The 44,034-nt window shown below is 64.8% G+C and carries 47 protein-coding genes (1 of these 47 only partly in view); 32 read left to right on the plus strand and 15 right to left on the minus strand.

Annotated features, from left to right (window positions below; translation table 11 throughout):
- Nucleotides 1-585: the 3' portion of a hypothetical protein gene (locus XI03_RS07350; RefSeq protein ID WP_271591729.1), read on the plus strand. 24 nt of this gene lie to the left of the window's left edge; only the last 585 of its 609 coding nucleotides appear in the window; its start codon lies off the left edge, out of view; its stop codon occupies nt 583-585.
- A gap of 215 nt (nt 586-800) precedes the next feature.
- Here the strand turns inward: XI03_RS07350 and XI03_RS07355 are convergent, their stop codons facing one another.
- The 5 genes from XI03_RS07355 to XI03_RS07375 all read right to left on the minus strand — a co-directional run bounded on the left by XI03_RS07355 (nt 801) and on the right by XI03_RS07375 (nt 6,217).
- The gene (locus tag XI03_RS07355) at nt 801-1,889 is read right to left on the minus strand and encodes a TRAP transporter substrate-binding protein (protein WP_028139955.1); all 1,089 of its coding nucleotides are present in this window, start codon (nt 1,887-1,889) and stop codon (nt 801-803) included.
- 183 nt (nt 1,890-2,072) lie between these two features.
- Entirely contained in the window at nt 2,073-3,386 is a 1,314-nt protein-coding gene (locus XI03_RS07360; protein WP_271591730.1) for an NAD(P)H-dependent oxidoreductase, read from the minus strand.
- Nucleotides 3,387-3,547: 161 nt separating this feature from the next.
- Nucleotides 3,548-4,348, minus strand: a complete 801-nt coding sequence (locus XI03_RS07365; protein ID WP_038950644.1) for a phytanoyl-CoA dioxygenase family protein — start codon at nt 4,346-4,348, stop codon at nt 3,548-3,550.
- Nucleotides 4,349-4,491: 143 nt separating this feature from the next.
- Entirely contained in the window at nt 4,492-5,169 is a 678-nt protein-coding gene (locus XI03_RS07370; protein ID WP_038974671.1) for a GntR family transcriptional regulator, read from the minus strand.
- 178 nt (nt 5,170-5,347) lie between these two features.
- Nucleotides 5,348-6,217 carry a sigma-70 family RNA polymerase sigma factor gene (locus XI03_RS07375; protein ID WP_271591731.1) on the minus strand — a complete coding sequence of 290 codons (870 nt, stop codon included), beginning with the start codon at nt 6,215-6,217 and terminating at the stop codon, nt 5,348-5,350.
- A gap of 99 nt (nt 6,218-6,316) precedes the next feature.
- On the opposite strand from XI03_RS07375, the gene XI03_RS07380 reads away from it, so the two are divergent.
- Entirely contained in the window at nt 6,317-6,772 is a 456-nt protein-coding gene (locus XI03_RS07380) for a carboxymuconolactone decarboxylase family protein (RefSeq protein ID WP_038950641.1), read from the plus strand.
- A gap of 40 nt (nt 6,773-6,812) precedes the next feature.
- Here XI03_RS07380 and XI03_RS07385 read toward each other — a convergent pair whose 3' ends face one another.
- Both XI03_RS07385 and XI03_RS07390 read right to left on the minus strand, forming a co-directional pair.
- Complete coding sequence (locus tag XI03_RS07385) at nt 6,813-7,625, minus strand: alpha/beta fold hydrolase (protein WP_271591732.1); 813 nt, start codon at nt 7,623-7,625, stop codon at nt 6,813-6,815.
- Between the two features lie 2 nt (nt 7,626-7,627).
- On the minus strand, nt 7,628-8,446 hold the full coding sequence (locus XI03_RS07390) for an alpha/beta fold hydrolase (protein ID WP_038950639.1): 819 nt from the start codon (nt 8,444-8,446) through the stop codon (nt 7,628-7,630).
- Between the two features lie 135 nt (nt 8,447-8,581).
- Between XI03_RS07390 and XI03_RS07395 the strand changes: the two genes are divergently transcribed.
- Nucleotides 8,582-9,124, plus strand: a complete 543-nt coding sequence (locus tag XI03_RS07395) for a methylated-DNA--[protein]-cysteine S-methyltransferase (RefSeq protein ID WP_038974666.1) — start codon at nt 8,582-8,584, stop codon at nt 9,122-9,124.
- 110 nt (nt 9,125-9,234) lie between these two features.
- Here XI03_RS07395 and XI03_RS07400 read toward each other — a convergent pair whose 3' ends face one another.
- Together XI03_RS07400 and XI03_RS07405 are read right to left on the minus strand one after the other, a co-directional pair.
- Entirely contained in the window at nt 9,235-10,779 is a 1,545-nt protein-coding gene (locus tag XI03_RS07400) for an acyl-CoA synthetase (RefSeq protein ID WP_271591733.1), read from the minus strand.
- 178 nt (nt 10,780-10,957) lie between these two features.
- A complete protein-coding gene (locus XI03_RS07405) occupies nt 10,958-12,130 on the minus strand; it encodes an acetyl-CoA C-acetyltransferase (RefSeq protein ID WP_038950636.1) in 1,173 nt (390 codons plus the stop codon).
- 150 nt (nt 12,131-12,280) lie between these two features.
- On the opposite strand from XI03_RS07405, the gene XI03_RS07410 reads away from it, so the two are divergent.
- The 8 genes from XI03_RS07410 to XI03_RS07445 all read left to right on the plus strand — a co-directional run bounded on the left by XI03_RS07410 (nt 12,281) and on the right by XI03_RS07445 (nt 21,547).
- Complete coding sequence (locus XI03_RS07410) at nt 12,281-12,940, plus strand: TetR family transcriptional regulator (protein WP_173019825.1); 660 nt, start codon at nt 12,281-12,283, stop codon at nt 12,938-12,940.
- Between the two features lie 55 nt (nt 12,941-12,995).
- Nucleotides 12,996-13,754, plus strand: coding sequence for an SDR family NAD(P)-dependent oxidoreductase (locus XI03_RS07415; RefSeq protein WP_271591734.1), 759 nt, complete (start codon nt 12,996-12,998; stop codon nt 13,752-13,754).
- Nucleotides 13,755-13,940: 186 nt separating this feature from the next.
- Entirely contained in the window at nt 13,941-14,747 is an 807-nt protein-coding gene (locus XI03_RS07420) for an enoyl-CoA hydratase/isomerase family protein (protein ID WP_028139959.1), read from the plus strand.
- A gap of 43 nt (nt 14,748-14,790) precedes the next feature.
- Nucleotides 14,791-16,662, plus strand: coding sequence for an AMP-binding protein (locus XI03_RS07425; protein ID WP_271591735.1), 1,872 nt, complete (start codon nt 14,791-14,793; stop codon nt 16,660-16,662).
- Nucleotides 16,663-16,836: 174 nt separating this feature from the next.
- Nucleotides 16,837-17,964 carry an acyl-CoA dehydrogenase family protein gene (locus XI03_RS07430; protein WP_152103633.1) on the plus strand — a complete coding sequence of 376 codons (1,128 nt, stop codon included), beginning with the start codon at nt 16,837-16,839 and terminating at the stop codon, nt 17,962-17,964.
- A gap of 142 nt (nt 17,965-18,106) precedes the next feature.
- Nucleotides 18,107-19,348, plus strand: coding sequence for an acyl-CoA dehydrogenase (locus XI03_RS07435; RefSeq protein WP_271591736.1), 1,242 nt, complete (start codon nt 18,107-18,109; stop codon nt 19,346-19,348).
- A gap of 118 nt (nt 19,349-19,466) precedes the next feature.
- A complete protein-coding gene (locus XI03_RS07440) occupies nt 19,467-20,711 on the plus strand; it encodes an acyl-CoA dehydrogenase (protein ID WP_271591737.1) in 1,245 nt (414 codons plus the stop codon).
- Nucleotides 20,712-20,848: 137 nt separating this feature from the next.
- Nucleotides 20,849-21,547, plus strand: coding sequence for a nitroreductase (locus tag XI03_RS07445; protein WP_271591738.1), 699 nt, complete (start codon nt 20,849-20,851; stop codon nt 21,545-21,547).
- Nucleotides 21,548-21,646: 99 nt separating this feature from the next.
- Here XI03_RS07445 and XI03_RS07450 read toward each other — a convergent pair whose 3' ends face one another.
- Entirely contained in the window at nt 21,647-22,195 is a 549-nt protein-coding gene (locus XI03_RS07450; RefSeq protein ID WP_018316216.1) for a sigma-70 family RNA polymerase sigma factor, read from the minus strand.
- Nucleotides 22,195-22,425, minus strand: a complete 231-nt coding sequence (locus XI03_RS07455) for a NepR family anti-sigma factor (RefSeq protein ID WP_028139965.1) — start codon at nt 22,423-22,425, stop codon at nt 22,195-22,197. Before XI03_RS07455 ends, XI03_RS07450 begins: the two co-directional genes overlap by 1 nt.
- A 219-nt stretch (nt 22,426-22,644) precedes the next feature.
- Between XI03_RS07455 and XI03_RS07460 the strand changes: the two genes are divergently transcribed.
- The 11 genes from XI03_RS07460 (at nt 22,645) to XI03_RS07510 (ending at nt 32,397) form a co-directional block, all read left to right on the plus strand.
- A complete protein-coding gene (locus XI03_RS07460; protein WP_026201627.1) occupies nt 22,645-23,451 on the plus strand; it encodes a response regulator in 807 nt (268 codons plus the stop codon).
- Between the two features lie 139 nt (nt 23,452-23,590).
- The gene (locus XI03_RS07465) at nt 23,591-24,184 is read left to right on the plus strand and encodes a nuclear transport factor 2 family protein (RefSeq protein WP_028139966.1); all 594 of its coding nucleotides are present in this window, start codon (nt 23,591-23,593) and stop codon (nt 24,182-24,184) included.
- 250 nt (nt 24,185-24,434) lie between these two features.
- Entirely contained in the window at nt 24,435-24,842 is a 408-nt protein-coding gene (locus XI03_RS07470) for a hypothetical protein (protein ID WP_271591739.1), read from the plus strand.
- 123 nt (nt 24,843-24,965) lie between these two features.
- On the plus strand, nt 24,966-26,843 hold the full coding sequence (htpG, locus tag XI03_RS07475; RefSeq protein WP_095425170.1) for a molecular chaperone HtpG: 1,878 nt from the start codon (nt 24,966-24,968) through the stop codon (nt 26,841-26,843).
- 128 nt (nt 26,844-26,971) lie between these two features.
- Complete coding sequence (locus XI03_RS07480) at nt 26,972-27,250, plus strand: DUF3551 domain-containing protein (protein ID WP_028139969.1); 279 nt, start codon at nt 26,972-26,974, stop codon at nt 27,248-27,250.
- A gap of 33 nt (nt 27,251-27,283) precedes the next feature.
- Nucleotides 27,284-27,553 carry a DUF3551 domain-containing protein gene (locus XI03_RS07485; protein WP_271591740.1) on the plus strand — a complete coding sequence of 90 codons (270 nt, stop codon included), beginning with the start codon at nt 27,284-27,286 and terminating at the stop codon, nt 27,551-27,553.
- Nucleotides 27,554-27,775: 222 nt separating this feature from the next.
- Nucleotides 27,776-29,590: a long-chain-acyl-CoA synthetase gene (locus XI03_RS07490; RefSeq protein ID WP_271591746.1), complete on the plus strand. Its 1,815-nt coding sequence runs from the start codon at nt 27,776-27,778 to the stop codon at nt 29,588-29,590.
- Nucleotides 29,591-29,731: 141 nt separating this feature from the next.
- On the plus strand, nt 29,732-29,977 hold the full coding sequence (locus XI03_RS07495) for an acyl carrier protein (RefSeq protein ID WP_008543699.1): 246 nt from the start codon (nt 29,732-29,734) through the stop codon (nt 29,975-29,977).
- A complete protein-coding gene (locus tag XI03_RS07500) occupies nt 29,964-31,346 on the plus strand; it encodes a class I adenylate-forming enzyme family protein (RefSeq protein WP_161966339.1) in 1,383 nt (460 codons plus the stop codon). Before XI03_RS07495 ends, XI03_RS07500 begins: the two co-directional genes overlap by 14 nt.
- Nucleotides 31,339-32,061, plus strand: a complete 723-nt coding sequence (locus tag XI03_RS07505) for an SDR family NAD(P)-dependent oxidoreductase (protein ID WP_271591741.1) — start codon at nt 31,339-31,341, stop codon at nt 32,059-32,061. The genes XI03_RS07500 and XI03_RS07505 overlap by 8 nt, the downstream gene beginning before the upstream one ends.
- Nucleotides 32,062-32,187: 126 nt before the next feature.
- Entirely contained in the window at nt 32,188-32,397 is a 210-nt protein-coding gene (locus XI03_RS07510; protein ID WP_271591742.1) for a hypothetical protein, read from the plus strand.
- A 4-nt stretch (nt 32,398-32,401) separates the two neighbouring features.
- On the opposite strand, the gene XI03_RS07515 is transcribed toward XI03_RS07510, so the two are convergent.
- On the minus strand, nt 32,402-32,788 hold the full coding sequence (locus XI03_RS07515) for a hypothetical protein (protein ID WP_028139976.1): 387 nt from the start codon (nt 32,786-32,788) through the stop codon (nt 32,402-32,404).
- Nucleotides 32,789-33,011: 223 nt separating this feature from the next.
- Here XI03_RS07515 and XI03_RS07520 point away from each other — a divergent pair, with 223 nt between their 5' ends.
- Nucleotides 33,012-34,157 (plus strand): DUF3095 domain-containing protein, encoded by a 1,146-nt coding sequence (locus XI03_RS07520; RefSeq protein ID WP_271591743.1) that lies wholly within the window; start codon nt 33,012-33,014, stop codon nt 34,155-34,157.
- A gap of 150 nt (nt 34,158-34,307) precedes the next feature.
- On the opposite strand, the gene XI03_RS07525 is transcribed toward XI03_RS07520, so the two are convergent.
- The 3 genes from XI03_RS07525 to XI03_RS07535 all read right to left on the minus strand — a co-directional run bounded on the left by XI03_RS07525 (nt 34,308) and on the right by XI03_RS07535 (nt 36,845).
- Nucleotides 34,308-34,742 (minus strand): DUF2147 domain-containing protein, encoded by a 435-nt coding sequence (locus XI03_RS07525; protein ID WP_028139978.1) that lies wholly within the window; start codon nt 34,740-34,742, stop codon nt 34,308-34,310.
- Nucleotides 34,743-34,849: 107 nt separating this feature from the next.
- Nucleotides 34,850-36,235, minus strand: a complete 1,386-nt coding sequence (locus tag XI03_RS07530) for an MATE family efflux transporter (protein WP_271591744.1) — start codon at nt 36,233-36,235, stop codon at nt 34,850-34,852.
- 82 nt (nt 36,236-36,317) lie between these two features.
- Nucleotides 36,318-36,845 (minus strand): GNAT family N-acetyltransferase, encoded by a 528-nt coding sequence (locus XI03_RS07535; RefSeq protein WP_038950614.1) that lies wholly within the window; start codon nt 36,843-36,845, stop codon nt 36,318-36,320.
- Nucleotides 36,846-37,086: 241 nt separating this feature from the next.
- Here XI03_RS07535 and XI03_RS07540 point away from each other — a divergent pair, with 241 nt between their 5' ends.
- The 9 genes from XI03_RS07540 (at nt 37,087) to XI03_RS07580 (ending at nt 43,945) form a co-directional block, all read left to right on the plus strand.
- Nucleotides 37,087-37,683, plus strand: a complete 597-nt coding sequence (locus XI03_RS07540) for a superoxide dismutase (protein WP_028139981.1) — start codon at nt 37,087-37,089, stop codon at nt 37,681-37,683.
- A 234-nt stretch (nt 37,684-37,917) separates the two neighbouring features.
- Nucleotides 37,918-38,529 (plus strand): permease, encoded by a 612-nt coding sequence (locus tag XI03_RS07545; protein WP_028139982.1) that lies wholly within the window; start codon nt 37,918-37,920, stop codon nt 38,527-38,529.
- The gene (locus XI03_RS07550) at nt 38,526-39,026 is read left to right on the plus strand and encodes a hypothetical protein (RefSeq protein ID WP_018316197.1); all 501 of its coding nucleotides are present in this window, start codon (nt 38,526-38,528) and stop codon (nt 39,024-39,026) included. The genes XI03_RS07545 and XI03_RS07550 overlap by 4 nt, the downstream gene beginning before the upstream one ends.
- A gap of 46 nt (nt 39,027-39,072) precedes the next feature.
- The gene (locus tag XI03_RS07555) at nt 39,073-39,321 is read left to right on the plus strand and encodes a hypothetical protein (protein WP_271591745.1); all 249 of its coding nucleotides are present in this window, start codon (nt 39,073-39,075) and stop codon (nt 39,319-39,321) included.
- A 2-nt stretch (nt 39,322-39,323) separates the two neighbouring features.
- The gene (locus tag XI03_RS07560; protein WP_028139984.1) at nt 39,324-40,079 is read left to right on the plus strand and encodes a metal ABC transporter ATP-binding protein; all 756 of its coding nucleotides are present in this window, start codon (nt 39,324-39,326) and stop codon (nt 40,077-40,079) included.
- Nucleotides 40,080-40,085: 6 nt separating this feature from the next.
- Nucleotides 40,086-40,955, plus strand: a complete 870-nt coding sequence (locus XI03_RS07565; RefSeq protein WP_028139985.1) for a metal ABC transporter permease — start codon at nt 40,086-40,088, stop codon at nt 40,953-40,955.
- A 5-nt stretch (nt 40,956-40,960) separates the two neighbouring features.
- Nucleotides 40,961-41,824, plus strand: coding sequence for a metal ABC transporter solute-binding protein, Zn/Mn family (locus XI03_RS07570; RefSeq protein WP_212474963.1), 864 nt, complete (start codon nt 40,961-40,963; stop codon nt 41,822-41,824).
- A 55-nt stretch (nt 41,825-41,879) separates the two neighbouring features.
- Nucleotides 41,880-42,926, plus strand: a complete 1,047-nt coding sequence (locus XI03_RS07575; RefSeq protein WP_018316192.1) for a CobW family GTP-binding protein — start codon at nt 41,880-41,882, stop codon at nt 42,924-42,926.
- Nucleotides 42,926-43,945 carry a WD40 repeat domain-containing protein gene (locus XI03_RS07580; protein ID WP_271591747.1) on the plus strand — a complete coding sequence of 340 codons (1,020 nt, stop codon included), beginning with the start codon at nt 42,926-42,928 and terminating at the stop codon, nt 43,943-43,945. Before XI03_RS07575 ends, XI03_RS07580 begins: the two co-directional genes overlap by 1 nt.
- The last annotated feature ends 89 nt before the right edge of the window (nt 43,946-44,034 follow it).

Genomic DNA, 44,034 nt, shown 5'->3' on the forward strand with positions numbered 1-44,034 from the left:
CTCACCGCGTTCGGCGTCGCGTGCCTTCTGTCCGCGGCATCGCTCGCCTCGTCCGACTCTGCATTCGCGCAAGCCAAACAGCAGGCCGCGCCGGCTCAACAGACAGCACCGGCCCCGCAGGCTGCGCCCGCTCAGGCTCCGGCGCTCAAGCAGATCGCGTTGACGGATAAGCAGCTCGATGGCGTGCTCGCTGCGCAAAAGGACATGGACGCGATCACGGAGAAACTCCCTGAAAACACCGCGCCCGACCAGAAGGTGATCGCGCAGCTCGACGGCGCCGCCAAGAAGCACGGCTTTGCCGGCTATGACGACTACAACAACGTCGTCGACAACATCAGCCTGGTGATCGGCGGCTTCGATCCCGCGACCAAGAAATATGTCGGCCCCGAAGCCGTGATCAAGGCGCAGATCGCGCAGCTCCAGGCCGACAAGAAGATGCCGGCCAAGGACAAGAAGGAAGCGCTCGACGAGCTCAACGAGGCGCTGAAGACGCCGGCGCCTGCGGTCGAGAACAAGGCCAACATCGAGCTCGTCGCCAAGTACTACGACAAGCTGGTCGCAGCGCTCGGCGATGACGAGAATTGAGCAAGGTCTGCGGCGCGATTGCTCGCGCCACGCAATCACTGCCGTAGGGTGGGCAAAGCGGAAGCGTGCCCACCATCCCTGTCCACATGCGTGAGATCGTGGGCACGGCGCTGTCGCGCCTCTGCCCACCCTACGATGTCTTCATCGACGCAACAGAAAAGCCCCGGGGACATCTCCGGGGCTTTTGTCGTTTCGCGCCTCGCAGCGCAGTGCGATTACGTCCGCGTCCGCATCCGCATCATGAAGCTGTCGAAGCTGAGCTCGGCGACCTGCATCCAGGCCAGCGAGTCGGCCCGGTAGGCGGTCAGGCTCGCATACATCTTGCCGAAATGCGGATTGCTCTTGGCGAGATCGGCGTAGATCTCGCCCGCCGCGCCATAGCAGGCCTCGAGCACCTCCTGGGGGAATGGCTTGAGGATCGCGCCGGCGGCGAGCAGCCGCTTGAGCGCGGGCGGATTGACCGAGTCGTACTTGCCGGTCACCCAGGTGAAGGTATCGAGCGAGGCCGCCGAAATCGCCGCCTGATAATGTTTCGGCAGCGCATTCCACTTCTCGAGATTCATGATGTTGTGGCCCTGGCCGGTGCCTTCCCACCAGCCCGGATAGTAGTAGTACTTCGCGACCTTCACAAAGCCGAGCTTCTCATCGTCATACGGGCCCACCCACTCGGCCGCGTCGATCGTGCCCTTCTCCAGCGCCGGATAGATGTCGCCGGCCGCGATCTGCTGCGGCACGCCGCCGAGCTTCGAGATGATGGTGCCGGCGAACCCGCCGACGCGGAATTTCAGGCCCTTGAGATCGTCGACGGTCTTGATCTCCTTGCGGAACCAGCCGCCCATCTGGGCACCGGTCGAGCCTGTCGGAACGCCGATCGCATTATGCTCCTTCAGCAGATCGTTGAGCATCTCCTGACCGCCATTCCACAACAGCCAGGAGATGTGCTGGCGGGTGTTGAGACCAAACGGCAGCGACGTGCCGAAGGTGAATGCCGGGTTCTTGCCCCAATAGTAATAGAGCGCAGTGTTGCCGATCTCGACGGTGCCGTTCGAGACGGCGTCGAGCACTTGCAGGCCCGGCACGATTTCGCCGGCGGCAAAGGGCTGGATCTGGAAGCGGTTGTCGGTGATCTCAGCGACGCGTTTGCAGAAATATTCGCAGCCGCCATAGAGCGTATCGAGTGATTTTGGCCAGCTCGCCGCCAGCCGCCATTTCACCTCGGGCATCGATTGTGCAACGGCCGGCGCGGCAACTGCACTCGCGGCCAGGCCCAGCCCGCCTGCCGTCAGAAACTTACGACGTTCCATGCGTCTCCCCTCTTCCTGTGATGTCGTGTCCTCGACGAGGGATCGCGATCTTGCGTCGCTTTATCTTCGCCGCTGGCCGACGTTTCTTGGCGTCCGAGATTTGGATGTCCCGGATCGCGGTCAGGATGACCAAAGGGGGAGCGCAAATCAAGCGCACTTTGGTTGCGCTATCGTCGCTGCCGTTCAATGCTGCGCTGCGAACGCGGCTTCCATGGCCTTTCGAACCTTCACCGTCTCATTGCCCGCGTCGAACTCGACGTCACTCCAGTGCACCACCGCGCCGTGTGCGACGTCGTGTTTCAGCTTCAGGCGATGCGCAAGTCCGATCGGCAAGGCGCCGGCCTTCAGGCTTGCTGCCGCCGGTACCAGCTTGCCCCACACCGTGTAGCCCCCTTCGCCGTCCAGCATCTCGCCCGCGCGCAGATTGCGCTTGGCGACCGCTGCGACGTCGCCCCGGAAGCCGCTGGCCTGACCGGTTGGCTCGCCGCGCAGCGCGGCCGACAGCACCGAGATATTCAGCTCGAGCCCGATCAGATGATAGGGCTTGTACATTGCAGCATAGCGTCCGCTGGCGTCGGTCTTGAGGCCGTATTGCCTGAAGCAGTCGGCGGCGTAGTCGTTCGGCGCCTCCAGCACGACATAGACGCCCCAGCGCAGGTCGCGAAACACCGGCCGTCCGTCGCGCTCGAGCGAGGACACGACCTCCACCAGGCCCGCCCGATCCAGCACGCCGCCGCGCGAGCGCGGCCGCATGATGTGCGGGAGGTCGTCGACGCCGCAGGGCGGAAACAGCAGGCCGTCCGCGGGTACGTCGAGGGCGCTGGCATTGGCGATCGCAGCCATCTCGATCGCCGATTTGGTGCCGTCGAGGAAGGAGTTGAACATCTGCGGATTCATGCCGGCCGATTGTGCATCGCCCGCGGTGAGGCCGTAATGCTGCCAGACGCCGTCAGGCGTCACGTCGTGATAGGCCGGCAGGTATTTTGTCCCCTTGCCGGCGGCGACCACGCGGAAACCTGTGGCGCGGGCCCAGTCGACCATCTCCGCGGTCAATGCGGGCTGGTCGCCATAGGCGAGCGAATAGACCACGCCCGCCTTGCGCGCTTCCTCGGCGAGCAGCGGACCTGCCAGCACATCGGCCTCGACGTTGACCATCACGATATGCTTGCCCGCCGCGATCGCGGCGCGCGCATGCCTGATCCCGACGGCGGGATTTCCGGTCGCCTCCACCACCACGTCCATCGCGCCGCCGGCAATGGCGCGCGCGCCGTCATCGGTGAAGACCGTTGCGGCGATCCGCTCAGAGCTCCAGCCGACCGTGCGGCAGGCCTCGCGTGCGCGGTCGCGGTCGATGTCGACGATGATGGGCACTTCCAGCCCCGGCGTGTGGGGCACCTGCGCCAGAAACATCGAGCCGAACTTGCCCGCGCCGATCAGCGCGACACGAACGGGCTTGCCGGCGGAGGCGCGGGCCTGGAGGAGGCGGAAGAGGTTCATGGGAAATGTCCAGGATTGCAGTTGTGATCGGGGGACCACGCGAACTATCAACGTCGCCATCCGGGGCGCGACGAAGTCGCGAGCCCGGAATCCATATTCCCGATGGTGGTTATGGATTCCGGGCTCGACGCTACGCGTCGCCCCGGAATGACAGTGAGAGACTACTCCGCCGCTTGCCTTGGTGCACGGGCAAGCCGCAGCAGCGCGTCGTCGTCCACCGTCTTGATCGGGGCGAAGTCGCGATGCGCGATGTAGTCCGGCCGCGTGGGATTGCGGATGTAGTTCGAGACGGCGTTCAGCGTCAGGTACACGATCTTGCGTGGGAAGGGCGTGATGTTGCCGGCCGAGCCGTGCACGAGATTGCCGTGGAACATCAGCATGCCCCCCGGCTTGCCGGTCGGCGCCACGATGCCGCCCTCCTTCACCAGCCGCGTCACCGTCGCCTCGTCCAGCGTCCACAGCGGATAGGAGGTGGTGGCGAGATCATGCGAGGCCTGGAGATCGCCGGCATTCTGGCTGCGCGGCACCAGCATCAGGGGGCCGTTGATCGGCATCACCTCGTCGAGGAAGATCGCAATGTTCATGGCGCGCGGCTCCGGCATGCCGTCGTCGCGCTTCCAGGTGCCGTAATCCTGGTGCCATTGCCAGACATCGCCGGTGAAGGCCGATTTCGCGTTGATCTTGAACTGGTGCATGTAGACGGGCTCGCCGAACAGCTGCTCGACCGGATCGATCATGCGCGGATGCGCGCCGAGGAGGCCGAACGCCTCATTGTAGAGATGCGCGGCAAAAGCCGTGCGCGGCGCGCCGCTCTTCTCGCGCCAGACTTCGGGACGGTTTGCGTCGTAAATGCCGACCGCCTCGCGCGCCAGCAGATCGACCTCTTCCTGGCTGAACAGCTCGGGCAGGAACAGCCAGCCCTCGCGGTGGAAGAACTCCAATTGCTCCTGAGACAGTTTCATGGGCCGTTTCCTCCTGTTTTGTTTGTTTTTGTCATTCCGGGGCGCGACGAAGTCGCGAGCCCGGAATCCATTTCTCCGCAGTTTCTGAGGCCCGATGGATTCCGGGTCGCGCTGTCGCGCGCCCGGAATGACGGCGTTTGCCGCTACGCCGCCGCCTCTTCGCTCGCCCTCAATCTCTCCTCAGTCATCCGTCCCGCCGTCTGCGCATGCGCCAGCGCGGCGGCTTCGGCCGCCTTCACGTCGCCCGCGAGAATGTGTCCGGCGATATCGGCATGTTCGGCCCAGGCGCTGCCGCGGTAGTCGAGCTCCGACAGCACCGTCGCCATCGAGCGGCGCATGTGCGGCCATTGCGGCGCAATGGTCTCCTCGATCACGGGATTCCCGGCGAGCTGATAGATCGCGCGGTGAAAATCCACGTCGAGCACGATCAGTTCAGTGAGTGTCGTGTTGCGGTCGATGCCGCGCCCCGCGGCGAACGCAGCCTCCAGCCGTGCGCGTCCTGCCGCGTCGCTGGCGGCGCGCTTCGCCGCAAGCCGCGCGGCCAGCGCGTCGATCGCGCCGCGCACCTCGTAGAGCTGGCGGATGCGCGCGGGATCGAGCTGGGTGACCTCAAAGCCGCGCCGTCCGCTCTCGGCGACCAGACCCTGGCGGTGCAGCAGGTGCAGCGCATGCGAGACAGGCTGGCGCGACACGCCGAGCCTGTCGGCGAGCTCGTTCTGCCGGATGCGCTGGCCGGGCTGAAGCGTGCGGTCGGAGATCGCCTCCAGGATCCGGGCATAGACCTGGTCGATCAGGTTCGGGAGCGGGTCGAGAGGGATCACGCCGGCGGCTCCTACGAGGGAATACGGAATTCCGTATTCGACGGTATCGCGGGAGGGGAAGGGCGTCAAGACGGGCTCCGCGCCCACGCCATGGCGCCCCGTGCTGCTCCACTAAGTCATTGATATTACTGTGCCCGTCTACTGTGCATGGGGTTGTTTTCGCAAAAAGGCGCCCGCCTCAGCCCTCCAGGACCTCCACCTCCAGCGCGGCGATCCCTTCCGCATCCGCCAGCGCCTCGATCCCGGCAATACGTTCGCCGTTGAACGTCACACGCAGCGCGATGCGCAGCTGTCCGCCGAGAATGACGGCAACGCCGATCTCGCCGTCGACCAGTGCCGTCCGCGCGGCCCGGGCGCGGCCCTTGTAGAGCTGCGCGACCGCGTCCGCGCCGCGGATCTCCGGCAGCGAGCCGAGCCGCACCGCGGCCTGATCGGCGCGGAATACGACGTCGGGATCGAGCACGGCGAGCAGCCCCTCGAAATTGCCCTCGCGCGATGCCTTGAGGAAAGCATCGACGATTCCGCGCTGGCGCGACAGGTCGGTCTCGGGCACCGGTGCCCCCTGCACGCGCCGCCGCGCCCGGCTTGCAAGCTGTCGCGACGCGTCGACCGAGCGGCCGACGATCGGCGCGATCTCCTCGAAGGGCACTGCGAACATGTCGTGCAGCACGAAGGCCAGCCGCTCCGCCGGCTGCAAAGTCTCGAGCACGACGAGCAGCGCCGCGCCGACGGAATCGGCCATCTCCGCTTCGCGCTCCCGCGTTTCGTCGACCGGCTCCGGCACATGCGGGCCCATCGGCTCTTCCTTGCGCGACTTCCGCGCGCGCAGCATGTCGAGGCAGATGCGCGCGACCACGGTCGTCAGCCAGCCGCGCAAATTCGCGACATCGGACATGTCGTAGCGGCTGACCCGCAGCCAGGCCTCCTGCACGGCATCGTCGACCTCTGCGCCGGAGCCCAGCATCCGGTAGGCGACCGCGCGCAGATGGTCCCTGCTGGCCTCGAACTGGTGGCTGAGAAAATTGTCTTCGAAGTTTTTTTCGGTCATCGGTCACATTCCCTCGTCGCGATCCGTCATGCCCATGACGAAGCCAATCCGGCCGATGTGACCGGAACCTTCGCAATTCGAGCGATGGAGACGAAAAAGATGCACGCCCGCATGAATCACCCTGTCATGGTCCTCCCCGAGGCCATGAATGTCCTGCAGTCCCTCGGTAATCTGACCAAGCAGGGTCTGCCGGAAAAGCTCCTGGAACTGGTGCACCTGCGCGCCAGCCAGATCAACGGTTGCAGCGTCTGTGTCGACATGCATCCCAAGATCGCCCGCAAGCTGGGCGAGACCGACGAGCGCCTGTTCGCCGTGTCCGCCTGGCGCGATGCGCCCTATTTCACCGACGCCGAGCGCGCCGCGCTGGCGCTGACCGAGGCCGTCACGCGTCTCGCCGATCGCGAGGATCCGGTGCCCGACGCAATCTGGAACGAGGCCGACAAGCATTTCGACGAGCGCGAGCTCGCAACGCTGGTCCTCTCGATTGCCACTATCAACGTCTGGAACCGGCTGAACGCGACGATCAAGATGCCGGTCGGCGTTTGGAAGGTGTGAGGTCTCTTTCCTTGCCTCTCCCCGCTTGCGGGGAGAGCTCCTATTCCGCCAGGAACCTGCTCACCACTTCGCCGAACTCCAGCGGGGCCTGCTCGAACATCCAGTGGCCGGCGTTCGGAATCACCGCCGTCCGGGCACCTGCGATATGCTCGGCAAGCACGCGCCACATCACCGAGAGGCTTCCCGTTGTCGCCCCCCCACCGATCAGCAGCGTCGGCGTCCGGATCGCCTGCGCATCGCTGAGCGTGTAGGGCCTGCGCTGCTCGTTGATCTGGCCGAGGAACGTCAGCGCGTTGTCGCGCAGCTGCTGCTTTGCCGCTGCCGGCACGCGCCGCCACGAGCCGTCACCCTCGATGCCCTCGTAGAAATTCTGCAGCGCGGCCTCGATATCGCCGGCGCGGATCATCTCGACCGATCGCGCGGTGCGCGCGGCCAGCGGCGGATGCGCGGGCGTGCCTTCCGGCACCGGCAGCGATGCGTCGAGATCGCCGCCCGGCTCGGCCAGCACCAGCTTTCGCACCAGATCAGGCCGCGCCTGCGCCACGCGAAACGCGATGTGTCCGCCGCGCGAATGACCCATCAGGTCGACGGGGCCGGGCCTCACTTGCTCGATGAAGGCGATCATATCGGCGACATGCTGCGCCATCTTGTAATCGTCGCCGACGGCGTCCCAATGCTCGGGGAAGAAATGCCGCAGGCTGACCGAGATCACCCGATGCGTCTTCGACAGCGGGCCGAGCACCGAATACCAGGTGCGGAAGTCGCCGAGCGTGCCGTGCACGCAGACCAGCGGATGGCCATCTCCGACTTCGAGATAGGCCATGTCGTAACCGTTGACGTGGAATGTCTGCATGGTCAGCTCGCCAGAAAATCCAGGACCACTTCGGAGTATTTTTGCGGCGCCTGCTCGAACATCGGATGCGTCGCGTTCGGGATGATCGCCGTCTTGGAATAGGGCACATGCGCGGCGAGCGCATGCAGCACCTTCGGCAGCAGGCCCTTGGTCCGCGCCCCCAGGATGAACAGCGTTGGCATCTTGATCTGCTCCGCATCCGCCTTCGAGAACGGCGGGCGGTTGTCACGGACCTGCCCGATCAGCGTATAGGCATTATCGCGCAAATTCTGCTTCACCATCGCCGGCAGCCGCGGCCAGGTGCCGGCGCCTTCCAGCGTGTCCACGAACACGGCGAGGCCGCCGTCGACATCGCCGGCGGCGATCTTCTCGGCCGAGGCCACGAAGCGCGCCAGGAGCGGCGAGGGCCCGCCGGCATAATCGGGGTCGAGGCTCGCATCGAGTTCGCCGCCGGGCTCGGCCAAAATCAGCCGCCGCAACAGATCTGGCCGCCGCTGCGCCACGCGGAAACAGATGTGCCCGCCGCGGGAATGGCCCATCAGGTCGACTGGGCCGAGATCGAGCTTCTCGATGAAGGCGATGACGTCGTCGACATGCTGGGCGATCGAGTAGGTGTCGCCGATGCCGTCCCATCGCGCCGGGAAGAAGTGCCGCAGGCTGACAGCGATCACCCGGTGCCGTTGGGTCAGTGGGCCGAGCACGCAGCCCCAGGCCCGGAAGTCGTTGAGCGAGCCGTGCACGCAGACCAGCGGCGGCCGGCCGCTGTCCTCGCCCACATCGAGATAGGGCATGTCGTATCCGTTGACGTGGAGGCTCTGCATTCTTAGCTCGCGAAGGGGTTGGAACTCCTGTGCAAGATTCCCGGAAACCGGGTGGATCGCAACTATTTCCAAGCCTAGATTTGGCCCGAGATCACATTGGGGGCATGCGAGGCAACGCAAGCCAGGAACCAAGCCATGACCGACCAGCATTTCGCCCTGTTCGACACCAGGATCGGCCTCTGCGCCATCGCCTGGGGCCCGCGCGGCATCAACGGCACGCAATTGCCGATGGGCGGCGAGCAGAAGATCCGCACCCGCATCAGCCAGCGCCACGGTGATGCCGTTGAGGCCGAGCCGACCCCTGAGGTGCAAGAGGCGATCGACCGCATGACAAAACTGCTCGCGGGCGAGCCGGATGACCTCACCGATATCGAGCTCGATCTCGACGGCGTGCCCGAGTTCAACCGCGGCGTCTACGAGATCGCCCGCGCCATCCCGCCCGGCAAGACCCTCACCTATGGCGACATCGCCAAGCAGCTCGGCGGCGTCCAGCTGTCGCGCGACGTCGGCCAGGCGCTCGGCCACAACCCGTGCCCGATCGTCGTGCCCTGCCATCGCGTGCTGGCTGCCGGCAACAAGCCCGGCGGCTTCTCGGCCAATGGCGGCGTGGTGACGAAGCTGAAGATGCTCGAGATCGAAGGCGCGCTGGTGAACCACACGCCGAGTTTGTTTGATTGAGACTACGGCAGCGTAGGGTGGGTTAGCCGAAGGCGTAACCCACCACCTTTGTCTCCGCAGAAGCAGAAGAGGTGGGTTACGCTTCGCTAACCCACCCTACGAACCGAGTGCTAAATCTTCGCCGCCGTCTTCGGCCAATATTTATCGCGCAAATGCCGCTTCACCAACTTGCCCGTCGGCGTGCGCGGCAGCTCCGCTTCGAAATCGATCGAACGCGGGCACTTGATGGCGGAGAGGCGGCCCTTGCAATAGGCGATCAAATCGGCCTCGAGCGCCTTGCCGGCGCGGCTCATGTCGTGCGGCTGCACCACCGCCTTCACCTCTTCACCCATCTCCTCGTTCGGCACGCCGAACACCGCAACGTCGGCGACGTCGGGGTGGGTGATCAGCACGTCCTCGGTCTCCTGCGGGTAGATGTTCACGCCGCCCGAGATGATCATGTAGGACTTGCGGTCGGTGAGATAGAGGAAGCCCTCCTTGTCGAGATAGCCGACATCGCCGAGCGTCGACCATCCTTTCGCGTTGTAGGCCTTCTTCGTCTTCTCGGGGGCGTTGTGATAGGTGAACGCGGGCGCGTCGGCGAAATAGACCGTGCCGATCTCGCCGAGCGGTTGCTCCTCGTCGTTCTCGTCCAGAATCTTGATCTTGCCGACCACGGCGCGGCCGACGCTGCCGCGATGCTCCAGCCATTGTTGCGAATTGCAGACGGTGACGCCGTTGCCTTCCGAGCCCGCGTAATACTCGATCAGGATCGGCCCCCACCATTCGATCATCTTCGCCTTGACGTCGATCGGGCAGGGAGCGGCGGCGTGGATCGCGCCCTTGAGCGTGGAGACGTTGTATCGGTTGCGAACCTCGTCCGGCAGCTTCAGCATGCGCACGAACATGGTCGGCACCAGCTGTGATTGGGTGACCTTGTATTTCTCGACGAGCTTGAGGAATTCCTCGGCGTCGAAATGCTCCATGATGATGGAGGTGCCGCCGAGCACGACCGCCATCATGTTGAAGCGCAAGGGAGCCGCGTGATAGAGCGGCGCAGGCGAGAGATAGGTGCTCTCTGCGTTCATGCCGCACATGTCGGCGCAGAGCACGCGCAGGAAGGCGTTCGGCACGTCGATCCTGTTGCCTTCGAACGCCTTCTTGATGCCTTTGGGCCGGCCGGTGGTGCCGGACGAATACAGCATGTCGTAGCCGGCGACCTCATCCGCAATCGGCGTGGTCGGCTGCGCCGCGGCCTCCTTGTCGTAGGAGCGGAAGCCGGGCTGTGGCTCGTCCATCATGTAGAAGACCGGCTCGCCGGGGGTGCCCTTGATCAGGCCTTTGATCTGGTCGGCGCATTTCGGCGTGGTGATCACGACCTTGGCGCCGCAATCAGCGATGATGTAGTCGATCTCGTCCTGCTTCAGATAGCGGCTGATCGCGGTGTAATAGAGCCCGCTCCGCTGCGCGGCCCAGCACAGCTCCATGAAGGCGAGGCGGTTCTCCATCAGCAGCGCGATGTGGTCGCCGGCCGTGAGGCCGAGCGAGCGGAACAGATGCGCGCCCTGGTTCGAAAGCTCGTCGAGCTCGCGATAGGTGATCGCCTTGCCGGTGCCGGCCATCCGGTAGGCGATCTTGTCGGGCGTGGTGCGGGCGTGGATGGAGGGGTGAGTCATGAGCGCAGGTCCCAAAGGCACACGAGATGTCGTCCCGGCGAAAGCCGGGACCCATAACCACAGGGCGTCGTTTGGCAGAGGATCGTCGTTCGGTACTGCGACCAACCACTATCGATAGATTTCGCGGTATGGGTCCCGGCTTTCGCCGGGACGACACCGTTAGTGTGGCGGCAGTAGCTTACAATCGCTCCACGATCGTCACGTTGGCCATGCCGCCGCCTTCGCACATGGTCTGCAGGCCGTAGCGCTTGCCGCGCTGGTGCAGGGCGTGGACCAGCGTTGTCATCAGCTTGGTGCCGGAGCCGCCGAGCGGATGGCCGAGCGCGATGGCGCCGCCGTTGACGTTGAGCCTGTCAGGATCGGCGCCGGTGGTCTTGAGCCAGCCCGTGGGCACCGAGGCGAAGGCCTCGTTGACCTCGAACAGGTCGATGTCGCCGATCTTCATGCCGGCCTTTTCCAGCGCCTTCTTGGTGGCGTGCAGGGGGGCATCGAGCATGATGACGGGATCGCCGCCAGTCATGGTCATATGATGGATGCGAGCCAGCGGCTTCACGCCGAGCTGCTTGAGGCCGCGCTCGTTGACGACCATCACGCCGGAGGCGCCGTCGCAGATCTGGCTGGCGCTGGCCGCGGTCAGCTTGCCGTTCTCGGCGATCAGCTTGACGCCCTTGATGCCGTCGAGGGTGGCATCGAAGCGGATGCCCTCGTCGATGTGGTGGGTGTCCTTGCTGCCGTCGGCGCGGGTGATCTCGAGCGGCACGATCTCCTTCTTGAAGTGGCCGGCTTGCGTTGCCGCGATCGCGCGCTGATGGCTGTTATAGGAATATTCGTCCAGATCATCCTTCGACAGGCCGTACTTCTCGGCCATCATCTCCGCGCCGGTGAACTGGCTGAACACGATGTTGGGATAGCGCTGCTCGATGCCCGGGCTCTTGTAATTGCCAAAGCCATTCTTGGCGGGAAGCTGCGAGGACAGGCCCATCGGCACGCGCGTCATCGATTCCACGCCGGCAGCGATCACGACGTCCATGGTGCCGGACATCACCGCTTGCGCGGCGAAGTGCAGTGCCTGCTGCGAGGAGCCGCACTGGCGGTCGATCGAGGTGCCGGGCACGCTCTCCGGCAGCTTCGAGGCCATGATCGCGTTGCGCGCGACATTGTTGGACTGTTCGCCGACCTGCATGACGCAGCCCATGATCACGTCCTCGACCAGCGCAGGATCGACCTTGGTGCGGTCGACCAGCTCGTTCAGCACTTTTGCCGCGAGATCGGCCGGATGCCAGCCAGCGAGACGGCCCCCCTTGCGCCCGCCCGCGGTACGCGCAGCGGCGACGATGTAAGCCTCGGCCATGTCGGTTTCTCCCTGAATTCTTGATTGGGTCGGTTGTCGGGGCGGATTTAAGGGACGCAAGATGATTTAGTCAATCGATCAATTAATTCTTGTGATGAGGCGCTGCTTGGGCTTATCTGCGTGCCTCTCGAGGTGCATTCAGGGATCTCCGTGGCTACCAGCGTACCGAACAGGCTCCCCAGCGGAAAAAATTCCACGGCAGAGAAATTGCTCGTGGCCGCGAGCGAGCTGATGATCGAACGCTCCTCGATCGAGATCTCGCTCAGCGACATCGCCCAGAAGTCGGGCGCCAACGCCGCGCTGGTCAAATATCACTTCGGCAACAAGGACGGCCTGCTGCTGGCACTGCTCGCGCGGGACGCCGCGACCGAGATGTCCAATCTCGAATATCTGCTGGCGCAGCCGATCACGGCGACGGCGAAGCTCAAGCTGCATATCGGCGGCATCATCCGCGCCTATCACCGGTTCCCCTATATGAACCGGCTGATCCACTATCTCCTGCACGAGAGCGTCGCCGGCTCCGCGGACGAAGTTTCAAAATTCTTCGTGGCGCCGCTGCTCGACTTTCACCGCCGCCTGCTCGCCGAGGGCGTCAGCCAGGGCGAATTTCGCGCCACCGATCCCGTGCTGTTCTACACCAGCCTGATCGGCGCCTGCGATCATCTGTTCTTTGGCCGGCACGCGATGTCCCGCGCGACCGGCGTCGGCCCGGTCACCGACGACGTCTGCCGGCAATATATCAAGCACATGGAAACGCTGATCTGCGGCGGCATCCTCACCCAAGCCGGGGAAGCTGCCGCGGCCGGATGATCCGGCCGCAACTCTCAAGTCTAGAGAAGAAACGTCCAAGGAAAGGTAGCCTGTCATGGAATTGAAAGACGTAGCCGTTCTCATCACCGGCGGTGGTTCGGGCCTCGGCGAGGCGACCGCCCGCGCCATGGCGGCCAAGGGCGCCAGGATCGGCGTGATCGACCAGAACAAGGAGAATGCCGAGAAGGTCGCGGCCGAGGTGAAGGGCGTGGCGCTCCATGCCGACGTCACCAGCGAAGAGCAGATCAAGGCCGCGATCGCCAAGGCGGAAGCCGCGCATGGCGTTGCGCGGGTGCTGATGAACTGCGCCGGCATCGGCGGCTCGCAGCGCATCGTCGGCCGCGACGGCGTCTATCCCCTGGAGAAGTTCGCGCGCATCATCAACGTCAATCTGATCGGCACCTTCAACTGCCTGCGGCTGTTCGCCGAGCGCCTCGTCACGATCGAGCCAGTCGGTGAAGAGCGCGGCGTCATCATCAATACGGCCTCGGTTGCCGCTTACGAAGGACAGATCGGCCAGATCGCCTATTCGGCCTCGAAGGGCGGCGTCGTCGGTTTGACTTTGCCGGCCGCGCGCGATCTCGCCAGCCAGAAGACCCGAGTCAACACCATCGCTCCCGGCCTGTTCTTCACGCCGCTGCTGATGGGGCTGAACGAGGAGGCCCGCAAGAGCCTGGGCGCGCAGGTGCCGCATCCCTCGCGCCTTGGCGACGCCAAGGAATACGGCTCGCTCGCGGTGCATATCGTCGAGAACCCGATGCTGAACGGCGAGACCATCCGTCTCGACGGTGCCATCCGCATGGCGCCGCGATAGTAGGTGCTGCTCTTCCTTCTCCCCTTGTGGGAGAAGGTGGCGCGAAGCGCCGGATGAGGGGTCTCTATCCGCGGAGACAAACCCCTCACCGAAGCGAGCATGTGGCTAGCGATGTCCATGCCCTCTCCCACAAGGGGAGAGGGCGCAGCAATCGGCGCCGCAACTCGCGGTTAGCACGAGGCCCCCATGTCCCAACCGCTGCTGATTGAGCATGATGACGGCGTCGACCGGGTGACGCTCAATCGTCCTGACAGCCTCAACGCGCTCGATCCCGCGCTGATCGATGCGCTCAACGTTTATTTCCAGGGCCTCCAGCGTAACCGCGACACGCGTGTCGTGGTGCTGAAGGGTGCCGGCAAGAATTTCTGCGCGGGCCTCGATCTCAAGGCGGCCATGGCCCGCCGGGCCGGGCAACAGGAGCCGCCTGGCGTCACCGAGTCGCTCGACTCGCAGCGCCGCATCGCCGACATCGTGATGCTGATGCGGCGCTGTCCGCAGCCAATCATCTCTCTCGTGCAGGGCGCGGCGGCCGGCGGCGGTTTTGCGCTGGCGCTTGCCTCCGACATCCGCATCGCGACGAAATCGGCGCGGATGAACTGCGCCTTCATCAAGCTCGGCCTCGGCGGCTGCGACATCGGCACCAGCTATTTCCTGCCGCGGCTGGTCGGCGTGTCCGTGGCGTCGGAGCTGATCCTCACCGGCCGGTTCATCGGCGCCGAGCGCGCGCTGGCGGTCGGGCTGGTCTCGGAGGTCGTCGAGGAAGACAAGCTCGATGCGGCGGCCGAACCCTATGTCGAGGCGATGATGACGGCGTCGCCCGTGGGCCTGCGTCTCTCCAAGGAATGCCTCAACATGAGCGTCGATGCGGGATCGCTGGAGGCGGTTATCGCCATGGAAGATCGCAACCAGGTCCTGTGCAGCCGTTCCGAGGAATTCTCGGAAGGCATCAGGGCCTTCCTTGAGAAGCGAAAGCCTGTCTATATCAAGCGCTGAACGAGAACGATCCGCAAAGGACGATAATTCCGGGAGACGCAAAATGAGTGGAAGCGCGGCGGCTGTGATGACGAAGCCCGCCTTTCGCAAGATCGAATGGCTCGCGCGCGACATCGACGTCGAGCGCCGCAGCGACGGCACAGTGGTGCTGAAGTCGCGCATTCCGCTGCAAGCTTACGAGAAGCACATTCCGGCATCGCTGGCGAAATGGGCGAAGGAAGCGCCCGAGCGCATCTGGCTGGCGCAGCGCGGCGGTCCGAACCGCGAATGGCGCAAGGTGTCCTATGGCGAAGCCAAGCGCACCGTGGATGCGCTGACGCAAGGGCTGCTCAACCTGGGACTCGATGGTCGGCCCGTTGCGATCCTCTCCGGCAATTCGATCGAGCATGCGCTGATGACGCAGGCCGCGATGCAGGCGCGTTCGCCAGCGGCGCCGGTGTCGCCGGCCTATTCCTTGATGAGCCACGATCACGTCAAGCTGAAGTATCTGTTCGACCTGATCAAGCCGGCCGTGGTGATGGTGCAGGACGGCCCGACCTTCGAGAAGGCACTGAAGGCGATCGATCTCACCGGCGTCACCGTGGTTCACGTCGCGCGGCCATGTGAGGGCATCAAGAGCGTCAGCTTTGCTGAGCTCGCGGCAACTCCGGTGACCAAGGACGTCGAGGAGTCGATCGCCAAGATCACGCCCGACACCGTCGGCAAGCTGCTGTTCACTTCAGGCTCGACCGGCATGCCCAAGGCCGTCATCAACACGCAGAAGATGATGTGCGCCAATGCGGCGATGATGATGCAGGTGCGGCCGCGCTCGCCTGATGGTCCTGTTGCGACCATGCTGGACTGGATGCCCTGGAATCACACCATGGGCGGCAACGCGGCGTTCCACCCGATCCTGGTCGATGGCGGCACGCTCTATATCGACGATGGCCGGCCGATGCCGGGCCAGTTCGAGGAGACGCTGCGAAACCTGCGCGAGATCTCGCCGACCTACTACGCCAATGTACCGGCCGGTTACGCGGCGCTCGCGGCCGCCATGGAAAAGGATGATGCGCTCTGCCGCTCGTTCTTCAAGAACCTGTCGATCATGGCCTATGGCGGCGCGCGGCTGCCTGATGATCTCTACGATCGCATGCAGGCTCTCGCCGTCAAGACCACCGGCGAACGCATCGTGTTCTACACCGGCTGGGGCTCGACCGAGACCGCGCCGACCTCGACCGGCACCTATTGGGACACCGAGCGCGTCGGCCTGATCGGCCTGCCATTCCCCGGCGTCGAGTTGAAGATGGTGCCGTGCGGCTCGAAATACGAATTGCGGCTGCGCGGCGTCAACGTTACGCCGGGCTATTTCGGCCAGTCTGAGCTGACAAAGAAGATGTTCGACGAGGAAGGCTTTTACTGCATCGGCGATGCCGGGATCTTCGTCGACGATGCCGATCCGGTGAAGGGCATCATCTTTGCAGGCCGCGTGGTCGAAGACTTCAAGCTCACCACCGGCACCTTCGTGCATGTCGGCTCGCTGCGGACCGATGCGATCGCGGCGGCCACGCCTGTCGTGCACGACGCGCTGGTCGCGGGGCAGGACCGCCCGTTCATCGGCCTGCTCGCCTGGCCCAATTTGCACGCCTGCCGGCAACTCGTCGGCAATCCCGAGCTGAGCTTCGAGGACGCAGTGAAGCACCCCGAGATCGTCGCCTGCTTCAAGCGCGGGCTGGAGACGCACAACAGGGAGTGCGAAGGTGCCAGCAGCCGCATCATCGCGCGCGCCATGCTGATGGTCGAGCCGCCCTCGATCGACGGCAACGAACTCACCGACAAGGGCTACATCAACCAGCGCGCCGGCCTCGAACGCCGCGCGGCACTGGTCGAGCGGCTCTATGCCGACAAGCCTGATCAGGATGTGATCGTGCTGAAATGAAGACGACACTCGCTCACCTCGTCATTCCGGGATGGCCCGAAGGGCCAGGCCCGGAATCCATAACCCCGGCTCGTGGTTATGGATTCTCAGATGTGCAATTGCGCATCATAGCTCGCGACTTCGTCGCGCCCGGGAATGACGGTCTCAATGACAACGAATAAGAGGTAGCCCGCCATGAACTTCGATTTCTCCGACGACCAGAAGCAGCTCCGCGATCAGGCGCGCAAATTCCTCACCGAAAAATGCTCGCCGAAGGCGGTGCGTGTGGTGCTCGACGGCAAGGCGCCTTACGACAAGGAACTCTGGAAGGGCCTCGCCGAGATGGGTTTCCTCGGCGTCGCGATCCCCGAGGAATTCGGTGGCGCGGGCGCCGGCCATCTCGAGCTCTGCGTGATCGCCGAGGAGATGGGCCGCGCGAACGCGCCGGTGCCGTTCTCGTCAACCGTGTATCTCGCCGCCGAAGCGCTGCTGATCGCAGGCAGCGAGGCGCAAAAGAAGAAATGGCTGCCGGCGATTGCCTCGGGCGAGGCGATCGGCACGCTGGCGCTGTTCGAGGGCAAGGGCAATCCGTCGCCGAAGAGCGTCAAGCTCACGGCCGCGAACGGTGTCCTGAACGGCGTGAAGAAGCCTGTCGCCGACGGTGCGGTTGCCGACTTCGCGGTGGTCGCGGCGCGCACAGGAGCGAGCGGGCGCGACGGTGATATCTCGCTGTTCCTCGTTGATCTCAAGGCCGGTGGCGTCGAGGTGAAGAGCCTCACCAATCTCGATCCGACCCGCGGGCAGGCGGAGATCACCTTCAAGGACGCTAAGGCCGAGCCGCTCGGCGCTACCGGCGAAGGATGGAGCATTTTGACCCAGGTGCTCGACCGCGCCGCGGTGCTCTGTGCGTTCGAGCAGGTCGGCGGCTCCGACCGTGCGCTGGAAATGGGCCGCGACTACGCACTCGACCGCATCGCCTTCGGCCGCCAGATCGGCTCGTTCCAGGCGGTCAAGCACATGCTTGCCGACATGTATGTCTCGGCCACGCTGGCGCGCTCCAACAGCTATTACGGTGCCTGGGCACTTTCGACCAACGCGGCTGAATTGCCGGAAGCCGCCGCTGCCGCGCGCATCAGCGCGACGCAGGCGTTCCAGCACTGCGCCAAGAACAACATCCAGGTCCACGGCGGCATGGGCTTCACCTGGGAGTTCGACTGCCACATGTACTACCGCCGCGCCAACGCCATGGCGCTCGGGCTCGGCAGCCTCAGCTATTGGGAAGACCAGTTGATCGACCGCATGCGCAAGAAGAACGCGGCGTAATCCGCCGCTCGTATCCCGGACGCGATGCGGCATGTAATGCCGCTTCGCAGAGCCGGGACCCGGAGGCCGCAATGGACCCCGGCTCGGCAGCGCATCACTTCGTGCTGCGCAGCGTCCGGGGAACGAACCGAGAGATGAGACCATGAATTTCGACGACACCCCGCAGGAAGCCGAGTTCCGCGCCACCGCGCGCGCCTGGATCGGTGCGAATGCGCCCAAGCAATACGAGGACGAGCTGCGCAAATCCTCGCTTGGCCGCACGCAGTTGAAAAACGCCAACATTCTCGACGTGGCAAAAGCCTGGCAGAAAAAGAAGGCCGACGCCGGCTGGGCCTGTCTGCACTGGCCGAAAGAGTATGGCGGTCGCGGCTCATCGCCGATCGAGCGCGTGATCTGGCAGCAGGAAGAAGGGCCGTTCGGACTGCTGTCCCGCATGTTCATCATCGGCCACGGCATGTGCGGGCCGACCATGATGGCGTTCGCGCGCGAGGAGCATAAGCGCGCCTATCTGCCGCCGTTGGCCTCCGGTGAAAAGATCTGGTGCCAGCTGTTCTCCGAACCGGCCGGCGGTTCTGACGTCGCCGGCCTGCGCACGCGCGCGGAAAAGGACGGCGACGACTGGATCATCAACGGCCAGAAGATCTGGACCTCGGGCGCGCATTATTCCGACTACGGCATCTTGCTCACGCGCACCGATCCGACCGTGCCCAAGCACAAGGGCCTCACCATGTTCTTCCTGGACATGAAGAGCCCGGGTGTCGAAGTGCGGCCGATCAAGCAGGCGAGCGGCGCTTCCGACTTCAACGAGGTCTATTTCACCAACGTCAGGATTCCTGATCATCAGCGCCTCGGCGAGGTCGGCGACGGCTGGAACGTCTCGCTGACCACGCTGATGAACGAGCGCAGCGCGATCGGCGCGGCCGTCGCGACCGGATTTCCGGAGCTGTTCGAGTACTGCTCCAGCCTGATGCTCGACGACGGCCCCGCGATCGAGGATCGCGCGGTGCGCTCGAAGCTGGCGAACTGGGCGGTGAAGGCGAGCGGGCTGAAATACACCAGCATGCGCGCGATCTCGGCGCTGTCGAAAGGCGAACGGCCGGGGCCGGAAAATTCCATCGGCAAGCTGGTGGCGGGCTCGATGATCCAGGACGTTGCGACCTACGCGTTGGACCTGCAGGGTGCGGGCGGCGTCGTCGGCGGCGAGGATGGCGAGCTCGCCGGCCGTTTCCAGGCGATGCTGCTGCGCGCGCCCGGCACCCGCGTCGAAGGCGGCACCGACGAGATCATGCGCAACATCATCGCCGAGCGGGTGCTGGGCCTGCCCGGCGATATCAGGGTCGACAAGGACGTGCCGTTCAACAAGATCCCCACGAAGGGAAGATGAGTTTCGTAGGTTAGCGCAGCGTAACCCACCGTTGGCTGCAACGACGCTCGACAGAAGTGGTGGGTTACGCCTTCGGCTAACCCACCCTACGCACCGCGCAAGGATTGAGAGGTCCGCCATGAATTTCGACGACACCCCGCAGGAAGCCGCGTTCCGCGCCTCCGCGCGCCAATGGGTCGACGCCAATGCGCCGAAGGAGTTGCATGCCGAGTTGTCAAAATCCTCGCTCGGCCGCATTCGCCTTGCCAGCCACGACATCGTCGAGGTCGGCAAGGCCTGGCAGAAGAAGAAGTTCGAAGGCAATTGGGCCTGCCTGCACTGGCCCAAGGAATATGGCGGCCGTGGCGCGACGCCGATCGAGAAGGTGATCTGGCAGCAGGAAGAGGGTGTCTACGGCAAGCTGACGCAGCCGTTCCAGATCGGCGAGGGCATGTGCGGCCCGACCGTGATGGCCTTCGGCAGCGAGGATGCGAAGCGCAGGTATCTGCCGAAGCTCGCCTCGGGCGAGGAGATCTGGTGCCAGCTGTTCTCCGAGCCGTCCGCAGGTTCGGACGTCGCGGGCCTGCGCACCCGCGCGGAGAAGAAGGGCGACAATTGGGTGGTCAACGGCCAGAAGATCTGGACCTCGGGCGCGCATTACTCCGACTACGGCCTTCTGATTGCGCGCACCGATCCGAACGTGCCCAAGCACAAGGGCCTCACCATGTTCTTCCTGGACATGAAGAGCCCCGGCGTCGAAGTGCGGCCGATCAAGCAGGCCAATGGCATGCAGGAGTTCAACGAGGTCTACTTCACCGACGTCGTGATTCCCGACAGCCAGCGGCTCGGCGCCGTCGGCGAAGGCTGGAGCGTCTCGCTGACCACGCTGATGAACGAGCGCATGTCGATCGGCTCGCGCCTTGCGACCGGCGTGCCTGAGATGTTCGAGTTCTGCTCCAATCTGATGCTGGAAGAGGGCCTCGCGATCGACGATCCCGCTGTGCGCTCAAAACTCGCGAGCTGGGCGGCCAAGTCGAGCGGGCTGAAATACACCAGCTACCGCACGATCTCGGCGCTGTCGAAGGGCGAGCGGCCAGGCCCGGAGAATTCGATCGGCAAGCTGGTGTCGGGCATGATGCTGCAGGACATCGCGACCTATGCCATGGACCTGCAAGGCGCGGCCGGTGTTCTCACGGGCAGCGACGAGGAGACCGTGCAGGGCCAGTTCCAGCAGATGCTGCTGTCCTCGCCCTCGATGCGCATCGCCGGCGGCACCGACGAGATCCTGCGCAACATCATCGCCGAGCGCGTGCTGGGACTGCCCGGCGACATCCGCGTCGACAAGGACGTGCCGTACAACAAGATCCCGACCAAGGGGCGGTGATATCACCTCTCGCTGCATCTCGTAGGGTGGGCAAAGCGAAGCGTGCCCACCATATGCAGATGCTCCGGAGCAAGTCTGTCGGTGGGCACGGCGCGATGCGCCTTTGCCCACCCTACGAGAAGAGCGCGAGCTGAACCATGGACGCTACCGTCAAACAATCCGATCGCATCGGCGTACTCGAAGAGCTGCTCAACGAGCGCTACTCCGTCCGGGCCTTCCTTCCCAAAGAGGTTGACCGCGCGACCATCGAGCATGTGCTGACCACCGCGCAGCGCACTGCGTCCTGGTGCAACAGCCAGCCCTGGCAGGTGATCATCGCCAGCGGCGAGGCCAAGGAGCGCTTCCGCAAGGCGATCTACGCGGAAGCCTCGGGCGGTCTCGGCGACGACTACGATTTCACGCCGCCGCGCGAGTATGTCGGTGTTTATCTGGAACGCCGACGCGAAAGCGGCTTTCAGCTCTACAACACGCTCGGCATCATCAGGGGCGACAGAAGCGCCTACGCCAGGCAGGCGCTGGAGAACTACAATTTCTTCGGCGCGCCGCATGTCGCCATCATTCACACCAACGAGCCGCTCGGCATTTACGGTGCGATCGATTGCGGCGCCTATGTCAGCAATTTCATGCTGGCCGCGCAGGCGCTCGGGCTCGGCACGATTCCGCAGGCGGCGCTCGCGCGGCATTCCGGATTGATCCGCCGCCACTTCAATCTGCCCGACGATCGCCGCGTCGTCTGCGGCATTTCGTTCGGCTATGCCGACGACGCCCACAAGGTCAACAGCTACCGCACCTCGCGCGCCAGCGTGGCCGAGACCGTGACCTTCGCGGACGAGTGATCAAGCGGCGTAGTTCTGCGCTATCGCTGCCGGACGCGCGCGAAGACGGCCGTGAGAACGGCCGCCTTCATCTCATCTGAGCTCGGGTGACGCCGGCCGTCAGCCGCCGCTGCCGCCGATCACGGCCCGCACGGTCTCGTCCGGCCCAAAATCCTCGGCGCCGTCGACATAGAGCAGCGCGGCGAGCTTCGAGCGCGCGCGGTTGACGCGGCTCTTGATCGTGCCGACCGCGCAGCCGCAGATCGAGGCCGCGTCTTCGTAGGAGAAGCCGGAGGCGCCGACCAGAATCAGCGCTTCACGCTGGTCCTGTGGAAGCTTGTCGAGCGCCGTGCGAAACTCCTCGAACTCGAGATGCGCGTTCTGCGACGGCTGTGTCTTCAGCGTCTTGGCGTAGTTGCCTTCGGCGTCCTCGACCTCGCGCCGCCGCTTGCGATAATCGGAGCGGAAAAGGTTGCGCAGGATCGTGAACAGCCATGCCGGCAGATTGGAGCCGGGCTGGAACGAGTCGATGTTGGCGAGCGCGCGGAGCAGCGTCTCCTGGACCAAATCATCGGCGCGGTCCGCATTGCCGCTGAGCGAAATGGCGAACGCGCGCAGACTGGGCACGGCCGCCAGGATGTCGTTACGCAGGGAGTCCGTGAGAGGCATTAATCCCTCCCATTGTTGTCGTTGGATCCGCCCTCATTTCCCACGTGGGGTGTCGCTCCCGGCGCATCAAGCTTCTTGATCAGTTCTGCGAACCGATCTGGAACCCCTTGTCGCACGACATCATCATACATGGCGCGCAACTGGTGCCCGATCCGGGATTGAATCTCCGGAGTGAGGCCTCCCTTGCCGGGGGTCGTGCTTCTGCTGGCTTGAGACTTGAGATCTTTCATGACCTGTTCCACGTTTCCCCGAGTTAAGTGACTGTAAAATCGAGAGGTTTTCTCAACCGGGAGCCGTTCCCTGGATAGGCTCAATTCGAGGTTCGAGAAAAAGTTCCCGCTCAGACGGAACTTTTCTTGGCCTGAGGCGTAATCAGCCCAGCAGGGGAACCCGGGCCCCCCTCGGATTGCCTGGACCTTAAGGTTGGCCCGAAGATGAATGGAGTGGGGATGTCCCGTTCACAGCTTGTTGCTGAACACTTGCCGTTGTTGCGCCGGTACGCACGCGCCCTGACGGGCAGCCAGGCCTCCGGTGACGCCTATGTCGCAGCCATGTTGGAAGCCATGCTGGGGGATCCCTCGGTGCTGGACGAGAGCCATGGGCCGCGCGCGGGCCTGTTCCGGCTGTTCACCCAGATCTGGAATTCGGTCTCCGTCAACGATGATTCCGAGGTGACGACCTTGCCGATGCCGCCGGAGCGGCGGCTGTCGAACATCACGCCGTTGCCGCGCCAGGCCTTCCTGCTGCTCTCGCTGGAGGGATTTTCGGAAGAGGAAGTCGGCTACATCCTCGGCACCGACGTCGCCGAGACGCGGCGGCTTGCGGATGCCGCCGGACGCGAGATGGCCGCCGAGATCGCCACCGACGTGCTGATCATCGAGGACGAGACCTTCATCGCCATGGACCTCGAGAGCCTGGTGAAGAATCTCGGCCACAATGTCGTCGGCGTCGCGCGCACGCATGCCGATGCGGTGGCGCTGGCCAAGAACAAGCGGCCCGGCCTGATCCTCGCCGACATCCAGCTCGCCGACGGCTCGTCGGGCCTCGACGCTGTCAACGAGCTGCTGCGCACGTTCGAGGTGCCCGTGGTGTTCATCACCGCGTATCCCGAGCGCTTCCTCACCGGCGAGCGCCCGGAGCCGGCGTTCCTGATCTCAAAACCGTTCCAGCCCGCGATGGTCTCGGCGGTGGCGAGCCAGGCGCTGTTCTTCCAGCGCAACTCGCGCAACCGCACACCGAAGGCGCCGGCGGCTTAATAGAGCTGGCCATTTGGCCAAACGATCCGATCCGGCGTGCTGCAAGGCACGCCGGATTTTTCGTTTCGCCTGCCGTGCTTGACGTGCGTCGGCTTCGCCGCTCATACCTCCTGCATTGATCCCAGCCGGAGATGTGCCCATGGACCAGCAACTCCTCGATCGCCTCGCCATCCGCGATCTCGTCGAGAACTGGGCGGTGTGGCGCGATGCCGGCGACTGGGAGCGCTTTGCCACGGTCTGGCACGAAGAGGGCTGGATGTCCGCCACCTGGTTTCAGGGGCCGGCGCGGGATTTCATGCGCGTCAGCCAGGAGGGATTTGCCAGGGGCGTTCGCATCCTGCATTTCCTCGGCGGCACCAGCATCGACCTCGCAGGCGAACGGGCCATCGCGCAGACCAAAATGACGATTTCGCAGCGTGCCCCGGTGCACGACGTCGTTTGCGACGTCGTCTGCACCGGGCGCTTCTACGATTTCCTGGAAAAGCGGCAGGGAAAATGGGGCATCGTCCGCCGCCAGCCGATTTATGAAAAGGATCGGATCGACCCAGTCGATCCCGCCGCGACGCTCCGTCTCGATCAGACAGCGCTCGCCGGGCTGCCCGAAGGCTATCGCCACCTCGCCTACATGCAGGAGCTGATCGGCTACAAGGTCAAGCGCGACATGCCGGGGCTGATCGGACCCGAGGTCGAGAAGCTCTATGGCGAAGGGCGGGAGTGGTTGGCGGGGAAGTGAACCCCAGAAAAAAAGTAAGGCGCGACTGGCATCACCACAGTCGCGCCCTACGTCGCCGGCTTATGGGGCAGGGGGAATAGCCGGCTGTTGAGACGACTCCTGTCTGCGAAAGTCGTTCCACCCCTCGCGGAATATTTTGTGCACGTTGTCGCATTTGTCGCACACGGTTAAGTGATCGTAACTGCTGAGAACCCCCGATCCTTCCCCGGCGTTGTTCCCGCGATCGCCATGGGGCGAGGGACCGACAGCCATGTCACAGATTCATAAGGTATTTTTGAGTGCCGTCGCCGTGGCTGCGACGCTCGGTGCCGTGCAGCTGGCCTCGGGCCATGATCTGGCGGACCGCTGGCAGGCGGTCGCCGACAAGGCCGACAAGCCCGGCCACAACGTCAATCGTACCGGCAAGGCCGACCGGCTCGCCGAGATCAAGCAGGCAGCAGTTCCAACCCGCACCGTCTCGATGCGGCTGAACGACCTCGCCGGCACCTCGGTGCTGCTGCGGGTCCCCGCCGTGATCGAAACCGGCAATGCCAAGCCGCCGGCGCTGCTCCAGAACCAGAAGAAGGTGCGCAACCGGCCGACGATCGCCTGCGAGCCGATGGTCAGCTCCCTGACCGAGGTCGCAAAGCTGCTCCAGCCCGGCCGCTGCGTGACCTGATCCGCCTAGGCACTGGACAGATCGTCCTCCCGCCCGCAGGGCGATTCTTCACGTCCACTTGATCCCCTCTACGCTCGCGTTATATCCCGGGTTTCTTCCCCTTCGTATTGACCGGGTAAACGCATGACGACGTCAGACACGGCTGTGCATACGCAGCCCTTCCAGGCCGAGGTTTCCGAGCTTCTGCACCTGATGGTGCACTCCGTCTATTCCGAGACCGATATCTTTCTGCGCGAGCTCGTCTCCAATGCCTCGGACGCCTGCGACAAGCTGCGCTATGAGGCGATCGCAAGTCCTTCGCTGCTCGGCGAGGGCGACGCGCTCAAGATCCGCATCATCCCGAACAAGGCGGCCGGGACGCTCACGATCGCCGACAACGGCATCGGCATGGAGCGGCAGGAGCTGATCGACCATCTCGGCACCATCGCCCGCTCCGGCACCAAGGCGTTCGTGTCGAAGCTGAAGGAGGCCAAGGACGGCCTCGGCCTGATTGGCCAGTTCGGCGTCGGCTTCTATTCCGCCTTCATGGTCGCCGACAAGATCGTCGTGGTCAGCCGCCGCGCCGGCGAGAGCGACGTCTGGACCTGGACGTCCTCCGGCGGCTCCGGCTTCGAGATCGCCCGTGCCGGCGACGAGGAGGCCGCCCGCGTGACGCGCGGCACCGAGATCGTCCTGCACCTGAAGGACGACGCCAAGAAATATCTCGAGAGCTTTGAGATCGAGCGCATCGTCGGTGCCTATTCCGACAACATCCTGTTCCCAATCGAGCTGGTGCCGGAAGAGGGCGAGCCGCGCCAGATCAATTCGGCCAGCGCGCTGTGGCAACGCTCGAAATCCGAGCTGACCGCCGACGACTACAAGAAGGCCTATCAGCAGATCGCCTCGGCTTTCGACGATCCCGCGATGACGCTGCATTACCGCGCCGAGGGCCGCTACTCCTATGCCGTGCTGCTGTTCGCACCCTCGACCAAGCCGTTCGATTTGTTCGAGCCGAACCGCAAGGGCCGGGTGAAGCTTTACGTCCGCCGTGTCTTCATCACCGACGATGCCGATCTGTTGCCGGGCTATCTGCGCTTCATCCGCGGTGTCGTCGACAGCGAGGATCTCCCGCTCAACATCTCCCGCGAGATGCTGCAGAACAATCCACAGCTGGCGCAGATCCGGAAAGCGGTGGCGACCCGGGTCGTGTCGGAGCTCGAAAGCCTCGCCGAGAAGGATCCGGAGAACTTTGCCAGGATATGGGACGCCTTCGGTGCGGTGCTCAAGGAAGGCATTTACGAGGATTTCGAGCGGCGCGAAAAGCTGCTGGCACTGTCGCGCTTCACCACGACGTCGGGCGAAAAGCGGTCGCTGAAGCAGGTCATCGCCGATTTCAAGCCGAACCAGACCGAGATCTATTATCTCGTCGGCGACAGCATCGAGCGACTGAAATCCAATCCGCGGCTGGAGGCTGCGACCGCGCGCGGCATCGAGGTGCTGCTGCTGTCCGATCCCGTCGATGCGTTCTGGACCTCGATGCCGTCGGAGTTCGAGGGCAAGCCGCTGAAGTCACTCAGCCAGGGCGATCTCAATCTCGACCTGATTCCGCGCGTCGATGACAAGGACGAGGCAAAGAAGGACGAGCCCGAGGCGGATGAAGCGGCCACCATCGCCGTGATCAAGGCCGCGCTCGGCGAGCGTGTCAGCGACGTCAAGGCCTCGACGCGCCTCACCAGCTCGGCCTCCTGCCTCGTCGCCGACAGCCAGGGCCCGAGCCGCGAGCTCGAGCGCATCCTGTCGCAGCAAAACCGCGGCATGAAGACCAAGCCGATCCTGGAGATCAATCTGCGCCATCCGATGGTGGGCGCGATCGCCAAGGCGCAAGCCGGCTCGAAGGCGGTCGACGATCTCAGCCTGCTCCTGCTCGAGCAGGCGCAGATCCTGGACGGTGAACTGCCGGAGGATCCCGCCGCGTTTGCGGCGAGGCTGAACCGGCTGGTGCTGCAGGGGCTCGGCGCCTAGCGCCGCAGCCCGCGGCGCTCACCTTGCCGTCATCTGTCCCTAGGAACAGTCGCCTCCGGCCTGGTGTTATGCCATACGAGGCCGTCGGCATCAGATCCGACGACGCCGTCGATTCGAGGACTAAGTCCATGCGCCTGTCGATTTTGACCCTCACCGCGATTGCCACGCTGTTCGTCGCGGCGGATGCCAGCGCCCAGACCTATGATCCGCGCTACCCGGTGTGCATGCACGTTTACACGCCCGGCGGCGGCTTCGGCGGTGGCGGCGGCGATTATTTCGACTGCTCTTTCACCTCGCTGCCGCAGTGCCGCGCGACCGCGTCGGGCCGCTCGGCCAGCTGCGACGTCAATCCCTACTACGCCTTCGACCAGCCGCCGCCGCGCCGGCGTCACAAGAAGCAGCAATAGCGATCTGCGATGCAACGCACCGGGACACTGTTTATGCGCTTCTCGTTCGGAATGGTCGTGATCGTGGGCGCGGTGCTCGCAGCCGCGCCGTCGCATGCGCAGACTTTTGATCCGCGCTATCCCGTCTGCATGCACGTTTATTCAGGTGCGAACGGGGGAGGCGGGGAGTGGTACGACTGCTCCTTCACCTCGTTGCCGCAGTGCCGCGCCACAGCTTATGGCCGATCCGCGATCTGCGATCTCAATCCGTATTACCCGGTTCACGCGCCGCCGCCGCACTTGCGCTACAGGCGTAGCGGCTAGCGTCGGCAGCGCGCATCTCCTTCCTGCCCCCACAGCTCGACCACCTTGGGCCAGTGCGATCGGTCTCGGCCGTCACCATGCCGCCGAACTCACCGGCGTTGCCGTGCGGCGGTAAAGGATCACTAGAGTTAACCGCGCCCTAACAGAGTTTTACCTTGTCTCTTAACACCTGGGCAGGGCGCGGGGGCTAGATTGCCTGATGTCAGCAGGCGGCCCGAAAGAATCAACGGCATGACCACCGGTGTCATCGAACCACAAAACGTCGCGCGCGCGCCTTCGGCTTCAAAGATATGGCTGAAGGCCATCGAGCTCACCGCGCGGATCGAGACGCTGCCGGGACGTCTGTTCGCGGACGTCATCGACGATTGGGCACAGCGCCAGCCCGACCGCGTCGCGCTGGTCACGGACGACGCAAGCCTCGACTATGAAGGCCTGTCGAAGCGCATCAAGCGCTACGCGCGCTGGGCGCGCTCGGCCGGCGTGGTCAAGGGTGATGCGGTCGCGTTGATCATGCCGAACGGCATCGATTATGTCGCGGCCTGGCTCGGCATCAGTCGGATCGGCGGTGTGGCGGCGCTGCTCAATACCAAGCTGGTGGGGCAGTCGCTCGCGCATTGCCTCGATGTGGCAAAGCCCTCGCATATCATCGTTGCGCATGAGCTGACGGAGATGCTGGAGAGCGCAACGCCGCATCTGAAGACGCAGGCCAAGGTCTGGACGCATGGCGATGCCCGCAGCGAGCGCGCCATCGACGTCGCCCTTGCGGCGCTGGACGATGCTCCTTTGTCGCCGGAGGAGCACGGCGAGGTCACCATTGATGATCGCGCGCTATTGATCTACACCTCAGGCACCACCGGCCTGCCGAAGGCTGCCAGCATCAGCCACCGCCGCATTCTCAATTGGGGCCTTTGGTTCGCCGGCCTCACCGGCGCGAGCCCGCAAGACCGGCTCTACGATTGCCTGCCGCTGTTCCACTCGGTCGGCGGCATCGTCGCGCCCTGCAGCATGCTCGCTGCCGGCGGCTCGGTGGTGATCGCGGAGAAATTCTCGGCCTCGCATTTCTGGTCCGACATCGTGCGCCATGACTGCACGTTGTTTCAATATATCGGCGAGCTCTGCCGTTATCTGCTCAAGGCGGCGCCGTCGGAATATGAGAACCGGCATCGTCTCCGCCTCGTCTGCGGCAACGGCCTGCGCGGTGACATCTGGGAAGACTTTCAGGCGCGCTTCGCCATTCCGCGCATCCTCGAATTCTATGCGGCGACGGAAGGCAATTTCTCGCTGTTCAACGTCGAGGGGCAGCCGGGCGCGATCGGTCGCATCCCGCCGCTGCTGGCGCATCGCTTCCCTGCCAATCTCGTCAAGCTCGATCCCGACAGCGGCGCGCCGCTGCGCAACGAAGAGGGGTTTTGCCTCGCCTGCGCCCGCGGCGAGGCCGGCGAAGCCATCGGCCGCATCGGCACCGCCGATGAAGGCGGCGGCCGGTTCGAGGGCTACACCGACCCCGGCGAGACCGAGAAGAAGGTTCTTCGCGATGTCTTTGCCAGGGGCGATGCCTGGTTCCGCACCGGCGATCTGATGCGGATCGACGACAAGGGCTTCTTCCATTTCGTCGATCGGATCGGGGACACGTTCCGCTGGAAGGGTGAGAACGTCGCGACCTCGGAGGTCAATGACGCAATGCGCGATTTCACCGGCGTGGTCGATGCCACCACCTACGGCGTCAGCGTCCCCGGCGCCGACGGCCGCGCCGGCATGAGCGTGATCGTCGTCAACGAGGGTTTTGACATTGCGGCATTGCCCGCACATCTCGCGCAGCGCCTGCCGGCCTACGCACGGCCCGTCTTCATTCGCGTCTCCAGCGAGATCGATGCGACCGAGACGTTCAAGCAGAAGAAGGGCGATCTGTCGCGGGAGGGCTTCGATCCCGCCGCGATCTCCGATCCGCTGTTCATGGCAGATCCGAAGTCCGGGGCCTATGTGGCGCTCGATACGGAGGCCTATGCGCGAATCGTGGACGGCTCGATCAGGCTGTAAATCGCGCCAAAATCCGCAGATAGGTCCAATTTTATCTGAATTGTCCAAGAAGCCATTTACTTCTGTCGGGTAAACAAGCGGCCATGGGGAGGCGGCCAGCAAGAGCCGCCGCAACGCCAACGATAACAAAGCGAGCCAGCCATGTCGGTAAGGTCTAAGGTCATTGACGCGATCCAGCAGATCGCCAAAGAGCAGCACGTCACGCTTCCCGCGCTCTCGGACGATCTGTCGCTGCACGAGACGGGTTTCGACTCGCTCGCCTTCGCCATCCTGGTCGCGCGCCTCGAGGACGAGACCGGCGTCGACCCCTTCACCATCTCCGAGGACGCAGCGTTTCCCGCCACGGTCGGCGATTTCGTGCGGGCCTACGAAAATGTCCCCGCGTGAGATCTTTGCGCTTCGCGACCATCTCGGCGCGGAGCTGACCGGCCGTACGCTGTCGGACGCGCACACCTGCGTGTCGCTGACCGATATCCTGTCGCAGACGGTCCTGGGCGGCCGCCTGCGCGAATTATCCGGCCGCTCCGTGCTGCTCAAATTGTCCGATCAGCTGCGGTCGGGCCTTGCCATGATCGAGCTCGACGGCATCGCGCGTCGCATGCTGCTGTGCCCGCCCGATCTCAATCCGGCGTATCTCGAGGCGCTGATCGCCGATGCCGGGATCGATGCCGTCGTGACCGACGAATCCGACCGGCGGGCCGGGACTGGCATCCCGCTCATCGTCACTGCGCAATTGCCGCCTGAAGCCACCGCGCCGGTCAAGACCGAACGCGGAACGGAATGGCTGATGCTCACCTCGGGTACCTCGGGCGTGCCGAAGATCGTCGGCCACACGCTGGAGGCGCTGACCGGCGCGATCGTTGCCGAAGGCCCCGCGCGGGGCGCGGCGCCGGTCTGGGCGACCTTCTATGACATTCGCCGCTATGGCGGCCTGCAAATCTTCCTGCGCGCCGTGCTTTCCGGCGGCTCGATGGTGCTGTCCGATCCCCATGAGGCGCTCGGCGATCACGTCGCGCGGCTGAAGGCGCGCGGCGTCTCGCACATCTCCGGCACGCCCTCGCACTGGCGCAAGCTCCTGATGAGCGGTTCGGCCGCGCAGTTCGCCCCGGCTTACGTCCGCCTCTCCGGTGAAATCGCCGACCAGGCGGTGCTCGACGGGCTGAAGGCGGCATTCCCCAACTCCTCCGTCGGTCATGCCTACGCCTCGACCGAAGCCGGCGTCGGCTTTGCCGTCAATGACGGGCTGGAAGGCTTTCCGGCCGACTATCTCGGCAATCGCAATGGCGTCGAGATGAAGGTGGTCGACGGCTCGCTGCGTATCCGTTCGACGCGCACCGCGCATGCCTATGTCGGCCGCAATGCCGCCGCGCTCACCGACGACGACGGATTTGTCGACAGCGGCGACATCGTCGAGCTGCGCGGCGAGCGCTATTATTTCGTCGGCCGCCGCGGCGGCATCATCAATATCGGCGGGCTGAAGGTCCACCCCGAGGAGATCGAGGCGGTCATCAACCGCCATCCCGACGTGCGGATGTCGCGGGCCAAATCGCGCAAGAGCCCGATCACCGGCGGCATCGTGGTCTCCGACGTGATCCTCACCGAGGGCACCGATCCCGCGCGCGCGAAAGAGATCCGCGACCAGATCCTGGAGCGGTGCCGCGCGCAGCTCGCGTCCCACAAGGTGCCGGCGGTGATCCGCTTCGTCGAGGCGCTCGACGTCACCCCGGCCGGAAAACTGGCGCGCACCGATGCATAATGTCCTCGTCACCGGCGGCAGCCGCGGCATCGGCCTCGCGATCGGCAAGCGCCTCGCCGGCGCCGGCTACAACGTGGTCGCGGCCGCCCGACGCGAGAGCGAGGAGCTCAAGGTAGCGATTGCGGAGTCCGAAGGGCGCCTGCATTTCCGCGCCTGCGACCTTGCCGTGATCGACGCCATTCCGGCTTTTGCAAAACTCGTGCGCGACGAGTTCGGCCCGACCTACGGCCTCGTCAACAATGCCGGCCTCGGCACCGAAGGCCTGCTCGCCACCATGCATAATTCCGAGATCGAGGCATTGGTGCAGCTCAACGTGCTGTCGCCGATCATCCTCACCAAATATGTGGCACGGCAGATGATGGCCGACGGCGCCGGCCGCATCGTCAACATCTCCTCGATCATCGCGACCACCGGCTACAACGGCCTGTCCGTCTATGGCGCAACCAAGGCGGCCGCCACCGGCTTCACCCGCTCGCTCGCGCGCGAGGTCGGCAAGCTTGGCATCACCGTGAACGCGGTCGCGCCGGGTTTCATCGACACCGAGCTCACGCACAATCTGTCCGACGAGGCGCGCAAGCGCATCGCCGGCCGCAGCGCGCTACGCCGCCTGCCGGAGACGGACGACGTCGCGCGCATGGTGGAGTATCTGCTCGGCGAGGGTGGTCGCAACGTGACAGGTACGGTGTTCACCATCGATGCGGGAAATACGGCGTAAGCGGAACTCCGCCGTCACAATTGAATTGATTCGGCACAATGACATGCAGCCGGATTTGGTCGTAAGATGCCCCGCAATCGATTGGGTTACGTCAATCGATCTGCCCTAATCGACAGGGAGCAGTCCATGACCATGCCCAACATGACCGCTTCAAATCAGGGCCGGACCGAGCAATCCCGCGCGAAGCCGGACGATGCCCGTTGCCCGCCGATGACGCACCAGAATTCCGGCGGTCATGGTCACGAAATGTACCCGCAGCAATTCGTGCGCCTGGTCGGCTGCCACGATGCGTCTCTCGATAATTTGCGCAAGCGTCAGGACGAGAAGCTGCATTAGCAGCTCATGTCCGGTCTTTCGGCAGGTCAATTCGTTCGTGTGAAAATTCCGGCGGCCCTTCGGTGAGGCGGCGGATGCGGCGGTCGCGTTCGTCCACGGGCAATGCCGGATCGAGCAGCGTCTCGATCTCGTGGACCGCGATCTCTTCGATCCTGGCGGCGTCCGATGCGATCGGGTGCACCGGGGAGAGGACCGGGGGCGCGACCTTCAGGCCCAGCTCGATCAGCTTGCAGATTGCATCCGAGCGGGTCAGTTGATGGGCTTCAGCCCAGGCATCGACGGCTGCCGTCAGTCTTTCGGGCATCTTCACCGCGCTGATCGGGTCGATGCCCGTGCGCCGGCGGACCGGAGAGGTGGAATCCTTGCTGCCGAAGTCGGACACCTCGATCATCCCATGCAACCCTTGGAGCTGAAGACGATAGCCGTTCTTCCCGACCGGCCGCTTGATGCCGATCAAAGACACGCTGCGGCATTGCAACGCGGCCTCATCTTCTGTTGCCGTATCTTGTTGTCCGGGACCGTTTCGGCCAAAGATTGAAAGGGGCCGCCGGCCGGCGAACCCGGATCGATCCTGCCACGTATTTGTTTCGCATTCCAACCATCCGGCATTCCCGATGATCTCAGGCGAATCCTTCTATGGCGGCATTCCCGTCTTCCGCGGCTTCACCAGCCTGATGGACCCTGTGCTCTATGCGCCGCTGCCGGACGATTGGAGCATCGGCGTTGCCGATATCGTCGATTCCACCAAGGCGATCGCGGCGCAGCGCTACAAGGCGGTGAACATGGCCGGCGCCGCCGTGATCGCGGCGGTGACGAACGCATTGGGAGGACGCGAATTCCCCTTCGTGTTCGGCGGCGACGGCGCCAGCTTTGCGGTTGCGCCAGGCGATCTCGAATCTGCCCGAGAGGCGCTGGCGGCAACCGCGACCTGGGTGCGGGAAGATCTCGATCTGACGATGCGGGTCGCGCTGGTGCCGGTCAGCGCCATCCGCGCGCAGGGCCGCGACGTGCGCGTCGCGCGGTTCGGTCCGTCGGCCAACCTGTCCTACGCGATGTTCTCGGGCGGCGGGCTCGCCTTCGCCGATGCCGCAATGAAGCGCGGGGAGTTTGCCGTCCCGGCCGCGCCGGCGGGCACGCAGCCCGATCTCTCGGGCCTGTCCTGCCGCTTCGAGGTGATACCGGCCTCACGTGGGCTGATCCTCTCGGTTCTGGTGATGCCGGCGCGCGGCGCCGATCCGCACGCCTTCCGCAAGGTGATCGAGGACATCATCCACCTCGTCGAGCGCAGCCCGGACGGCGCCCGTCCGGTGCCGCCGCAGGGGCCGCCGCTGAAATGGCCGCCACAGGGGCTGGAATACGAAGCCCGTACCAGGCGCGGTGGTCCGCTGCTCGCGCGCCGCGCCACCGTGCTGGCCTATACGCTGTTCGTCTATCTGATCATGCGTTTCGACCTCAACGTCGGCGGCTTCGTGCCAAACGTCTACAGGCGTCAGGTGGTCGAGAACTCGGACTTCAGGAAATTTGACGACGGCCTGCGCATGATCCTCGATTGCACGCCGCAGCTCGAACGCGCGCTGAGCGACCGACTGGCGATTGCGGCCCGTGACGGCATCGTACGCTACGGCCTCTACCAGCAGGATGCCGCCATGATGACCTGCTTCACGCCGTCGGCGCTACGCAGCGATCATGTGCACTTCATTGATGGCGCGCGAGGCGGCTACGCCTCGGCGGCGACGGCGCTGAAGGCGATGATGGCGTAGGACGATCTCGTGCCCCGGACGCAGCGCAGCACGCAGTGATGCGCTGCTGAGCCGGGGCCCATGTCTCGATCGTACCGTGCTGCTTTCTGGGTCCCGGACGCAGCGAAGCAGCGTTGCACGCTGCATCGCGTCCGGGACACGGGAGCGGGGTTACCGTCCCGCCCGCGTCCAGGTCTCTCCGCCGCAGAGCGCGCCGACGCAGCCTTCGACCCGCAGCGAATCCGCTCCCGTCACGGAGATGCTGCTGGCATAAGTGCTGCCGTCGTCGGCGTTGTAGATCTGGCCCGACCATTTGTTCGGACCGGAGGGCTGCATGCCGCTGAACAATGGCAAGCCGATCATCGGGCGCCTGGCGAGCTCGCGATTGGGGTTCTTGCTGTCGGTGGCGGGTTGGCCGGTCGCGGTGTCGTAGGGCTCGCGCAGCCAGGCGACGACGCCGCAGATGCCGCCGCTGCACTTGCTGATCTTGACGCGCGCATCGCCCGCCTGGGTGAGCCATGTCCCATCGGCGCTCTGCGCATGTGCGGCCGTCGCGCCGAGCAGCGCAGCGAGGAGGACGATGAGAGCAGCGAATCTGGAAGTCATGGAAGAGGCCCCGAAAATGGAGCGCCTCCATAGCAGCCCGGCGGGATAGTGCAACGCAGGCTGGAATCACATTCCTGCGTTCATTGCCTTCGTTCGATGTCCTGCGATCATTTGTCCCAGCGCGCGAAGGCGACCGCGGCCGCAGTCGACAGGCCGAACACCGCCATGGCACCGCCGACCAGCGCGAACAAGGTCCACGCCGGCGCCTGCGTCATCATGAGGCCGACGCCGCCGATCGCGACGATCAAGAGCCGCGCGGTGGAAGCGAGCACAGGGCCGCCGACGCGCGCCGCGCCTTGCGAGGAGAAGTAGAGCGACACGCCGATGCCGAAGAACACGAAGGTCGGGCCGGCCCAGTGGAAATAGCTGTGCGCGGCGGCGGTGACGCCGGAATCGCGCGTGAAGAGTGCGACCCACAGCGATGGAGCGAGCGCGACAGCGAGGCCGATCAGGCCGACCGTCAATCCGGAAGCTGCAGCGGCGGTCCAGGCCACACGCCGGGCGCGCTTCACCTGTCCGGCGCCCATCGCCATGCCGACCATCGGCACCGAGGCGATGCCGAAGGCAAACGTGATCGGGATCAACAAGAATTCCAGCCGCGAGCCGATGCCGTAGCCGGCCAGCATCTCGGTGCCGAAAGTGGCCAGGATCTTCGTGAAGATCAAAATGGTGAGCACGGTCTGGAGCGGCGACAGGCAGGCCACCGCACCAACCTTGAGGATGTCCAGGAACATCGCGCGCTCGAAATGAAACGCGCGAATATTCAGCGGCAGCCGGCTGCGGCCGGACGCGAGATACCAGAGGAAGAAGATCGCGGCGCAGGTGAACGCGATCAATTGGCCGCTGGCGACGCCCGGCATGCCGAAGGGCTTCACGCCGAACAGGCCGAGCCCCAACGTGCCGCCGATCGCGATCTGCAACACGCTCGCCCCGATCAGCGTCATCGACGGCAGGCGCATGTCGCCGGTGCCGCGGATCACCGAGGCCAGCGTGTTGACGAGCCAGATCGCGACCGCGCCGGAGAACAGCACCTGCGAATAGCCGCTGGCCTCCTCGAGCACGCGATCGCGCCCGCCGAGCAGCGTGAAGAAGGAACGGCCGAAGACGAGCATCATCACCGTGAAGAACAGCCCGCCGCAGAGGCCGATGATGGCGGCATGCAGCGCCAGCGTCGCGGCGCGGTCACGATCCCCGGCGCCGAGCGCGCGGCTGATCGCGGACGAAACGCCGCCGCCCATCGCGCCCGCGCTCATCATCTGCGTCAGCATCGCGAACGGAAACACCAGCGCGATCGCGGCGAGCGGAATGGTGCCGAGCCGGCCGATATAGGAGGTCTCGGCGATCGCAACCAAAGTGCTGCCGACCATCGCGATCATGTTGGGGATCGCGAGCCGCAGCAGCGTCGGCAGGATCGGGGCCGTCAGCAGGCTGGCGATGGGAGAGGCGACCGGCGCAAGCGGCGGGACGGCGTCTGCAGGGGCGTCGATCGTCATGTTCACCGGGCGGAATTTAGATGATGATCGACATATTATAGGATGGCCGAGCCCCTGCGGCAGCCCTCACGCCACGCAGGGGTCACCACGGCAGGCCGCATAGGTCGATGGTGCCCAGCGTCGGCGCGCGGACGATGTTGAAGACGTAGGGCGCCATCTCGGTGAAGCGGATCCGCCCCTCCGGCTGTTCGCAATAGACCTCGCCCTTGAAGGGCAGCCAGCTCCGGGTCTCGTAGAACGAAAAATTGTGTGGCTCGCAAAACAGCAGCGCGAACCGGACCGCTTCGTTAGCCCTGATGGTGTGCACGGCCGCGTCGATCGCCACGGTCGCGTAGCCGCGACCGCGCCGGTCCTCGCGGGTGCAGACCCCGCCGATGCCGCCGATATGGACCTTCTGCCCGTTCCAGATGACGGTGCGGAAGTAGATGCCGACATGGCAGACGAGGCCATCCTCGGGCGTCTCGATCAGCACGCGCAGGTCCGCATTGGCCCATTTGATGTGAGCCCAGGGCTTGTCCGCGACCAAGTGCGGTCCCCAGACGGCCTGATGCAGCGGCTCCGCGATCGGCCACGAGGCGTCGCCGTTCAAAATGTCGATCTCGATGCTCATGGCTTTGTCTCTCGCAACACGCTGCGCGGTCCATTCGTTCTGTCATAACCGGTTCAAAGGCAATGATATTTTGCGGCGGACGGCCGGCCCGGATTGGATGTCCCTCGGTGCGGCGAAGTTGTGCAAGCCGGCCAAGCCGTGGCATCGCGCCTTTTCGCAAATTGGCGGTATTTAACGGCGGTGGAACCTTCTATAAGACTCCCCGTTAAGCCAGTTCCCCATCAGTCGCGGACAACATCCCATGACCTTTACGCTGCCCCCACTCCCTTACGCCTATGACGCCCTCGGCCAGTTCATGTCGAAGGAGACGCTGGAATTCCACCACGACAAGCATCATCAGGCCTACGTCACCAACGGCAACAACGCGCTCAAGGGGACCGAATGGGAAGGCAAGTCCCTTGAAGAGATCGTCAAGGGCTCGTTCGGCAAGAACCCCGCGGTGTTCAACAATGCCGGCCAGCACTACAACCACATCCACTTCTGGAGCTGGATGAAGCCCAATGGCGGCGGCACCAAGCTGCCGGGCAAGATCGAGAAGAAGATCAACGAGGACCTCGGCGGCTTCGAGAAGTTCAAGACCGACTTCCAGGCGGCCGGCGTCGGCCAGTTCGGCTCCGGCTGGTGCTGGCTCCAGGTCAAGAACGGCAAGCTCGAGATCTCCAAGACCCCGAACGGCGAGAATCCGCTGGTGCATGGCGCCACCCCGATCCTCGGCTGCGACGTCTGGGAGCACTCCTACTACATCGACTACCGCAATCGCCGCCCCGATTATCTCAAGGCGTTCGTCGAGAACCTCGTGAACTGGGAATACGTCGAGTCCCTGTTCGAGAAGGCCTGAGTCTTACTCCGTCATCCCGGGGCGATGCGCAGCATCGAACCCGGGATCTCGAGATTCCGGGTTCGGCTTCGCCGCCCCGGAATGACAACAAGGGGCGGTCGCTCGCGCGGCCGCCTTTTTGCTGTGCGGAATTGCCCTGCGTGGCGCGCGCACGGGTCTGTCATCCTACTGTTTGCATCGTGTGGAGGCCGCCCTTAATCAGGACGGGCATCACCCTCGAGCCAACCGAGCCCGTTGTCAGAACCTTCCCCGAAAGACCCGGCGCCTGCCGAGGACGTCGAGTCCGAGCCGCGGCCGGGGCGAGTGCGCAAGCCGATCGGCTGGTCGACGATCATCATCGCCGCGCTGGTCGCGGTGAGCGCGGCGCTGGTCTGGCGGCGTGATGGCACCGACGGCGTTCTCGATATTCTCACCCACGATCTCTCGCTGTTCTCAGGCATCCTGCCGCGCGTGCTCGCCGGCTGCCTGCTCGGGGCCTTCATCTCGGAGATCCTGCCGCATGAAAAGGTCTCGCGCTCGCTCGGGCCGAAATCCGGCCTGACGGGCCTTCTGATCGGCACAGCCTTCGGCGCGATCCTGCCCGGCGGTCCCTTCACCGCCTATCCCGTGGCGAGTGCGCTGCTCGCGGTCGGCGCCGATTTCGGCGCAACCATCGCCATGGTCGTGAGCTGGACCCTGATCGGCTATGGCCGGGCAGTGGCCTGGGAAATTCCGATCATGGGCACCGACTTCACGCTGTGGCGGATTCTGATCTCGCTGCCGCTGCCGGTGCTCGCAGGGGCCCTCGGCCGCTTCGTCTATGTCCGGCTCTATCCGAAGCGCGAAAGCGACGAGGACCCGGCATGAGCGCCGCGCTTTTCATCGACATCCTGTTGTGGGGCTCGGTGTTCGGCGTCGGCCTGATCGCGTTTCGCCGCGGCCCTCCGGTGTTCAAGGCCTCGCTGCGCGAAGGCTCGATGGACTTCATCAACATCGTGCCGCGGATTGCGCTCGGGGTGATCGGCTCCGGCTACATCGCCGCCATCATCCCGCAGGAGGTGATCACCGGCTGGCTCGGCCCGGACAGCGGCTGGCTCGGAGTTGCGACCGCCGTGGTCGCCGGCGCCGCCACCCCCGGCGGCCCCGTGATCGGCTTCTCCATCGGCACGGTGGCGCTGAAGTCGGGCGGCGGGGTGCCGCAGGTGGTGGCCTATGTCGTCGCCTGGGCCCTGTTTGCCTTCCAGCGTGTGATCTTGTGGGAAATTCCGTTCATGCCCGCCCGCTTCGTCTGGTTCCGCTGTGCCGTGTCGGTGCCATTTCCATTCGTGGCAGCGGCCATTGCGATGGTGATCGGCAAGCCCTGACACCCGGGTCGTGGACAGGGGTAATGTTATAATATAACGTCTCTGCATGGTTCCCGCCGCGTCCCACGCCCATCATCACGATCATGCTCACGGTCATTCCCATGACCATTCGCCTGCTCATGGCCATTCGCACGGGCACGACCACACCCACGCCCATGTCCACGACGCGGCCTCGCCGCATCCGGCCCAGGCCGCGTCCTGGTCGATCCTGCGCATGACCATGGCCGCGCGCCTCGGGGCCGCGCTCGCCGTCTGTGCCGTGCTCTGGGGCGTGGTCTTCCTGGCGATGAGGTGATGATGGCGGCGCTGCACTTTCACAACGTGACGCTCGGCTATGACCGGCATCCCGCCGTGCACCATCTCAACGGCGAGGTCGCGCGGGGCGCGCTGGTCGCCGTGATCGGCCCGAATGGCGCGGGCAAGTCGACCCTGCTGCGTGGCATCGTCGGCATCCTCCGGCCGCTCGACGGCAGCATCCATCTCGGCGGGCTCGACTCTCGCGATATCGCCTATCTGCCGCAGAGCGCGGAGATCGACCGCAGCTTCCCGATCTCGGTGTTCGACTTTGTCGGCACCGGGCTGTGGCGCAACGCCGGCCTGTTCGGTGGCATCGGCAAGGCCGCGCGCGGAAAGATCTTGCGCGCGATCGCCTCCGTCGGCCTCAACGGTTTCGAGAACCGTCCGATCGGCACGCTCTCAGGCGGCCAGATGCAGCGCGTGCTGTTTGCGCGCGTGCTGCTGCAGGACGCTTCGCTCATCGTGCTCGACGAGCCCTTCAACGCCATCGATAGCAAGACCACCGCCGACCTGCTCGCGCTGGTCAAGCACTGGCACGGCGAGGGCCGCACCGTGCTCGCCGCGCTGCACGACATGGAGATGGTGCGCAACCATTTCAGCGAGACGCTGGTGCTGGCGCGCGGCCCCGTGGCGTGGGGACCGACGGCGGAGGTGCTGACGCCGGAAAACCTGCTGGTGGCGATGCGGATGTGTGAGGCCTTTGACGACACCGCCGCGGCCTGCGCGGCCGATGACATCAACTCGCGGGCGGCGTGATCACCGATGCTCTATGACGCGCTGATCGGTCCCTTCACCGAATTCGAGTTCATGCGGCGGGCGCTGGCCGCCGTGATCGCATTGTCGCTGGCCGGCGCGCCGATCGGCGTCTTCCTGATGCTGCGGCGGATGAGCCTCGTCGGCGATGCGATGGCGCATGCGATTCTTCCCGGCGCGGCGGTGGGCTTCCTCCTCTCCGGCCTCAATTTGTTCGCGATGACGGCGGGCGGACTCATCGCCGGCTTTGCCGTCGCCATCCTCGCCGGCGTCGTCGCGCGCTCGACCGGGCTGAAAGAGGACGCCTCGCTCGCGACCTTCTACCTGGCCTCGCTGGCGCTCGGCGTCACCATCGTCTCGATCAAGGGCACCAATATCGACCTGCTCCATGTCCTGTTCGGCAACATCCTCGCGATGGACGACCAGACCCTGCTGGTGGTCGCCTTCAACGCCACGGTGACGCTGCTCGTGCTCGCGGTGATCTACCGGCCGCTGGTGATCGAGAGCGTCGATCCCTTGTTCTTGCGGACAGTCAGTCGCGCCGGCGGTCCCGCGCATCTCGCCTTCCTTGCGCTGGTCGTGATCAACCTCGTCAACGGCTTTCAGGCCCTTGGTACGCTGCTGGCGGTCGGCCTGATGATCCTGCCGGCTGGCATCGCGCGGTTCTGGTCACGCGATCTCACCGTCATGATCTGCATCGCCGTGGTCGCCGCCGCGGCTTCCGGCTATGCCGGCCTCGTGCTGTCGTTCCAGACCCGCGTGCCGTCGGGCCCTGCGGTCATTCTCGTGGCGACGGTGCTCTACATCGTCTCCGTGCTGTTCGGCCGCGTCGGCGGCATCGTCCGGCAGCTGTTTCCCGGCCGGCATCTGGAAGCGTGACGGCGATGCGGCTCATCCTGCTTTGTCTGCTGTTGCTGACTGCCTCGCCGCTGCACGCCGCGGAACGGCTCAACGTCGTCGCGAGCTTCTCGATCCTCGGCGACTTCGTCCGTAACGTCGGGGGAGATCGGGTCAACGTGACGACGCTGGTCGGCCCCGATAGCGACGTCCACGTCTATACGCCCGCGCCAAGCGATGCCAAGCGGGTCGCGGAGGCAAAGCTCGTCATCGTCAATGGGCTCGGGCTGGAGGGCTGGCTGCCGCGGCTCGTGCAGTCTGCAGGTAGCAAGGCAGTGGTCGTCACCGCGAGCGCCGGCATCACGCCGCTGAAGCTCGGCTCGGCCGCAGACCCCCATGCCTGGCAGTCCGTGCCCAACGCCAAAGCCTACGCAACCGACATCGCCAATGCGCTGGCCGCGGCCGCCCCGGATGATGCGGACTTCTTCCGGGCCCAGGCAAAAGCCTATCTGGAAAAGCTCGAAACGCTCGACCGCGAGGTCCGCGAGGCCGTGGCGAAAATCCCGCCGGAGCGGCGCAAGGTGATCTCCACCCATGACGCCTTCGGCTATTTTTCCGCCGAATACGGTATCCAGTTCATCGCCCCCCTGGGGGTCTCCACCGAAACCGAGCCGAGCGCCCGGGACATCGCGGCCATCATCGGCCAGATCAAGGCCCAAAAAATACCGGCCGTGTTCCTGGAAAATATCAGCGATGACCGGTTGATCCGGCGGATCGCGGCGGAGACCGGCTCAAAAGTCGGCGGGACCCTGATTTCGGACGGTTTGACCGGCGAAAAGGGGCCTGCACCCACTTACATTGATATGGTCAGGCACAATATAAAGGCCCTGACCAGTGCGCTTGACCACTAGGGCAGGGGCCACCCCGCCTCGCGTCGCGCGAAAAAGCCCTATGTCCGGAGTTGTTATGTCTGAAGCGACCTCCCAGAAAATCCCCGTGACCGTCCTGACCGGCTATCTCGGTGCCGGCAAGACCACGCTCTTGAACCGCATCCTGTCCGAGAACCACGGCAAGAAATACGCCGTCATCGTCAACGAATTCGGCGAGATCGGCATCGACAACGACCTCATCATCGGCGCCGATGAGGAAGTGTTCGAGATGAACAATGGCTGCATCTGCTGCACCGTGCGCGGCGACCTCGTGCGCATCATGGACGGCCTGATGAAGCGCAAGGGCAAGTTCGACGCCATCATCGTCGAGACCACCGGCCTTGCCGATCCGGCGCCGGTCGCGCAGACTTTCTTCGTCGACGAGGACGTGCAGAAGAACGCCCGCCTCGATGCCGTCGTCACGGTGGCCGACGCCAAGTGGCTGTCCGACCGGCTCAAGGACGCGCCCGAGGCCAAGAACCAGATCGCCTTTGCCGACGTCATCGTGCTGAACAAGACCGATCTCGTCAGCAAGGGCGAGCTTGCCGAGGTCGAAGCCCGCATCCGCGGCATCAATCCCTATGCGAAACTCCACCGCACCGAGCGCTGCTCGGTGGCCCTGGCCGACGTGCTCGACCGCGGCGCCTTCGATCTCGACCGCATCCTCGATATCGAGCCGGATTTCCTGGAGGCCGACGATCATGACCACGACCATGATCACCACCATCACGGCCATGATCATCACCACCATGATCACGGTCACGGCCTGAAGCATTATCACGACGAGGACATGCAGTCGCTGTCGCTCAAGACCGACAAGCCGCTCGATCCGAACGTGTTCATGCCCTGGCTCCAGAATTTGGTGCAGGTCGAGGGCGGCAAGATCCTGCGCTCCAAGGGCATCCTCGCCTTCCACGACGACGACGACCGCTACGTCTTCCAGGGCGTCCACATGATGCTGGAGGGCGACCATCAGCGGAAGTGGAAGGAGGGCGAGCCGCGCGAGAGCCGCCTCGTCTTCATCGGCCGCGAATTGCCGGAAGAGGCCATCCGCAAGGGTTTTGAGAGCTGCATCGTCTCGTGATGAAAGAGTTTACGCCGGCCCCCGATTCCGCCTCGATCGTCTCCGTCACCGATCGCGTCAAGCCTGTTACGCTCGGCATGGGCGTGACCTCGGTGCATTTCCTTGGCCCCCGCGCCGCCTTCGTCGGCGGCGAAGAGAACGTCGCGTTCGTGGACGCCCAAGGCGAAATCACGACGGTCGCCGTGCATGGCGGCGGCATTCTCTCGACGGCCTCCGACGGCAAGCGCCTCGTCATGGGCGGCGACGACGGCAAGGTCGTCTCGCTCGACGCCAAGGGCGAGGTGACGCTGCTCGCCACCGATCCCAAGCGACGCTGGATCGATGCGGTGGCGCTGCATGCGGACGGCTCCTACGCCTGGTCGGCCGGCAAGACGGCGTTCGTCAAGAGCGGCAAGACTGAGGAGAAGTCGCTCGAGGTGCCCTCGACCGTCGGCGGGCTTGCGTTCGCGCCGAAGGGCCTGCGGCTCGCGATTGCCCATTACAACGGCGCGACGCTGTGGTTTCCGAACATGGCGGGATCAGCCGAATTCCTGCCCTGGGCCGGCTCGCATCTCGGCGTCACCTTCAGCCCGGACAACAAGTTCCTGGTCACCACGATGCACGAGGCGGCGCTGCATGGTTGGCGGCTTGCCGACAACAGGCATATGCGCATGACCGGCTATCCCGGCCGCGTCCGCTCGATGTCCTGGAGCGCGGGCGGCAAGGCGCTGGCGACCTCGGGTGCCGACACCATCATCCTGTGGCCGTTCGCCAGCAAGGACGGCCCGATGGGCAAGGAGCCCGCAATGCTCGCGCCGCTGCAGGCGCGGGTCTCCGTGGTCGCCTGCCATCCGAAGAACGACATCCTCGCCGCGGGCTACAGCGACGGCACCGTGCTGATGGTGCGGCTGGAGGACGGCGCGGAGATCCTGGTCCGCCGCAACGGCACCCCGCCCGTGGCCGCGATCGTCTGGAACGCCAAGGGCACGCTGCTCGCCTTCGCCGATGAAAATGGGGACGGCGGTTTGCTGGAGCTTTAATCCGTCATGGTTCCGGCCGTAGGGTGGGCAGAGGCGCCCTTGCGCCGTGCCCACGATCTCTCCGCGAAACAATAGTGGTGGGCACGTCA

The sequence above is a fragment of the Bradyrhizobium sp. CCBAU 65884 genome, assembly GCF_028128835.1.
GTDB lineage: Bacteria > Pseudomonadota > Alphaproteobacteria > Rhizobiales > Xanthobacteraceae > Bradyrhizobium > Bradyrhizobium ottawaense.

What these genes read in the sequence shown, in the direction of transcription:
- XI03_RS07520 (WP_271591743.1), top strand. Translation starts at nt 33,012, where the DNA reads ATGATCTCAGGCGAATCCTTCTATGGCGGCATTCCCGTCTTCCGCGGC.
- XI03_RS07405 (WP_038950636.1), bottom strand. Translation starts at nt 12,130, where the DNA reads ATGGCCGAGGCTTACATCGTCGCCGCTGCGCGTACCGCGGGCGGGCGC.
- XI03_RS07530 (WP_271591744.1), bottom strand. Translation starts at nt 36,235, where the DNA reads ATGACGATCGACGCCCCTGCAGACGCCGTCCCGCCGCTTGCGCCGGTC.
- XI03_RS07385 (WP_271591732.1), bottom strand. Translation starts at nt 7,625, where the DNA reads ATGCAGACATTCCACGTCAACGGTTACGACATGGCCTATCTCGAAGTC.
- XI03_RS07515 (WP_028139976.1), bottom strand. Translation starts at nt 32,788, where the DNA reads ATGATCGAGGTGTCCGACTTCGGCAGCAAGGATTCCACCTCTCCGGTC.
- XI03_RS07445 (WP_271591738.1), top strand. Translation starts at nt 20,849, where the DNA reads ATGGACGCTACCGTCAAACAATCCGATCGCATCGGCGTACTCGAAGAG.
- XI03_RS07505 (WP_271591741.1), top strand. Translation starts at nt 31,339, where the DNA reads ATGCATAATGTCCTCGTCACCGGCGGCAGCCGCGGCATCGGCCTCGCG.
- XI03_RS07390 (WP_038950639.1), bottom strand. Translation starts at nt 8,446, where the DNA reads ATGCAGAGCCTCCACGTCAACGGATACGACATGCCCTATCTCGATGTG.
- XI03_RS07500 (WP_161966339.1), top strand. Translation starts at nt 29,964, where the DNA reads ATGTCCCCGCGTGAGATCTTTGCGCTTCGCGACCATCTCGGCGCGGAG.
- XI03_RS07455 (WP_028139965.1), bottom strand. Translation starts at nt 22,425, where the DNA reads ATGAAAGATCTCAAGTCTCAAGCCAGCAGAAGCACGACCCCCGGCAAG.
- XI03_RS07570 (WP_212474963.1), top strand. Translation starts at nt 40,961, where the DNA reads ATGCGGCTCATCCTGCTTTGTCTGCTGTTGCTGACTGCCTCGCCGCTG.
- XI03_RS07435 (WP_271591736.1), top strand. Translation starts at nt 18,107, where the DNA reads ATGAATTTCGACGACACCCCGCAGGAAGCCGAGTTCCGCGCCACCGCG.
- XI03_RS07580 (WP_271591747.1), top strand. Translation starts at nt 42,926, where the DNA reads ATGAAAGAGTTTACGCCGGCCCCCGATTCCGCCTCGATCGTCTCCGTC.
- XI03_RS07495 (WP_008543699.1), top strand. Translation starts at nt 29,732, where the DNA reads ATGTCGGTAAGGTCTAAGGTCATTGACGCGATCCAGCAGATCGCCAAA.
- XI03_RS07535 (WP_038950614.1), bottom strand. Translation starts at nt 36,845, where the DNA reads ATGAGCATCGAGATCGACATTTTGAACGGCGACGCCTCGTGGCCGATC.
- XI03_RS07525 (WP_028139978.1), bottom strand. Translation starts at nt 34,742, where the DNA reads ATGACTTCCAGATTCGCTGCTCTCATCGTCCTCCTCGCTGCGCTGCTC.
- XI03_RS07375 (WP_271591731.1), bottom strand. Translation starts at nt 6,217, where the DNA reads ATGACCGAAAAAAACTTCGAAGACAATTTTCTCAGCCACCAGTTCGAG.
- XI03_RS07395 (WP_038974666.1), top strand. Translation starts at nt 8,582, where the DNA reads ATGACCGACCAGCATTTCGCCCTGTTCGACACCAGGATCGGCCTCTGC.
- XI03_RS07400 (WP_271591733.1), bottom strand. Translation starts at nt 10,779, where the DNA reads ATGACTCACCCCTCCATCCACGCCCGCACCACGCCCGACAAGATCGCC.
- XI03_RS07355 (WP_028139955.1), bottom strand. Translation starts at nt 1,889, where the DNA reads ATGGAACGTCGTAAGTTTCTGACGGCAGGCGGGCTGGGCCTGGCCGCG.
- XI03_RS07510 (WP_271591742.1), top strand. Translation starts at nt 32,188, where the DNA reads ATGACCATGCCCAACATGACCGCTTCAAATCAGGGCCGGACCGAGCAA.
- XI03_RS07485 (WP_271591740.1), top strand. Translation starts at nt 27,284, where the DNA reads ATGCGCTTCTCGTTCGGAATGGTCGTGATCGTGGGCGCGGTGCTCGCA.
- XI03_RS07555 (WP_271591745.1), top strand. Translation starts at nt 39,073, where the DNA reads ATGGTTCCCGCCGCGTCCCACGCCCATCATCACGATCATGCTCACGGT.
- XI03_RS07550 (WP_018316197.1), top strand. Translation starts at nt 38,526, where the DNA reads ATGAGCGCCGCGCTTTTCATCGACATCCTGTTGTGGGGCTCGGTGTTC.
- XI03_RS07365 (WP_038950644.1), bottom strand. Translation starts at nt 4,348, where the DNA reads ATGAAACTGTCTCAGGAGCAATTGGAGTTCTTCCACCGCGAGGGCTGG.
- XI03_RS07480 (WP_028139969.1), top strand. Translation starts at nt 26,972, where the DNA reads ATGCGCCTGTCGATTTTGACCCTCACCGCGATTGCCACGCTGTTCGTC.
- XI03_RS07440 (WP_271591737.1), top strand. Translation starts at nt 19,467, where the DNA reads ATGAATTTCGACGACACCCCGCAGGAAGCCGCGTTCCGCGCCTCCGCG.
- XI03_RS07575 (WP_018316192.1), top strand. Translation starts at nt 41,880, where the DNA reads ATGTCTGAAGCGACCTCCCAGAAAATCCCCGTGACCGTCCTGACCGGC.
- XI03_RS07380 (WP_038950641.1), top strand. Translation starts at nt 6,317, where the DNA reads ATGCACGCCCGCATGAATCACCCTGTCATGGTCCTCCCCGAGGCCATG.
- XI03_RS07565 (WP_028139985.1), top strand. Translation starts at nt 40,086, where the DNA reads ATGCTCTATGACGCGCTGATCGGTCCCTTCACCGAATTCGAGTTCATG.
- XI03_RS07420 (WP_028139959.1), top strand. Translation starts at nt 13,941, where the DNA reads ATGTCCCAACCGCTGCTGATTGAGCATGATGACGGCGTCGACCGGGTG.
- XI03_RS07360 (WP_271591730.1), bottom strand. Translation starts at nt 3,386, where the DNA reads ATGAACCTCTTCCGCCTCCTCCAGGCCCGCGCCTCCGCCGGCAAGCCC.
- XI03_RS07425 (WP_271591735.1), top strand. Translation starts at nt 14,791, where the DNA reads ATGAGTGGAAGCGCGGCGGCTGTGATGACGAAGCCCGCCTTTCGCAAG.
- XI03_RS07540 (WP_028139981.1), top strand. Translation starts at nt 37,087, where the DNA reads ATGACCTTTACGCTGCCCCCACTCCCTTACGCCTATGACGCCCTCGGC.
- XI03_RS07470 (WP_271591739.1), top strand. Translation starts at nt 24,435, where the DNA reads ATGTCACAGATTCATAAGGTATTTTTGAGTGCCGTCGCCGTGGCTGCG.
- XI03_RS07460 (WP_026201627.1), top strand. Translation starts at nt 22,645, where the DNA reads ATGTCCCGTTCACAGCTTGTTGCTGAACACTTGCCGTTGTTGCGCCGG.
- XI03_RS07465 (WP_028139966.1), top strand. Translation starts at nt 23,591, where the DNA reads ATGGACCAGCAACTCCTCGATCGCCTCGCCATCCGCGATCTCGTCGAG.
- XI03_RS07415 (WP_271591734.1), top strand. Translation starts at nt 12,996, where the DNA reads ATGGAATTGAAAGACGTAGCCGTTCTCATCACCGGCGGTGGTTCGGGC.
- XI03_RS07560 (WP_028139984.1), top strand. Translation starts at nt 39,324, where the DNA reads ATGGCGGCGCTGCACTTTCACAACGTGACGCTCGGCTATGACCGGCAT.
- XI03_RS07430 (WP_152103633.1), top strand. Translation starts at nt 16,837, where the DNA reads ATGAACTTCGATTTCTCCGACGACCAGAAGCAGCTCCGCGATCAGGCG.
- htpG (WP_095425170.1), top strand. Translation starts at nt 24,966, where the DNA reads ATGACGACGTCAGACACGGCTGTGCATACGCAGCCCTTCCAGGCCGAG.
- XI03_RS07450 (WP_018316216.1), bottom strand. Translation starts at nt 22,195, where the DNA reads ATGCCTCTCACGGACTCCCTGCGTAACGACATCCTGGCGGCCGTGCCC.